A 57,671-nucleotide genomic window follows, 5' to 3' on the forward strand; every position below is an offset into this window, starting at 1 on the left:
ACAATATCGTCTTCACGGATGATCTCCTTCACCAGTTCAATGCCCTCATCCGTCGCATAATCCATAATCTCAATGTATTCATAGTACGGAAAATGGTTTTTTATAAATTTCTCTTCCGCATACGCAATCGCTTGGTCACCAATGTTTGTGTAACTCGGGGAACCAAACAAAAATACTTTTCGTTTATCATTTAACAGAGCTTCTGGTTCTACATTTGGCGCAATGCCTTTTACTAGTTTTTTGCCTTTGATTTCTTGTACAGTCATGTCGTCCTCCTTCTGGGATGAATGCCTCATTGTGTGGTTAACTGTCTCTACCCAAAAAGGAGGATGACTATGCATCGGCATGTGCGCAGGCTATATCAGAAACATCGTTTTCGCCAATTTGATGGATGCCGCAATGTCCCGAGCCGTTCTTTCCATATATTCTGCGGCATGTTCAATCGCGTCTTCAAGAGGCACGGATCCGGGAACGATGCTGAAAAGCGCATCGATTCCGTGTTGATAGACGGCATCACTGTCTCGCGATATTGATCCAGCAATGCCAATGACGGGCACATCATATGATTTAGCCGCTTTGGCCACGCCGATCGGCGTTTTTCCGTAAATCGTTTGGCTGTCAATTCGCCCCTCACCGGTAATCACAAGGTCTGCATCTTGAACTTCATTTTCAAAATCAACCGCCTCAAGGACAATATCAATGCCTCTTTTCAGATCAGCATGAAGAAAAACCAACAGACTCCACCCGAGACCGCCCGCTGCGCCGGCGCCCTCTATTTCTCTGCAGGCTGTTCCGAGCACTTTTTCTGCCACATCCGCGAAATGGATCAAGTTCTGATCCAGCACATCCACCATGACTTCTGTCGCGCCTTTTTGCGGCCCGAAAACAGCCGAAGCTCCTCTTGGCCCTGTTAACGGATTGTCCACATCACAAGCGACCTCCAGTTTGACACTATGCAATCTGGAATCAAGCCCGCTTACATCTATTGAGGCAAGCTGAGCTAATGCGCCGCCCCCCGGCCCGATCTCACGGCCTGAGTCATCAAGAAGCCTTCCGCCCAATGCTTGAATCATCCCGGCTCCTCCGTCGTTCGTGGCACTTCCGCCGATCCCGATGATCAAACGCTCTGCGCCCGCATCAAGAGCCGCTCCGATTAATTCTCCCGTTCCCCTTGTTGTGGTGATGAGCGGATTTCGCTTATCAACGGGCACGAGATGCAGCCCTGAGGCGGCAGCCATTTCAATCACAGCTGTTTTCCCATCTCCCATCATGCCAAAAAACGCTTTCACCGGTTCCCCCATCGGTCCTGTGACAACCTGCTCTTTGAACCATCCGCTTGTGGCATCAACCAGAGACTGAACGGTACCCTCACCGCCGTCCGCCATCGGCAATTTTCTGTAATCAGCACCCGGAAAAACCGATTTGAAACCTCTTTCTATCGCGCCAGCGGCCTCCAGAGCTGATAAACTTTCCTTAAAAGAATCAGGTGCAATGATGATTTTCATCCAAATCGCCTCTTTCAAAACATGATTCACTTAACCTATTTATCTACAATGTACCACACCCTAACTGGGAATACATACCATGAATTATGGTAAAAATTTAATTAAAAATTAGTAATGAAAGTGTTTGCATAAACGAAACATTCACGTTATCATACTTGTATACAAGTATACTCCTTGAGTGAGGAAGGTGAGTGTATGCTAGACTCCAAGGACCTGTTGTATCCTGCAAAGTGGCTCTCAAAAGCGTCAACCGGTGTTCGTGTCGCATACGAGCTGAGAATGCGGATCATTTCAGGCATGATTGAAAGCGGTACCATTGTATCAGAAAATACGATCGCCGCTGAGTTTTCCGTAAGCCGTTCACCAGTTCGCGAAGCGTTAAAAATACTCGCATCCGAAAAAATCATCCGCTTAGAACGAATGGGAGCGGTTGTTATTGGGTTAACTGAAAAGGAAATCGCAGAAATTTATGATGTGCGTTTACTAATAGAAACGTTTGTCTTTGAACGGCTTGTCAAAATCGACACTGAGCCTTTAGTTAAGGATCTTAGCAAAATACTTGAAATGATGAAAGTCTCCATCAAATATGAGGACGCTGATGAATTTTCATTTCAAGATGTGCTGTTCCATGAAACGATTATCCGAGCTATCGATCATTCATACATTCAGATGATCTGGAACAATCTAAAACCCGTAATGGAAAGCTTTATTCTCTTATCAATGCGGGTACGGTTAAAGGAAAAATATGAAGATTTCACAAGGATTTTAGATAACCATGAGCTTTACATTCAGGCCATTAAAGAAAAGGATAGGGCGCTGATGATTCAGTCCCTTCACCAAAACTTTGATGATGTGCAAGAAAAGGTAGAAGACCTGTGGCTCTCACAACAAATGCTGGCAAAAGGAGCTGAATACAACAATGACTAGGTATATGTTAGGAATCGATATCGGCACGACAAGCACAAAAGCTGTGTTGTTCAGTGAAAACGGAGACGTGGTACAGAAAGAAAGCATCGGCTACCCGCTCTATACACCGGACATCTCAACAGCTGAACAAAACCCGGAAGAGATTTTTCAGGCAGTCATCCAAACAACAGCGAGAATTACAAAACAGCATCCGGAAAAACAGATCTCATTCATTTCGTTCAGCAGCGCCATGCACAGCGTCATCGCAATCGATGAAAAGGACCAGCCGCTGACGCCATGTATCACATGGGCCGACAACCGGAGCGAGGGCTGGGCGCATAAGATCAAAGATGAATTGAACGGGCATGAGGTGTACAAACGGACAGGAACACCGATCCATCCAATGGCACCTTTAAGCAAAATTGCCTGGATCACGAATGAACAAAAAGAAATCGCTTCCAAAGCAAAAAAATATATCGGCATCAAAGAGTACATTTTTAAACAGCTGTTCAATGAGTATGTCATCGATTACTCATTGGCATCAGCGACAGGCATGATGAACCTGAAAAGCTTGAATTGGGACGAAGAGGCACTGCGTATCGCAGGCATCACGCAGGATCACTTATCCAAACTCGTGCCGACAACCGAGATCTTTCAGCACTGCAGCCCGGAATTAGCGATACAGATGGGAATCGATCCGGAAACACCCTTTGTCATCGGCGCCAGCGACGGCGTACTGTCTAATCTCGGCGTCAACGCCATTAAAAAGGGCGAAATCGCCGTCACCATCGGGACAAGCGGTGCCATCCGCACAATTATTGACCAGCCGCAAACTGATGAAAAGGGACGGATTTTCTGCTACGCCTTAACGGACAAGCATTGGGTTATCGGCGGACCGGTAAACAATGGGGGTATCATCCTTCGCTGGATCAGAGACGAGTTTGCCTCTTCCGAAATCGAGACAGCGACACGGTTGGGCATTGATCCATATGATGTGCTGACGAAGATCGCCGAACGTGTCAGACCTGGTTCTGACGGCCTGCTGTTCCACCCGTACCTCGCCGGCGAACGTGCTCCGTTGTGGAATCCGGATGTACGCGGCTCATTTTTCGGCCTGACTATGTCGCATAAGAAAGAGCATATGATACGGGCGGCATTAGAGGGCGTCATTTACAACCTGTACACGGTGTTCCTTGCGTTAACAGAATGCATGGACGGCCCGGTAACCCGCATTCAGGCGACAGGGGGATTTGCAAGGTCGGAGGTTTGGCGCCAAATGATGTCAGATATCTTCGAATCAGAGGTTGTCGTTCCGGAAAGCTACGAAAGCTCATGTCTCGGCGCCTGCATTTTAGGCCTATATGCAACAGAGAAAATTGATTCATTCGATGTCGTGTCCGACATGGTCGGCAGTACGCACAGACATACGCCGATCGAAGACTCAGCCAAAGAATACAGAAAATTAATGCCGATTTTCATTAACCTATCAAGATCATTAGAAAATCAATATACACAAATTGCAAATTATCAGAGGGACTTAATCACACACAACTAGTACATGACATGAAGGGGAGGGCATTACCATGCCGTTAATCATCGTTGCACTTGGGATCCTAGCTTTACTACTTTTGATTATGGGCTTAAAGTTAAACACATTTATTTCTTTACTGGTCGTATCGTTCGGCGTGGCATTGGCACTCGGGATGCCGTTCGATAAAGTTGTCAGCTCCATTGAAGCAGGAATTGGGGGAACTCTTGGCCACATCGCACTCATCTTCGGACTCGGTGCGATGCTGGGCAAGCTGATCGCAGATTCAGGAGGCGCACAGCGCATTGCGATGACACTCGTCAACAAATTCGGAGAAAAAAACATTCAATGGGCCGTTGTCATTGCCTCATTCATTATCGGTATTGCGTTATTTTTTGAAGTAGGATTGGTTCTATTAATTCCGATTGTATTTGCGATTTCAAGAGAATTGAAGATTTCTATTTTATATCTCGGAATTCCGATGGTCGCAGCACTATCGGTCACACACGGTTTCCTGCCGCCGCACCCCGGACCTACAGCGATTGCTGGTGAGTACGGCGCAAACATTGGGGAAGTGCTGCTGTACGGCTTTATCGTTGCTGTTCCGACAGTGCTTATCGCAGGGCCTTTGTTTACAAAGCTCGCGAAAAAAATCGTTCCTGCCTCATTTGAGAAAAATGGCAATATTGCATCACTTGGTACGCAAAAAACGTTCAAGCTTGAAGAAACACCTGGCTTTGGAGTCAGCGTCTTTACGGCAATGCTTCCAATTATCATCATGTCGGTCGCGACCATTATCGATCTGCTTCAAGAAACAATTGGATTTGCGGATAACGGAGTTTTAGCTTTTATCCGATTGATTGGAAACGCATCGACTGCTATGATTATTTCGTTATTGGTTGCAGTCTATACAATGGGCATCAAACGCAACATTCCAGTCAAAACCGTGATGGACTCTTGTTCAACAGCCATTTCACAAATCGGCATGATGCTTCTGATCATCGGAGGAGGCGGCGCCTTCAAACAAGTGCTGATCAACGGCGGTGTCGGCGATTACGTGGCAGACTTATTCAAAGGTACTGCATTATCGCCAATCGTCTTAGCATGGCTCATCGCGGCGATCCTGCGCATTTCTCTAGGGTCAGCCACCGTTGCCGCGCTAAGCACAACAGGGCTCGTCATTCCGTTATTGGGACATTCTGATGTTAACCTGGCATTAGTCGTGCTAGCAACAGGCGCAGGAAGTGTCATCGCTTCACACGTCAATGATGCCGGCTTCTGGATGTTCAAGGAATACTTCGGATTAAGCATGAAAGAAACATTTGCCACATGGACGTTACTGGAAACGATTATTTCCGTTGCTGGACTGGGATTCATATTATTGTTAAGTTTAGTTGTATGAAATTGATGAAGGAGCTGTAACACATGTTCAATACGATTGGTGTCATAGGCTTAGGCGTAATGGGAAGCAATATCGCCTTAAACATGGCAAACAAAGGTGAAAACGTCGCCGTCTATAATTACACCAGAGATCTAACGGACCAGCTTGTCCAAAAGCTGGATGGACAATCTCTCAACCCATATTACGAGCTTGAAGATTTTGTTCAATCGTTAGAGAAACCAAGAAAAATCTTTTTGATGGTCACAGCGGGAAAACCCGTAGATTCCGTCATCCAATCATTAATGCCTTTACTTGAAGAAGGCGACGTCATCATGGACGGGGGCAACTCCCACTATGAGGACACAGAAAGAAGATATGACGAGCTGAAGGAAAAAGGCATCGGCTACCTGGGAGTCGGCATTTCCGGCGGCGAAGTTGGCGCATTAACAGGGCCTTCCATCATGCCGGGCGGGGATCGCGAAGTCTATGAGAAAGTCGCTCCTATCCTGACGAAAATCGCAGCTCAAGTTGGAGATGATCCGTGCTGTGTCTACATCGGACCAAAAGGGGCAGGGCACTTTACAAAAATGGTACACAACGGCATTGAGTATGCCGACATGCAGCTAATTGCAGAAGCCTATACGTTTCTGAGAGAAACGCTGCGTCTGCCGCTTGATGAAATTGCATCTATTTTTGAAACATGGAATCAAGGTGAGCTGAAAAGCTATTTAATAGAGATTACAGCTGAGATTTTACGCAAAAAAGACGAAAAAACAGGACAGCCTCTGATTGATGTCATCCTTGATAAAACCGGCCAAAAAGGCACCGGAAAATGGACGAGCATGCAGGCGATTGATAATGGCATCCCGTCCACAATCATCACAGAGTCCTTGTTCGCCCGCTACTTGTCATCCTTAAAAGAAGAACGGGTGGCAGCTCAAGACATGTTAGCAGGCCCGGAAGCCGAAGAAAAACATTTAGATAAAGACACTTGGATTGAATACGTCAGACAGGCTCTTTATATGGGGAAAGTATGCGCCTACGCACAAGGCTTTGCCCAATACAAAATGTCATCTGAGCTTTACGGATGGAACCTGCCGCTCAAAGACATCGCCTTGATTTTCCGAGGCGGCTGCATCATTCGCGCAGATTTCCTAAATGTGATCAGCGAAGCATTCAGCGAGCAGCCAAATCTGGCAAACCTGCTGATCGCGCCTTATTTCACAGATAAGCTCCAAGCCTATCAAACAGGCCTGCGAAAAGTCGTTTGCGAGGGCATCAGCACAGGAATCTCATTCCCATGCTTAACCACCGCGCTCTCTTATTACGACGGCTACCGCACAGGACGTTCCAATTCGAACCTCTTGCAGGCGCAGCGCGATTACTTCGGCGCCCATACGTACGAACGGACAGATATGGACGGCGTTTTCCATACGAATTGGTCTGAATAACAGTTATAAAAAAACACGGTCAGTTTCAACTGAACCGTGTTTTTTCATCTATGATTTCTTCTATCTCAAATAACAGGAGACATAAGCTATGTTTTAAATATCATAAACAGTGATACAATAATAGCTAGAAACAATCCCCAAGATCATCATGTGATAGCATGCTTGCTGTTCCGTTCTTTCTGCTATTTGTTTATTGAGAAAAATGATCAAACGATTTGCCCCTTGCTCATTGTGTCATAAAATGTTCAAATGCTTAAACGGACTGACATTCTGATTCACAAAAGTCCCGGAAAACCTTGTCTAATTGAGAATCAACCCTTATTAATATTCTCCTTTTCTATAAAAGGGATGCCTAAATCTTTCCTGTCACACCTTAAATAAAACGAAAAAAAGAATGATATTCATGGGGTTATGGCTTGACAAAAAATATATATTAATTAATAATTCATATATAATTAGAATTATTATTGAAAGCACTTATGCTTTCTAATACATTTTTAGGAGGAATATACATTATGTCTTTAATCGGTAAAGAAGTACTTCCATTCGAAGCAAAAGCATTCAAAAACGGTGAATTCATCGATGTGACAAACGAAGATTTGAAAGGCCAATGGAGCGTATTCTGCTTCTACCCAGCAGATTTCTCTTTCGTATGCCCAACTGAGCTTGAAGATCTTCAAGAACAATACGCTACGCTAAAAGAATTAGGTGTTGAAGTATACTCTATCTCAACAGATACTCACTTCGTACACAAAGGCTGGCATGACAGCTCTGAAAAAATCGGCAAAATCACTTACGCTATGATCGGTGACCCATCTCAAACGATCTCTCGCAACTTCGATGTTCTTGACGAAGAAACTGGTCTTGCTGACCGCGGAACATTCATCATCGATCCAGATGGCGTCATCCAAACTGTAGAAATCAATGCAGGCGGTATCGGCCGTGACGCAAGCAACCTTATCAGCAAAGTAAAAGCAGCACAATACGTTCGTCAAAACCCAGGTGAAGTTTGCCCGGCTAAATGGGAAGAAGGCGGCGAAACTCTTACACCTAGCCTTGATCTAGTAGGTAAAATCTAAGGAGTGCATTCCATTGGTACTTGATGCAAATATCAAAGCACAATTAAATCAATACATGCAGCTAATTGAGAATGATATTGTTCTCAAAGTTAGCGCAGGCGAAGATGACACTTCTAAGGACATGCTGGCTCTCGTTGATGAGCTGGCTTCCATGTCATCAAAAATTTCAGTTGAAAAAACTGAATTAAACAGAACGCCAAGCTTCAGTGTCAATCGTGTCGGAGAAGACACTGGCGTTACATTCGCCGGTATCCCTCTGGGCCACGAATTCACATCATTAGTCTTGGCATTGCTCCAAGTGAGCGGCAGACCGCCTAAGGTAGACCAAAAAGTCATTGATCAGGTGAAAAAGATCAGCGGTGAATACCACTTTGAATCTTATATCAGCCTGACATGCCACAACTGTCCTGACGTTGTACAAGCTTTAAACATGATGAGCGTGCTGAACCCGAACATTACGCACACGATGATCGACGGTGCAGCATACAAATCAGAAGTTGAAAGCAAAAATATCATGGCAGTGCCGACCGTTTACCTGAATGGCGAATCCTTCGGAAGCGGCCGTATGACGCTTGAAGAAATTCTTGCGAAATTGGGCAGCGGCGCAGATGCATCTGAGTTTGCTGACAAAGACCCGTTTGACGTTCTTGTTGTCGGAGGCGGACCTGCTGGCGCAAGTGCAGCCATCTACACTGCGCGTAAAGGCATCCGCACTGGTGTTGTCGCTGAGCGCTTCGGCGGACAGGTTCTCGACACAATGAGCATCGAAAACTTCATCAGCGTCAAAGCGACGGAAGGTCCGAAGCTTGCTGCAAGTCTTGAAGAGCACGTGAAGGAATATGATATTGACGTCATGAACCTTCAGCGCGCAAAACGCCTTGAGAAGAAAGATCTGTTCGAACTTGAACTTGAAAACGGCGCTGTCCTGAAAAGTAAAACAGTGATCCTGTCAACAGGTGCCCGCTGGCGCAATGTCAACGTACCTGGTGAACAAGAGTTCAAAAACAAAGGTGTCGCATACTGCCCGCACTGTGATGGGCCATTGTTTGAAGGCAAAGACGTAGCGGTTATCGGCGGCGGAAACTCTGGAATCGAAGCAGCGATTGACCTTGCAGGTATTGTCAATCACGTTACTGTGCTAGAGTTCGCGCCAGAACTGAAAGCAGACGAAGTCCTGCAAAAACGTCTCTACAGTCTGCCAAACGTCACTGTCGTGAAAAATGCACAAACAAAAGAAATCACAGGCGATCAGAGCGTTAACGGCATCACATACGTAGACCGCGAAACAGGCGAAGAAAAACACGTTGAACTCCAAGGTGTATTCGTCCAAATCGGTCTCGTGCCAAACACAGAATGGTTAGACGGAACGGTTGAACGGAACGACATCGGCGAAATCATCGTCGACAAACACGGTGCAACAAGCGTTCCAGGCTTATTTGCTGCCGGCGACTGCACAGACAGCGCGTACAACCAAATCATTATTTCGATGGGATCAGGTGCAACTGCCGCTCTCGGCGCGTTTGATTACCTTATCCGTAACTAATACAAGAAAGCCGCAATATTGCCAGATTGGCAGCATTGCGGCTTTTATATTTTGTAAAACAGAATACTTTACATAAACTGGTCTGAATCACCAAGGACATATTAAGAAGGCAGTATTTCTTCTAAACAATCTTCACTGATTTTATAAGATTTTGGTCTTCTGCTCGTAAGCTCCACAAATCCTTGCTCTTCTAAATAATCCATAACTTTATTAACAATATGTCTTGATTTACCTGATATTTTCATTAACTCTTGCACCGAAAGCATGACATGATCATTTACAAATACATTAATAGTGATGATGATATAGAAGAGTTCACGTTCATCCTTATAATCAACCCATTGATCACTTTTCATATAGTTTTTAATTCGATTAAGTTTCATTAAATTGAATTCAAGGTCTTCAATTATCCCTTTTTGTCCTGACAGAAGCAATTCCAGCATATTGATTAAATAAAAAGTCATCTCTCCTCGATTTAAAGGGGAGGGAATTTCCTCTAAAGCTTTGTAGTACTTTTCTTTATTCTTATTCACTGCGTAAGAAAACGTAATAGCTGAATACTTTTCCAAATAACTGGATAAATAACTCCCGACGATTAGTCGTCCTGTTCTACCGTTACCATCATAGAAAGGATGAATATATTCATAATAATAATGTGCAACCATATAACGATAAAGCTGTGGATGTGATTCATCATCCAAATAATCAATTAATGCATCCAATGCTTCTGTAATTTTCTGTTCGGAACTAATGCCAATATGAGTAGTTCTATTTCCGTCATTTACCTCAACATATCCTCTCCTAAAAAGCTCTCCATCCGGAGCATCCTCTGCCACGATCTCATCAGCTACCAATTCATCATATAATTTTCTGAAGTCACGAACACTCTTAAAAGAATCAATCTGATCTATAAATTGATATGTCTTCATTAGCCCTACAAATCGCTTATGTTGTGGTTCAGATTGTTCTAGCGCATTAAGAGCTTCTTTCAATTCTTTTTTTGTACTTCGAATCCCCTCAATTTCATTATTGCTCTGTGCTTCATTAATAATTAATTTATTAAAATAAGGTTTAACAACAAATTTAGGTAGTTGTCTAATTAGTGAAGAGATTTTAGAACTATTTAATAACACTTCATTATTCAACTTCATGAGTTCATGGGTATTTACATAAAATAATTCGAATGAATCATTAGTAAGATGACCTTTACGGAATCCGCGTACTGTTAATGATGTAGAATAGCTGCCATAGCTGCTTTTTCTTTTTATGAATTCCTTATCATATGAGTCAGCATCAATTTTATAAAAAAGTTTTGATAATTTCTCATAATTCATACTATCCATCACCTCTCTAATTTAAAATTCATCCCTTTTTTAAATTATATACTCATTATAGACTCTTTTCTAATAAATATTCTTTATTCCTCAAAATAAATCTCTCTGTTTGCTGTTAGTCTGAGAAAAGAACTAAATTATAATCAAAGTATTGAGTCCTAAACAGATACTTTGAACAAAAATGGAATACATTCCTTCAAAGATTTGAAGAAAAGGGGCTGCCGTTAAAAACAAGGCAGACCCCTCAAATGAAATGAACCAACTTGACTGATGGTTGCACAAACAATACGAATCTTTGGGATCAGGTGCAACTGCCGCTCTCGGCGCGTTTGATTACCTTATCCGCAACTAATACAAGAAAGCCGCAATATTGCCAGATTGGCAGCTTGCGGCTTTCTTTTTTATTCCAAAAATATTGCATGTTTTATACAATTGTAATATAGTTGTAATGTTAGTGAATGGTCACTTCACACTCAGCATATTTGCTGTTTTTAAAGCGATACGCACTGATTTCCTATTTAAAGTGCCCTGATACTTTTTGACCTTTTTTTTCAGATCTTTAATGGTTTTTTCCTTTTTGGCATTTTCTAATGCCATAAGCGCTTCCCAGCGTTTCGCTGTTTCTGTGGAACTGCAGCCGCTAACTGTAGTCACAGGCGGAAGAAACTTCGTGTTAGATAGTTTTTCGTCAAAAGGAACGGTATCAGGAATCGCTTTCTCTTGATAAATATGATCCAATTGATTTTGATTCAGGAAGCTGATGAAATGGTCAAAGTTTTGCGCTTGCCGTTTCTCAGGCTGATGAAAATCAAGTGTTTCAATTAATTCTGACAGTTTTGTCTGATCTGTTATCTCATTTGCCATGACATGCGTTAACTGATGGTACTCAGCTAATTCCCGCATTCTTGCATCTTTCGGAAGCAAAAGGCTCGGTGTTCCGGCAATCGTTGCTGCGATATTCCCATGCAGCCTTGCGCCAAAGCTTAAATCAGCTTGTCTCAGGAAATCCAGCCATGTCGGCACATTTAAAAAGAAACGGACTCTATCATTCTGATAAGCTGGGTCTTCCATGCTGACCGGATAATTATCAGCAGGCTTCGCTATCGCAGGAGCACCTGCATACGTCAGAATCATCTCTTTTCGCCATTGCGGGATAAAGTAATGATTCGGGAACTCTTTCATGCTTCTCGTAATGAAGTCCAGTACATGCTTAGGAGACAGCCTTGATGAGTTAACCGTCACCATTGAACCTGGTGTAATATGGGTTTCTCTTATCTTCAGTTCTCTTCCAAACGCATACATAGAAGGACAGCCAATTACCGTATGGTCAATACCTTCACGGAATCCTAATCTGGAAAGGTATTTCGCTGTGATTTCACCGCGGACACCGATCATATTTGATCTCTCCAGCACGGCACTCACAAACGCCTTCACATCTTGATCAAAAGGAAAACCCTCATTTAATTTTGGTTCAAACGGAGCACGCAAACCAACCCCAATCACAACAACCGGAATGGTTAGTTTCTTAATTAATTGGGTATATTTCCGTAAAGAAGGTACAAAATCCTCGCGGAATGCATCTGCCAGCGGAATAATATACATATCATATGTTTTATTAATTTGTTCAGCATCTGCCGGATTAATCCGATAATAATCTGGTGTAATCGTCGTTTCTTCTGTCATCAGCGTACGAAACACACTGTAGGCATATACTAAGTTTCCTACGTTGCCGCCAATGGAGTTGCGAACAATCATTTCAGCTGCATTGAATGTATCAAATGGGGATATGCCAGCTCTTATTAAAATGTTTTTCAATGTGATGTTGCCCCTTCCTCGCCAAATTTTTGTCAGGAGATTTGCTTAGGGAACTCTATCATAATCTTAAAATCTTCAGCCGGACACCCGCTTTCATCCCTTTTTACTCACAAACTCCCTCCCTTTTTTCCGTTCTAATATTAAATTATACAAAAAAGCATCTTACAGGTGAAATCATAACATAGCAATCAGCACTGGTAATCTATTCCCATCATTGGATGTCAGTTCATATCACACCAAAAAACCCGAATCAGGCACTTCAGTAAAAGTACTCGATTCGGGCCAGCAGCTTATAATTCCTCGCCGTTCGTTTGAATGACGTTTTTGTACCACTCAAATGAATCTTTCTTATATCGCTTCATGGATCCGTTTCCTTCATTATCACGATCAACATAGATCATGCCGTAGCGTTTTTTCATTTCCCCTGTTGTGAAGGAGACGATATCAATAATTCCCCACGGCGTGTAGCCAATTAAATCTACACCGTCGTAAGTAACCGCTTTTTCCAATGCTTCAATATGTGATTTCAAATATTGAATTCGTTCCAGATCATGAATCTTGCCGTCTTCCTCCAGCGTATCCACCGCGCCAAAGCCGTTTTCAACGATGAATAACGGGATTTGGTACCGGTCATAAAAACGGTTTAACGTATATCTCAGCCCAGTTGGATCAATTGCCCACCCCCAGTCACTCGATGTGATGTACGGATTTTCGACACCATTCGGCAAGCCGCCGTTGACGATATCGCCCGTATTATCATTTTCCACATCGCTTTTCACAGTTGTGGACATATAATAGCTGAAGCCTAAGTAATCAACGGTTCCGTTTCTTAAAATCTCATCATCGCCGTCTTCAAATGTGATATGATAGCCTTCCCGTTCAAATTCCTTCAACGCGTAGCTTGGATAATAACCGCGAACCTGCACATCCGGGAAGAAATAGCGCTGTCTCATTTCTTCTTCAGCCAGCATCACATCTTCAGGATTGGAGGAGAAAGGATAAATCGGCACGTGTGACACCATGGCCCCAATCTGGAAGTCTGGATTGATGTCTTTTCCTTTTGCCACTGCTAAAGCGCTCGCCACTAATTCGTGGTGCGCCGTTTGGTACATGACTTCCTTGGCGTTTTCGTTTTCTCCAACCACCACACCTGAATTCGTCCATAGGAACAGCGGATTGTTCACGTCCATTTGGTTGTTGATCTCGTTAAATGTCATCCAGTACTTCACTTTATCTTTGTAACGGTTGAAGCAAGCCTCTGCGAAGTTGACGAAGAAGTCCACGACTTTCCGGTTTCTGAAGCCGCCATATTCTCTTGCCAAATGCAGCGGCATTTCAAAATGAGACAGGGTAATGACCGGCTCGATCCCGTGCTTCAGCAATTCATCAAACACATCATCATAGAACTGCAAACCCGCTTCGTTCGGTTCAGCCTCATCGCCTTTCGGAAAAATCCGGCTCCAGCCGATGGACGTCCGCAAGCATTTTAATCCCATTTCTGCAAACAAAGCGATATCTTCCTTGTATCTGTGATAGAAATCAATGGCTTCATGATTCGGATAAAATTCGTTTTCTTCAATAGTGTCAGTGATTTTTCTCGGCACACCGTGCGCACCCGCTGTCATGACATCGACGACACTCGGCCCTTTACCGCCCTGATTCCATCCGCCTTCAAATTGGTGGGCAGCTAAAGCACCGCCCCATAAAAAATCCTTCGTCATGTTTCCCATGTTTCATTCCTCCTCAGCTTACGACTGTAAATAATTTTTGGTCTATCGTACTTTCTTCAAGATCCTCAATGAGAATTTCCTGATACGCATGTGAATTCGTGATGATGACTGGGGTAATCGTTGTTAACCCTTTCTCTTCAATGAAAGCTTTATCAAATTCAACAAGCACTTCGCCTTTTTTGACTGTATCGCCCTCTTTCACCTTCAAGGTAAAAGGAGTGCCGTCTAATGTCACCGTATCCAGTCCGATGTGCACAAGCAATTCGACGCCAGACGCCGAACGAAGGCCGATCGCATGCTTTGTAGGCGCGACCATGACGACGGTTCCGTCAAACGGGGCAAACAATTTATTATCGGATGGCTCAATCGCCAACCCTTGTCCCATTGCACCTGAACTGAATACCTCATCAGGCACGTTAGAAAGCGGGATCACCTTGCCGCTAAACGGAGCATATACGGTTTCTTCATTTGCCTGTGCCGTTTGACCATTTTCCTTTTCCGTCTGTGCAGCAGTATCTTCACCGTAGCCAAAGATCTGAATCAGCACAACAGGGAGAATCATCGCAATCGCAGCACCGATTAAAATGCCCCAAATGGATGTCGGGAATTGTTCATTGATACCATTCACGATCGTCAGCGGTCCCGGAAGTCCCGCATAGGCAAAGTAATACGGATGAAAGAAGCTTGCCACGATTGCGCCAACCGCGCCGGATATACAGCCAAAGATAAACGGCTTCTTAAATCTCAAGGTTACACCATAGATCGCCGGCTCTGTAATGCCAAACAGTCCCGTGATTCCAGCAGAGACGCTGACTTTTCTCGTTTCCTTGTTTCTCGCTTTCAAAATGACGCCAAGCACGGCCCCAACCTGCGCAATGACCGCAATCGTTTGATATGCCTGGAATGAATCTCGACCGTATAAATCAAAGTTTGCCAATACCATCGGCGTGATGCCCCAATGTACACCGAAGATCACGATGACCTGCCAAAAAGCGCCGATGATCGCCCCAGCCAAAGCCGGCACGTTTTCCGCCAAAAAGTTGTAACCGTTTGCAATTCCATTTGCGCCTAATGTTGTCACAGGGCCAATGAGAACAATCGTTAACGGCACCATGATGACCATGCATAGAAACGGAACAAACAACGGTCTGACCACTTCGTTCATTCTCTTATTCAAGAATCGTTCAACATAAGACAACATCCACACTAAAAATAATGGCGGCAGCACGGAAGACGTGTATGTCGTTTGCGATAAAGCAATCCCTAAGAAAGAAATGCTCTTTCCGTCTGCAATTTGAGCCGCCATCTCCGCCCATGTCGGACTGACTAACGCGGCACAGCACGCTACAGCGATATACGTGTTGGTCTTAAAATGCTTTGATGCCGTAATCGCGATAAAAATAGGCAAAAACGTAAACGGCGCCCAAGATATGAAACTGAAAACCTGATAAACTCCTGTTTTCTCAAAACCAGAAAACAATAAGTTAATGATAATTAATGCCCCTTGCAAAATACCAGCAGCGGCCAGAATGTACACAAACGGCGCAAACACAGCTGACATCGTCGCAATAATCCGGTTCAACATCGTTCCTTTATTCTCGCTCTGTTCGCCGGAAAGATCAATATTGACCAGCTTAGAAAATTCCTCGAAGACTTCCCCTACATGCTGTCCAATGACAACCTGGAATTGACCGCTGTTCTCTACAACCGTAATGACGCCGGGCATCGACTTCACGATATCCTTCGCTTTAGGGTTAGATCGCTTCAGCACCAACCGAAGCCTAGTAGCACAGCGAGAAGCTCCTATTACATTCTCTTCCCCGCCTACGGCCTCCAAAATGTCTTTCGCTAGTCTTGTATAATCTCTCACTTTCCCCGACATTTTCACCCACCCCTTTGTTTGGTTACGCTTTCATTATAATTGTACCGGTATAATTTATCAATACCCAAACAAAATATTTGTATACTGACTATGATTGTAAGCGGTTTATGCTATAATTTTGACAAGTGAAACTAAACGAATAAATGAGGAATGCGTATGTTAAAGTACCAGCAAATCGCAGAAGAAATTGAAACATATATAGAAGAGCACGACCTTCAGCAGGGAGATAAACTGCCAGTGCTAGAAACCCTCATGGCCCAATTTGAAGTCAGCAAAAGCACAATCACAAAGTCCCTGGATCTATTAGAGCAAAAAGGCGCAATCTTTCAGCTCAGAGGAAGCGGCATCTTCGTCAGAAAACATAAACGAAAAGGCTACATCAGCCTTCTGTCAAATCAAGGATTTAAAAAAGACCTCGAGGATTTCAATGTCACCTCAAAAGTCATTGAGCTGGACGTGAGAAAGCCGACACCGGAAGCGGCAGAAAACCTAAACATCGGAATTGACGTGGACATCTACTATGTCAAAAGGGTCCGCTACATCAACGGCCAAACCCTTTGCTACGAAGAATCCTATTACAACAAATCCATCGTGACGTATTTAAACAACGAAATCGTCTCCCACTCCATCTTCCATTACATCAGGGAAGGACTGGGATTGAAGATTGGTTTTTCTGATTTGTTTCTGCACGTGGGCCAGCTGAATGAGGAGGAAGCGGAGTATTTGGGGTTAGAGGCTGGACTGCCGAAGCTGTATATAGAAAGTATTTTTCATCTGACGAATGGGCAGCCGTTTGATTACTCGAAGATTTCCTATAATTATGAGCAGTCACAGTTTGTGGTGCAGGCTAATAGTTTTTTGCTGTGACATAACGATTAACCGGAAAGCGAAAGAGACCAAGAACAATTGATTCTTGGTCTTTTGATCAAAGCTGGAGGCCAAGATGCCGGACAAATAAGCTGTACAGTCAGTACACAATCGGTTAGAAAATGTATTAAGTGATGGTCGGAGCCGTTGTATCTTGTTCCAACAAAGGAAGGGAACAGACATATACAAAATCATCATTTCTACAATATTAACCATCCCTTGCCCTATGGATACTATTACAGGTTTCACTAGAGACGAGTATTGTTATGAATCCAATGAATTACTTCATCGTTTTCATTGGCTTTTACTCTATATATGAGAATGTTGAAAGAAAAACAGCGATGAGATTTGGAAAAGTCCAATGCACGAAAGCAAAAAGAGGCCTCTCCTTAACAAAATTCATACACGTAGCCTTTACATAGCATAAAAAAAGCTACTTCCCGAGAAGCAGCTTCCTTTACTAAATGCCCATTTTGATCCATCTAGTTTTAGAAAAGCGAAGTATAATCGCATTTATAATCATGATTGAAACTAAATATAAAATAATGTATAAAATATCATTATTCCCAAGTGTCATGTTGTCAGATTGTAATACTCTTTCTATACGAGGATACATAGTATTACCTGCCTCAAATGGAGCAATAAAACCAAACACTTTATTGCTTACAGCTACTAAAATAACAGAAGTCATCCAATAAACGATGCTTACCCCTATGCTAATTAATATATTTGGACATAGCATGCTTATCGTTCCAATGATGAAAATATACTGCAGTATAACTGCAGAAAATAAAAACAGTAGTAATGTAAAATGTGAAAAATCATGGTACATCAACGATATGATTAGCAGACCTAGCGCGATAAACGCAAAAGATTCCAAAAATAAAACAGCTATCTTCTTATAAAAGAAGGTATAGATGTTTTCCCCTATTAATTTGTAAAAGAGAATATTTTTATTTGAATACTCTCTATTAATAAAGAACGCTATAACAAATGAAAATAACATCAAACCAAACTGGGTTGCAACAGTATAGGAGCTAAAGAAAAACATCTCAGGTGTAACATGGCTGACTTTATCGATTCCAACAAGCAAAAAATACCCCAATAAAAATAAAAATGCGAACATTGATCCTAAAATAATGAAAACTTTGTTGCTAATACTTTTTTTAAACTCTAATTTCATCTTAAGCCCCCACTGTTTTATTACTCATTTATATACACTTCAATTAATTTATCCACCGAATGATATTGTTGGATTTCTTGGTGAGTAAATATAAAATAATCCCCTTCTATCGCCTTTAAATCAGACAAATCATGTGTAATATTAATGATAATCTTCTCTGGGTTCTCCTGAATATACTTGTTTAAGAAGCCATGAATCTCTATAACCGTTTTTTTGTCTAATGAATTCGTTATTTCATCTAAAACAATAATATTTTTATCCTCTAGTAAGAAGCTAAGCAGTTTTAATTTTTGCTTTTGTCCATCACTCAAATTCTTAATAAGCACTTTACCGTCGATATTATCAAGATTAAGTAAATGTGCAATCTTATTTATCTTTTCTGAATCAAACTTTTTACTCAAAAAGTTTAATAAAAAGTCCTTAGAAACATCATTAGGTATATTCGACGAGCTAGATATTAAAGATACATTTTGACGAATATCTCTGCCGATTCGTTTGCTATTATTCAACAAAAAGTCTTTAGCAAGCTGTGATTTACCGACTCCATTTTTTCCGACAACATGGTTGATTTTCCCACTCGAAAAATGTAAGTCAGTGTCCTGAAGTAACGTTTTGCCCTTCACTTTTAAAGTATAATTCGCTATGTTCATATGCATACCCCTAGGAAATATTTACATAAAGAAAGAGCCGCTTCTACTTTGTTAATTGGTAACTACTGTTTTCACTTTTGAGGTACCTCTTTCATTTCCGATTCAGCACTGGAAGAAATGTTTTTTTCGATGATTAATTTGGAGATCTTTTACTCTAGTTTACAATAAATAATATCCAATGTACAACGGAATTTACCGCAAGGCCAACTCCTATAATTTGAATAGTAAGGACTAACCAATGATTTGTTTTAAAGCGGCTATATTCGTCTAAGCCAAGAAAAGCCAAAAGAATTTTGTAACCATCAGAATTCAATATTGGAACTAAGTTCCACAGTAAAGTAGATGAGAATAGCATAAATGCCACCGTTAAGGGTTCACTGGAAATTGTAAAATGATTTATTAGTTCTAAAATATTAATTATAAAATAATTGATAAACAAGCCGAATAAATGAACTATTATCTTTTCATTTCTGGATAGCATGTAGGTTTCATTCAATTGGACATAAAAAGCAGGAAACACATAAAAATTCAGTTTAAATCCAACTTTGTCAAAGTTTTTTCCGAAAAATTTTAAAGAATAAATATGTCCCAGTTCATGAAGCACTATATTCATTATAAAGTAAATAGCTATAATTATCCACATTCCCCATCCAAATATTACAGTGGTTAACTCTTTTTGCAATTTTATCAAATGAATATAATTCAACATGAACATTGTAGCCGTAAAAGATAAGAAGAGGTAAAAAAACTTTGATGACACTTTCTCTTTATAAGTTTTAAAGTTTGATAATTGTTCATCTGTAAGAGAATCTAAGTTTTTCTTATAATAATCTCCACTTGTTTTATCTTTTATAAAAACGTTTTTTTGTACAATCACTTCATATTTTTCATCTTCATACTTCAAAATTTTCATAATAATATTTTTCCATGTGAGGATAAAAGTAGTTTATTTTTTCCGCGGAGTTGAATAGAGAACCACAAACACCACAAATCGAAGAAAATTCATAAGGTATATCAAATTCCTCTATTTTATTGTTTTCTTTTAAAATATCCAAGAACCATTTGAATCCTTCTTTCCTAAGAATAAATAATAGCAAATTTGAATTTAACTTTTCCACTGTTCTTTCAAAATTCTGATTATACTCTTCTCTTAAGGTTATTTTTGTTTCAAAAATAGCGGGTGAACAACACGGATAAATTTCTCCGTCATGATGATATACAATCTCATATCCGGGACAATATAAGGAATCCTCATCATCAAGATTGTAAAACTTATGTATATTTTCTTGTCTAATCCTAGTTCTGGCAGCACCAACTGATATCATTGGAAATTTTGTAATCTTTACACCTAAGATTGAATCACCTAACTCCTCCAAAATATGGTTTGACATCTTGTCTTTAGTAACTGCCATATTAAGGGAAATATCGATATCAGGGTATTTTCTGCTATGTTCTAATATGTTTTTAATACTGGACGATTTAACAAATGGAGCATGGTACTCATCATAACTTATAGTTAAGGCTACGACATTTAACGAATTCATATCATAAAAGTATTCTTGAACCCTTTTCCTGCTGACACCCCAAAACCCATTAGAAATCAAAGTTATTTGTTTTTCATATGGTTTAATGATTTCCATTAGTTCTTTTAAAAATATATAATCTAAAAAAATTTCCCCACCTGTAAAAGAAATCACTTGAATGGTTTTATTTTTTGCAAATTCAGTAACTAAGTCTCTTATATAATCCTTTTCCATCTTAATTGTAGAAGTTGGCGAACTAGAAAAACAACAATGATCACAAGACGCATTACACTTAGAATCTAAATTGATTGATACTGTTTTATCATACATGATTAACCCCCCTGAAAAATGGTAAAGGAGAGTTAAACTCTCCTTTATACCCCCTAATTAATGACCACTTCCAAGAATCCAGCGATTTTCTTTTGATTTCACAAAGTACCAAAGATCATTCACTTTTGCTAACTTCTGTGATTCGTCTAATAGACCCTTAAACTCTAAGTTTTTCACAGGCTCATTGTTTGTGTTTTCCTTTTTCATAATATCCCCTCCTTCTCTACTAATATAACCCAATTATTCCATATAGTCCAATATGAGTCAACACATTAGACTAAAAAATCAGAATAATTCTTCTAGTTCTAGGATATATCACTCATTCGCCATTGATATAGATCCACTGAAACCTATATCATATAGATTAAAAGTCATGTCTCACCTCCGAATCAAAACATCATTAAAAGACTACAACAGGTATACAGATCTTCAAGAAGATAGAAACAAAGACAACAATTACTCCCATTCTTAGTTAATCAAGTAGTGATTAGGGTAAACAAATGATTGTTATCACTATATTAATAATGCAAATTTGATAACAAGAATAAGGAGCTCTGTCCCTTTCAGCCTAACCCCGGACCAAATAGCTCTCTCCGTGAAGACTGTTGTTAAAGGTTTTTTTGAGCTCTCCTGCTTTCTCTCCTTCTTTTCTTAATTCCACGCTCATCTCTGCACCTCTCTCACTCGTTTCAATTGTTTCTAAAAGCAGTTATGCGGTACTATCATATAAAGGTCCAATGTTGAAAAACAATGTCATACTTTTAAATTCACCTTATCATGCAAATGCTCATAAATAGGGGTTTATTCTAAAAAGGGGATGGACGATTTTGGAAAGCAAGTACTTAGATCTACTCGCACAAAAATACGATTGTGAAGAAAAAGTAGTAACAGAAATCATTAATTTGAAAGCGATACTGAACCTGCCAAAGGGAACTGAGCATTTTGTCAGTGATTTGCACGGGGAGTATCAGGCATTCCAGCACGTGCTGCGTAATGGTTCAGGACGAGTCAAAGAGAAGATACGCGACATCTTCAGCGGTGTCATTTACGATAGAGAAATCGATGAATTAGCAGCATTGGTCTATTATCCGGAAGACAAACTGAAGTTAATCAAACATGACTTTGATGCGAAACCAGCATTAAACGAGTGGTATAAAGAAACGATTAATCGAATGATTAAGCTCGTTTCATATTGCTCCTCCAAGTATACCCGCTCCAAATTACGCAAAGCACTGCCTGCCCAGTTTGCTTATATTACGGAGGAGCTGCTATATAAAACAGAACAAGCTGGCAACAAGGAGCAATATTACTCCGAAATCATTGATCAGATCATTGAACTTGGCCAAGCTGATAAGCTGATCACCGGCCTTGCTTACAGCGTTCAGCGACTGGTGGTCGACCATCTGCATGTTGTCGGCGATATTTACGACCGCGGACCACAGCCGGACAGGATTATGGAGGAGCTGATCAACTACCATTCAGTCGATATTCAATGGGGAAATCACGATGTCCTTTGGATCGGCGCCTATTCCGGTTCCAAAGTGTGCCTGGCCAATATTATCCGTATCTGTGCCCGCTACGATAACCTTGATATTATTGAAGACGTGTACGGCATCAACCTGAGACCGCTGCTGAACCTGGCCGAAAAATATTATGACGATAATCCAGCATTTCGCCCAAAAGCAGCCGAAAATAGACCAGAAGCAGAGATTAAGCAAATCACAAAAATCCATCAAGCGATTGCGATGATCCAATTCAAGCTTGAGAGCCCGATTATCAAGAGACGGCCGAACTTTAACATGGAGGAACGGCTGTTACTAGAGAAGATTGATTATGATAAAAATGAAATCACGCTGCATGGAAAAACATATCAGCTGGAAAACACCTGCTTTGCGACAGTGAATCCGGAACAGCCAGATCAGCTATTAGAAGAAGAAGCAGAAGTCATAGACAAGCTGCTATTCTCTGTCCAGCATTCCGAAAAGCTGGGCCGCCATATGAATTTTATGATGAAAAAAGGCAGCCTTTATTTAAAATATAACGGCAACCTGTTGATTCACGGCTGTATTCCTGTCGACGAAAACGGCAATATGGAAACGATGATGATTGAGGATAAACCGTATGCGGGCCGTGAGCTACTCGATGTATTTGAACGGTTCTTAAGAGAAGCGTTTGCCCATCCGGAAGAAACCGATGACCTGGCGACAGATATGGCTTGGTATTTATGGACAGGCGAGTACTCCTCCCTCTTCGGAAAACGCGCCATGACAACATTTGAGCGGTATTTCATCAAAGAGAAGGAAACGCATAAAGAGAAGAAAAACCCGTATTATTATTTACGCGAAGACGAGGCAACCTGCCGAAACATCCTGGCAGAATTCGGCCTCAATCCAGATCATGGCCATATCATCAACGGCCATACACCCGTAAAAGAAATCGAAGGAGAAGACCCAATCAAAGCAAACGGAAAAATGATCGTCATCGACGGCGGCTTCTCCAAAGCCTATCAATCCACAACAGGCATCGCCGGCTACACGCTGCTATACAACTCCTACGGCATGCAGCTCGTCGCCCATAAACACTTCAACTCCAAGGCAGAAGTCCTAAGCACCGGAACCGACGTCTTAACGGTGAAACGATTAGTGGACAAAGAGCTTGAGCGGAAGAAAGTGAAGGAAACGAATGTGGGTGAGGAGTTGTTGCAGGAAGTTGCGATTTTGGAGAGTTTGCGGGAGTATCGGTATATGAAGTGAGGGATGTGGGGTTCAGAGATTATTCTCTGGGCTCTTTTATTAAATTTCTCATTTAGTACAGCAAATTGATAACAAGGTCTGTTTTTCTGCTGGTTGGCAATTGCTTAAATATCAATAAAAATATTGTAGATCGTTATTTTTTGAACAAAAAATTTGAAAAAATAATATATGATCTGCTTTCAAACTAACTAGTAAAGAAAAAAGCCCATGTACTTAAAACAACAATTACATGGACTGTTAAACAGTGATTTTTTCTATTCCTTGTTAAAAGTTAATGTAAGGTAGACTTATCAGGTTCTATACTATAACTTTTTAATATATCGTCTTTAAAAAACTCCTTTATACTAATAAATACAGGAGGAATTGATGAGATTCCATCAGTGACAAGTGCCCTATTAAATTCTTCGACATACCTAAAAGATAAGAGAGTTTTCTTTGATTCGATGAATGAAATAAAATTTTGTTTATTTTGGTTTGCCTCATATGTTTTACAAAACAAAAAATTTGTTTCTCCCCGAAGATTACTAAATATTGCATTTTCTTTTAACTCATACTCATCAAATAGTATATCTTCAAAATTATCTCGATTTTCATTGATTACGGATTGTATGACATTCTTATATATTTTAGGGTTAATTACATCTTCAATTCTTGTGACTGTATATTCTGCACCAGGATTAAAATTATCTAAGCTCATTAAATCTACTTTATTTTCCCTATGATTAATTTGTAAACGTTTCAACTGTATTTTACCAGAGGGATCTCTTCCAACATCTGAGTTATCGGTTATATTGGGATCTGTATCTGTTAAACACAGAACCTTCTTTACGCTATTTACTCTTTTGTCTATTTTCAACGGCATTACTAATAAATTGTACAGGTTTCTAACATTGTTTATTCCTCCAACTGGGAGAATCCTTACTTTAGATGAATCTATTAAAGTCTCGAGATATCTTTTATCAGTTCCGCCTTCGCATAAAATTAAGTGTTTGGAAGATTCTTTTCTAATGTATGTCGATAGACTTATAGCCAAATCATAAATGCTTTTAAGTTTAATTTCATCCGGAAAATGTTCTTGACTATCGAGATAATTATAAAAGTCAAAAATGGAGAACTTATTCTTATAGCTAGAGTCTTCTGTTTCTGATAGATGCAAAAGAGTCCCGTTTTCTATCACTGGGAGAATTCCATACCAGTGTGTTGTGACAAAAACTTGATTTCCAAAATTATTAGATAGTTTTTCCAATCTTTCAAATTGCTCAAAACAATGAGAAAGGTCTTGGGATACTTCTGGCTCATCAATTGCCAAAATTACATTCCTACCATTTGCTTCTTCCTCTTTTCCTCGATTCTTAAGGAATGCGTATATTATGTCTATCATTGCTCTACGTTGTTCCCCGGAACTCAATTCTTCTATCTCCTTCTGAGAACTTTTTAACGTTCTCTTAGAAAAATATCCTTGCAATATGTTATCAACAATATCAGAGGGAGTTAGATTTTGCTTTTTATTTCTTCTTGCCCTAAACTCGTATTCTGAGTCTACTAATTTGATAATACTATTTATATCCTCAATAAAAACTGATAATTGACCATTTATATGATCTATTAAGGATTGGTTCTTATCGTCTACTTTCAATCTCTCCTTCAAGAGTTCCTCAATCTTTAATATAACATTCTGATTCATTATTTTTTGCATTTGTATGTTTTCAATTCGTAGTGTTGACTGAGCTTGCTGTTCTACGGGAATATAAATATAATTATAATAGCTATCAATAACACTGTTTACCTGATCTAACGTTATTGATCCTAATTCTTTTATTACTGTAGAGAAAGGCTTACTTGTACTTTTAGAATCGACATTCCTACCTGATACTAATAAGTAATGAGATTTAGAATATTTATTTTTAATTTTCCCAATCTGATTAAAAAACTCTTTAATATAAGCTCTTCTTGTAGCACCTTTAAAAGAATCATCTGCTTCTTCCCAAAGATATGTACTTACACGTTCAAAGCCAGAGGTTATTTCCTCTACTTTTGATTTGAATTCTGAGGAGCCCTTCAACCATTTTTCTAAGGATGTTTTCTCTATTAAAAATATTGGAGAAATAAACATATCTTCTCTATTTTTACTTTGTCTATTAGTATTCCATGAACCCTGTTTGAAATAGCAATTTAATGCCTCAAGGATTGCACTTTTTCCTGTTCCATTTTTACCAACAATGGTTGTAAATTTATAGGTATCATTGTTACACAAGTGTATATATGCTGTTTGAGCATATGATTTAAACCCATTAATAAACACACCCAGAATCATTTGATTACCATCCTCCTAGTTAGAATTATCTAATCTTATATAAGATTAATATTGAAATAAACGGAAAATAGCTTAAATCTCACACACTTTCTATAATTTTTACATAGTGTATAAACCTCCCGCACTTATTATAAGGCTCTCCGTACTATATCTAAATGAGAAAACACTCAACTTAAACACCTAATATTAAAGTGAAATGAACTTTTATGTAAATTCAGGTGACAAGTCGTACTAAGAATTATTTAGAGAGCCAGACAATAATATCAGGCTCCTGAAATTATTAGCATTTCTAAAAGTTATTACAAAATATTTTCTCTAAGCATATAACCAGCAACTGATCCTTTCTCAACTAAAAAGTCTAATATGACCAGTACTTCTCGTTTTAATTTTGTTACTCTTCTTATCCTCTCACGGTTTTGATAAATATAACTCCTCATTAGATTTTCTAAATAATAAATTGTATATTCCTTTAACTTATTTTGTCGTATCTTTGGATACTCAATTAAGATCTTAGAAATCCAAGTAATTCCATCAGAAAGATATCTATGTCCAATTCCATTCAATAGCTTTGCTATTGAGTATAAAACAGCAGAAGATTCTCCCGTATTTCTTGCTACTTTATTAAAAAACTTTTTATTACCCTCTTTAAAAGTATCCCATTCAGTAACATTTTCATTCCACGGTGATCGGGCAAACAGGTAGCTCTCAATAATATCTTGATTGTAATAGCTGTGACCTTCACTCTTGCATAAACCAGTTACTTTGTCATAAAACATTTCCCATACTAACCAAAAATTATCATATGTTTTTAATATATCTTCAGCCACAATGAATTCTTTGAATAAATCGGCTAATGATTCATTGCTACTAAAACCTTCAATAAATGGTTTTAGATACTCAGAAATATTATTTCTTGGAGAAGTTAAAACAATTCTAACGAACTTACTTAAGAAATTATGACTTAATTGATAATCAACTTTTTCTTCTCTATCATTAGATAATAGTTTCTCTGCAAAAACCGATACAATTTCTTGAGTAATTATTTTATGAGATTCATCAAAAATATTTAAAGGAATTAATTGAAATGCTTTTCCAAGTGTAATTAAACTTATATTTTTTATATTTTTTATATCATCCAAAGTAATAGAGTTTGCAATAATCCTCTCAATCTCTTTTTCATAATTAATTACAAACTTTTCGATTATATCCCTCTGATACAATTGTTGGTTGTTTTTATTATAATTTTCTTGCCGCACTTCTTCTTGCATCACATCAAACTTCGGTTTTAAATATAAAAAACCAAGTAGTAAAGATTGAGCATCATCAAAATTTATACTCCATAAATTATTATAAATCGTATTCGCTGAGTAATCAGAGAATTTAGCGTTCATTCCCATCGGATGAGAATCGCACAAAGTTAATAGTAGAATCGCTTTTATATTTTCTTTTTCTAAAGGAAATTTTTCTAACATAAAAGGCAAAACAGAAATCGCTGATTCAACGCCATCTCCTATTTGATAAGAATAATTGGACACAAAAGAGGAAGATGAAATTGTCAATATTATATCTTTACATAGCTCCTTCTCAATTTCTGTTAATTCGTCAAAATATTCTTTTATCATTACAGCGCATACCAGAGGTGGAATTGATTTATAAAAAAAAGAAAACTCTTTCCTATTCCCCTTAAAAATTCCGATAATTTCCTCAACTTCCTTTAATGCACGTTTGGGGTTCTTTTCATATTGAGTATAGACTTTATAATTTTCATCACTTTTTAATTTGTACTCTGCCCATATTCTTAATGAAGTATACTTCATTGCTTTAGAACTTTCTTGAAGAGAAGATTCACTATATTCCTTTAAATCAGGCGCAATTTCTGGATTGAAATTTATCTGTAATCCCTCATCTACTTTTTCAACTGTAGGATTCATTTTTCTTCTATCCATTCTAGCAAGATAAAGTCTCCAAGTATTATGATCTTCCATGGAGTCGTTTTTAAGCTCCTCATAATATTTATCAAAAATAGACCATATAGTCTTTTGTCTTTTTTCTACTTCTTCATCTGTTACACTTTCTCCCTTGAAAAATTGGTACGATAAGCAAAGATGCTCGAGTGTTTTTTTTCTATGACCCATATTGTAAGAGTTCATTCTTTCTTCTTCATGAATTTTATTCTCTGTTATTATCCCAGTGAAAAAATGTTGAAATTTTAACGATTGCTCTGACAGCATTCTACGTGTTTCATATAAAAAAAATTCTTTCGTTTGAAATAAAACTTTGGCTACGTTGAAAGTTTTCTCCGGATAAGCTAAAACTATACTCAATACTATTGCTGTTATAGAAGCAGAAGTAGAATTTCTGATTAAGTATAAAAGATTACTTTCCAATATTTTAGAATCAGCGTTCTTTGCTGTTTCAAGAAGGAACTTTTCTAATGCCATATGAATTGATTGAAAAATATCAGGTGAATTATGATTACCCCTATATGTGTCCCAAAGTCTGGTATTTATATACTGTCTTACTAGCAGAGAGTCGGTAACAACCTCTACTTCTTCAACTTCTGATTCATCTAAATTTAATTTCACATAACATTCAACTGATCTGTTTATAAATTTTAGTAAGAAATCGATGGTTTCTTTATGTGAATAATGAAGCAACCAGTAAATAGGTGTTTGATATGCACTTGGAGGATAATAGTTCCTGTGATTCTCATCAATACAGAAATCATCTTCAACGCCAACACTATAATGAAATGGACGACGTTTTTCTTGAGGGTTAAACCAATATAAATCCGCTAGCCTCAGTATATATTCAGGGAGTGCTTTAAGAACTTCCTGGTTTTCACCCGTTTTCGATAAAATAGTATTTACCAAGTTATAATAAGGATCTCTATAATTTTTCCACTCATTTTTTATTACCTCGTCAAAAACGGTGATGAGTTCCTCCGTTATTTCAGCAGCTCCATTTAAAATTGTTTGGATAAGTCTTTTCTCAATATCTTCTTCTCTCGAAAGGTAAATGTCTTTTTCAACGATTTCTTGATAATGTCTTAAAGCAATTAAAGCTGCTAACTTTGTTGTTTGACCACTTTTAACTTTATTATTCCATTCATTTATTATCGGCAATAAGAAGTTAAGTTGCTCTAATTCAAATTCATTTTGATTTTTGTAAATTAACTTTATGATGCTTTCCCAGCCTTTTCCTTTAGGCTTTGTAAATATATATTTCATATAGGAAATGGAGTATTTATCCAAACCTACTTTTTTTAAAAGACATTCATCAACTTCTTTACACCCTATACGCAATAAAAACGTTACTCGTTTTAATAGTTTTTGGTTATTCTCAAGTAACTTTTCCTCGAACATATCAACAAAGTGATCAGAATATGGTGACAATAACATTGATACCAAAACTTCATCTTTCCAAAAATAGGATATGTCTTCATCTTCTATTACATCTTCTATAAAACTCTTAATTGAATTATCTTCACTTAGAAGCTTTTCTGATACCCATTTCCTTAAACTTCGACGAACGGGCAGAGATTCTCCAATTTTCGTGAAAAAATCATAATAGTTCTCTTGCCTGATAAATTCAACTTCTATCAGTTTTTCCAAAGCCCACTCTTCATAAATATCGTGAGTAATAAAGTATCCTGCTGTTTCATATCCCAAGATACCATCTTGTACTAAAGAACTAATAGCGGAGTCACTATAATTAGTTGAAACAAAAAATTGACCTTCACTTGCTCTTTGAAAAGCAATCTTCATAAAACATTGCTCTCTGTTTGGTTTTGACTTTTTTATTGTTTTATTCCATAGTTTCTCTTTAAAGTTTTTGTAATCAATTACTTCGTCTTTACTATAAAATTTCAAGTATTCATTTAAATAAAAAATGTTTTTAAGTAACTCCAACAATTTTGTATCAGTTGGCAAATTAAAATTATAAGCTTGAGAGTTTGCTATCAGTTCTTCCATGCTCAGAGTCTCAATATAAAATTTAACAGGTTTCACTTGATATTGGTCAATAAACTGCATATCTAAATCAGACAGATAATTGCTTCTCGCTGTAAATATAATTTTCCATTTATTTTTTAGTAGTACAGAGAGAAATTCTTTGAATGGATCTGTATTTTCCAGATCCAACAACTTTTCAGCCGAATCAATTACAATTAGTTTTTTCTCTTCTTTATGGACTTCAGTAAAGTCCTGCAAACTATACCCACCAAATAAGTTATCTATATTATTTGTTTCAAACTCACTGGCCTTAAAAATATAAATAGGAATATTTGTTTTTTGATCCTCATATAACCTTTTTATGACTGCAGTTTTTCCAACTCCACCTAAACCAGTTACCATCAATACGTGCTCATTTTCAATTGCGCTTAATATCCCATCAAGAAAATTATCTCTATCAATTTCTATTTTCTTCCCTTGGTAGTTCATGGATGTTTGAATGTTCTCTAAGATTGTTTCGGCATGAGCTTGTTTTTCCGATAAAAGTTGAACGATACTCTTTTCAAAACTAAAGAAATGTCGGACCATTAATTCGTTTTTCACGGTAACAAAAGGTGACTCAAAGAAACTTGCTGTCCTCCATTCAATTTGGAGATCAAGTTCCCTAGCCTTATTTTCAATATCTACTTTTGCTTGAGGATCGTTTTGTTCAGGATTACGAGGATTATGACTTTGACCCCATTCTCCGTTTGTATAAAAGATAATTTTGCTTAAATCTGTATAGTCTCTTTTACTTTTAATCAAAGTACTAATCAAGTCGCTTTTATGATCCGATAAAGTTGTTTCATAAAATTTCGCTTGCCATCCTATAACATCTTTTTCTACAGAAATTGGATTGGTTTCAATACCAGATTGATTTTTATATCTAAAAATACCAAACTCTTTTCCAAACTCTTCACAAAATAAAAGATAGCAAAGCCATTCAAAGTTATTTTGAGGATTTTCGCTAAACTTAGCTTTAAAAATGTTCCAATCTGGTCTGATCATAAATTTTTCTCCTCCTGTGTCAATAAATCATCTTTTGTAATTATTTAATATGACATATTAAAAAGAATAACTTATTTAAAAAGTAGCACTCGTTTTTGCGAAGGTTTTCAAATCAAAACTTGTCATAAATAGATACTTTTAAGGATGATTATATTTTACTCACTAGAGACATATGCCAGCTTAATTACTTAGTTAAAATTAAAGAAAAAAACTCACTCACTTATGATACGGCTCCCCACGGTTAATCCGAAAAGCCCGATAAATCTGCTCAACTAGTATGAGCCGCATCAACTGATGGGGAAACGTCATTTTCGAAAACGACAGCTTCTCATCCGCTCGCTTCATCACTGCGTCGCTCAATCCGAGTGATCCGCCGATGACGAAGGTGACTTTGCTTTTTCCATAAGTAGCCAGCTTATCTATTGTATCGGCTAGTTCTTCGGAGGTTTTCATTTTTCCTTCGATGGCGAGGGCGATGACGTGGGCGTCGGGGCTGATTTTTGCTAGAATCCGGTCGCCTTCTTTGTCTTTTATGATTTTCATGTCCTGATCACTTAGGTTCTCCGGCGCTTTTTCGTCCGGGAGTTCGATGATGTCGATTTTTGCGTAGGCCGAAAGTCGTTTCGTGTATTCTTCAATGCCTTGCTTGAGGTATTTTTCTTTTAGTTTTCCGATTGTCACAATATTGATATTCACAGGTCATCCCCACTTTAGAAACAAGTTATTCATATATATTGTCCACAATTGTGGATATCTTTTCTGTATTTTGTGTAAGATCATTCGTTCCCCACTATATATACTGCGGGGTCTCCACATAATTCACAGGCTGTGGATAAACTGTTAGTATGTTCGATTTTTCTGATTTCGGGCGGCAGTTCGTGGTCGTCTATGTACATATCTAGCACGGTTTCGATGTGTTCTTCACAGGAATAATACGTTTGTTTCATGTTCAAATCCTCCGATGGTTTCTTGCATTTTTGCAAGTATTCTCTTCCCAATATAACCTATTTATTCACATGTTAGTAGTGCTTCGGGCTGAGTTTTATCCACAATTCGACAAACAAGCTGTTGATGACTCTATTTCGCCCGTATATTAGTTTGGATGTAACCGATGTTTGGGGAGGTCTGCATTTGCGCTCCAGATGGATTTGGCTTTTTGTGATCATGTTGCTGCTTGCTGGGTGTCAGCCGTCTTATTGGGTATTAGAGAAGGATCGAATCGGTGAAGGCAGTCCAGACCTAGAAATATACGCTAATTATCTTCAAATGCATGATGACGTAAAAGGGTATCAAGTCTTCACCGTTTTAGAAGGCAGAAAGATGGTGATTGTCTCTCTCGGAAGCAGCGAGAAGGATAAGAAGCTTGAGGTGTCAGGCGTCAAATACTCGCCTAAAGAAACGATTGTAACTGTGAAGCGGAAACCTGCTTCCAAAGCAAATGAGAAAAACCCTTATATTCTGATTGGACTGGACAAAATCGAAGAGGAATTCATCGTACAGGATGAAACGGGAAATCGATTTAAAGAAACAGATTACCAGCAATAAAGCCGGCGTTCTGAGAACGTCCGGCTTTTTCTTTTACTTCAATGTACCATGCGGGTCGATGACGAATTTTTTGGCTGAGCCTTTGTCGAAGTCGCTGTAGCCTTTTGGAGCGTCGTCCAGAGATATAACGGTGGCGTTGACAGCTTTTGCGATTTGCGCTCTGCCGCTCAGGATCGCTTTCATCAAATTGCGGTTGTATGTCATGGCGGGTGTTTGTCCGGTGACGAAGGTGTGGGCTTTGGCCCAGCCGAGTCCGAAACGGATCTTTAGTGAGCCTGTTTTAGCTTCGGCATCCTTTGCACCGGGATCTTCGGTCACGTATAAGCCCGGAATGCCGAGGCTTCCGCCGACCTGAGTGACGTCCATGATCGAGTTCAGCACGGCGGCTGGCGCTTCCCCTTGGTTGCCGTGTCCGGATGCTTCAAAGCCGACACAGTCCACTGCGGCATCAACGGTTGGTTCACCTAATATTTGTTCAATTTGCTCGCCGAGGCGGTCGTGTTTTTGCACGTTAACCGTTTCACAGCCGAAGCTTCTCGCCTGTGCCAGTCTGTCTTCGTTCAGATCGCCGACAATGACTGTAGAAGCGCCAAGAAGCTGGGCGGAGTGTGCAGCTGCTAAGCCGACAGGTCCCGCTCCTGCGATATAGACGGTCGATCCTGTTTGCACGCCCGCTGTGTACGCCCCGTGGAAGCCGGTCGGAAAAATGTCGGACAGCATGGTCAAATCGAGAATTTTTTCTAGCGCCTGTTCTTTATCCGGGAATACCAAAAGCTGAAAATCGGCGTACGGTACCATGACGTATTCAGACTGGCCGCCGACCCAGCCGCCCATATCGACGTAGCCGTAAGCCGATCCCGGCCGGTCCGGATTGACATTCAGGCACACATGCGTTTTCTGCGTTCTGCACATCACACAGCGTCCGCAGGCAATATTGAAAGGAACGGATACAATGTCGCCTTTTTTGATAAATTCGACGTCCCGCCCCGTTTCAATGACTTCTCCGGTAATTTCATGCCCGAGCACCAAGCCTTCAGGCGCCGTTGTGCGGCCTCTGACCATATGCTGGTCGCTCCCGCAAATGTTGGTTGTAATGACTTTGAGAATAACCCCATGCTCACATTTTCGATTCACATTCGCCTTCGGGACGCCGGGCCCGTCCTTCAAGATTAACTCCGGATAACCGATATCCTCCACCGCTACAGTCCCTTTGCCTTTGTACACAACCGCTTTGTTTCCAGTCAACGCCATTCCTCCCATTCATGTTTTTGGACTCTTCGCCCTATCACATGACTTCGGTTCGGCATGACCCTTTCCCTGTTTTACGTTTGTTTTTTCTGCATTCTTAAAACAACAAAAATGCCAAGAGTGCAGCCGATAATGGTTCCGATGAGGTCAAACCAGTCCGCTTTTCCTCCATTCAGCAGGAACACAACAGCCGTCGAGATTATGCCGATGATCACTGCCAGAAGAATGACCCGTTTGGTGTGCATGTAATTCCTCCTTTACATTCGTTTCCTATACCTTACCCGCAGTTAATTGCAGACTCATACATATATATGTATCAAAGAAAAAGAGACTTCACCAGTCTCTTCATAAACAGCGATCAATTAAATCATTTCCTGAGAAATAATGTGACAATACTAGCCACTAACGCAATCGCCGTATAGATCACAACCCAAAATAAAAATGAACTGTTGCCAGATGCTAATGTAAACAACAAAATGATGCTAGCCATTAGGACAATGAGCGGCGCCACCCAAAATCTCTTAAATAAAAAATGACCCGCTATACCAAATACACCTGCGATGATCGGAAAACCAAAAACGATAAATAAAACGGCGATGGCTCCCATACTAACCTCCTTGCCTTAAAACCCCTTCATCACCTCAAAATCATACAGCTTCAAATGACTCTTCGGTGTCACGACATCCTTTACCTTCCTAATCTCTTTTTCTTTCACTTTCTTTCCGGTTTTCAGGCTGTATTGTTCAATGGTTGCAGGCTGGTTGTAGGTGTACGTGAAGAAATAGAGGCTGTTGTCTTTTAGGGTGATTTCTTTGAAATCAGCTTTCATTTTTTCCGGCGAAAGGTTGAATGCATTGCTTGTTTTTCCTGTCTTTTCATCGATTTTATATGCCTTTCCGAAGCCGTCAATGAAGTACAGGTACCCATCATAAGAGAAGAAGCTTTTTTTGAAGCTGAAGGGCATGGAGCTGTATATCGTTTGTTCATCGTTTTTGTATTCGGCGATGTCATGAAGCTCTACTTTTCCGCTTTTCTTGTTGATCTTGACCATTTGATAAAGATTGCGCGCCTTTTGGCCGCGAACAATGGCATAAACAGCTTGGTCGTCCACAGCAAGCTGGGATTCGACTGAGGCTCCTTCCCGGTATTGCCATTCCGTTATGGTGTGATAGGTGAGCTTCTTTTGATCTGCTTGAATCTGAAGGAGCTGATAGCCTTTTTCGTCATCTGTCGGAACGAGTGCGTAAATGGCGCCGTCATGAAAACCGGAGGCTCGGATGTAGTAGGGGATGACGTCTTTTTTCCACCCTCCGTCCATCTGGCGGTACAGCTCTGAGCGGTATCCGTCTGCTTTTTTGTCGTAACCGGAGTTGTAGAGTGTGTAAAAGCCGTTCGTTTTATGCAGAAAGCCCGCGCTGTCACCTGTGTGCTGATAGGCTCTTTTATAGGAGCGTAAGCCATTTTTGATCGTGAAAATCGTGTTTTTATCCTCCAGCATCACACTGTCGCCGTGTACCTTGGCTGACCCTAGCTCAAGGCCCTTCATCTGAAATGAAGACAGCGACCCGTCTTGGCTGATAAACAGGGCATAGCTTTTCCCGCCGCCAAATGCATCTTGATCCGCAGAGGATGAGAAATACAGCAGGACTTCTTTATCAACAAGAAAATCGGGGTCTCTGAGATCCTGCTGACTCACGGCTTTATGGCTTTTGAGAGGAGAAATGAAGACAAATAGTGCGACTCCTGCGAGAATCAGCATGGCAATGGTGATCATCCACTTTTTCATATCCTTCTCCTTAGTAAATGGTCATGATGGTTGTCATATACGAAGAGCTTGTGATGTCGCGCGGATATACGCCTAAGCCTCCGTTGCTGTCTATATCAATGCCTGCTTTCAGTAAAAATGCAGACCATAGGAGCTTCGAACAGTTTTTCGCGCCGTCATGGCCGGTATTTCTATTATTGACGAAGTTAAATGAGTATGGGTCGCCGACTCTTGATACCGCCCAGTCGGCAGCGGATGTTTTCTGTGAAGAAGTGACATTGACTGTCTGTACGATGGAGTTATCTTCCACGTCTCTGGCATTATAAGCGATCTGCCTGACGCCGTCGCTCGGAACAGATTCAACAATTTTGTCAGCGGCGGAGTACATGCCGACGTGGCCATGATTGTAGTAGGCTGTGTAGGAGTTGGTGTAATAGATATTGCCTTTCGCGCTTGTCGGGAGTTTTTTCGTGCCGGATGAGCCGCCCATGATAGACATGCCGCTTTCCTTGGCGAGTCTATCGCCTTCTGCTTTATCTGCTGTGATTTCTTTATAGAACTGTTTCAGAATAACGTCTTGCTTTACGTGCTGCTGTTTGGCAATCTGGCTGGCGGACTTCATGATTTCCTCTGGTGTCGTGTCTGGCTGCAGTGCGGCGATTTCTTCAGCATAATTTGTGGTCTTTACGGCTTTGGCGGGAGAAACAAACAGGCCGCCACACATTGTAAGCGCTACCAAAAACATTGACAACCGTTTCTTCAACTTCATTACATCTCCTCTTTTCTTGTGAATGTAGGAAAGGTGATTTCCTCACCCACATTATATTAGGGAAATAAGGAAAGTAACTAGGTGATTTACAGAATTTTTAGAAATCATTTACAGAAGTCTGTCCGCAAAAAAAGGCCTTTTTCAGGCCCTTTTTATTAAAGCTTCTTGCTCATGACCACGTCCGTTTCTTGAAATCCGGTCCGCTCATATAGCTTCCGTGCTGTGTGATTATGGGCAAAGACGTGGAGGGACAGCTTCCGGATTCCCATGCTTCGTGCCGTTTGTTCTAAAGCCGTTAATGCTTGCTTTGCGTAGCCCTTGCCACGGTACGGTTCATATAACCCGAAATCGTAAATAAACGCTTCCTGCTGCGGATGCTCCGGTTCAGCATGTATCCAGAGCCACCCAACGATTTCCTTTTCATTCAGCGTAAGGCTCCATAAATGATGATGGGGTGTTTCCAGCCCTCTCGGAAGCAGATCAGAAAAGGTCTGCTTAGACAAAAGCAATGCGTCTTCAGGCAGCCATGTTCCCGCCTTCAACTTTTCTTCCGCGTAATGCTTGGCCGTGTATGTGAGGTAAGACCGAAATTCTTCTGTCTGCATAGGGGTCAGCATGATTGTCATCTCATCTCTCCTTTATATATTGACTAGAGGATTTTACATAAAATAGAAAGAGGTGTTACTATCAGAATAAGCAACTGAGATTGATAAGTCACTAGAGAAAGGAGTTTCAAATGAATAAGATTGCACCCGCAGAAATCGCTAACATGCTCAACGATTGGTACCTTGCCATCAAGAAACATGAAGTTGAAGAGTCCTCCCGTTTATTTGAAGAAGTAAAGCCTTTATTGGATGACATGGAAGAGGATCAGGAGGTTCTTGCCTACTTCTCCTTGCTGGAACTGCGACACAAGGTTTTGCTTCACGAGGCGAGAGGACAGGGCTTTCAGCATGAGGAGCCTTCTCATATGAATGCTACGTCTGACATGCTGAAATATTACTTTTTTCTGTTTGAAGGCATGTATGAGGCCTATAAGAATAATTATGACATTGCCATTGGGCTGTATAAAGATGCAGAGCAGTATCTCGACAACATTCCCGATCCGATTGAGAAAGCCGAATTTCACCTGAAGGTCGGAAAGCTCTATTATAAGCTGGGACAAAATATTGTGTCCCTCAACCATACACGGCAAGCAGTTAAAACGTTCAGGGAAGAGACCGATTATAAAAAGAAACTGGCTTCAGCGCTGATCACCATGTCAGGCAATTTTACCGAGATTGGGCAGTTTGAAGAAGCTGAAACATATTTGGACGAAGCAATTCGGATCACGAGAGAATTAGAGGATCATTTTTTTGAAGCCCAGCTTTTGCATAACTTCGGCCTTCTTCATGCGCAAAGCGGCAAGTCCGAAGAGGCGGTCTCTAAATTAGAAGAGGCCTTACAGAACGAAGAATACGCCTGCTCTGCCTATTACTATCATTCTGTCTACTTGCTCATACGAGAGCTGTTTAAGATCAAAAAGAAAGAACAGGCCTTATCTTATTACCAAGATGTGAAGGAAAAATTGACTGCTGAGCCGAATAGAATATGTGAGGCAAAAATAGACATTTTGTATGCCATTTATGCAAAAGGAGGTCATGCGGAAACGTTTCACTTATGCAAACAATATATGGATGATTTGGTGTCCGAGAAAGAGTATGACAGTGTAAGAGAACTTTCCATTTTGGCTGGAGAACGGTATAAGGAGCATGAGCTTTACAAAGAAGCTGCCCACTTTTTTTATGAAGCATTACAAATTGAAGAACTCATCAAACGAACGGAGGTTATATAAATGAAAAAATTTCTGATTGGTGCAGGCGTCGCAGCGGTGATTTTATCAGGATGGTTTATTGCAGATCATCAAACCCATTCACAGGAGATGAAAGTCGCTGAGAAAATGATTGGATAAATGAAAAACCCCCGCGGGATGCGGGGGTTTTCTTATTACAGCAACTTTTTCCCTAGCAGGGATTCTACGAGCTCTACTGCTGTTTGGCCAGTCTTGTTTTCGTGATCAAGAATCGGGTTGACCTCAACGAATTCAGCTGAGGTAATGATACCTGCGTCATACAGCATTTCCATAGCCAGGTGGCTCTCCCGGTAGCTGATGCCGCCCACGACAGGGGTTCCGACACCCGGTGCGTCGTTTGGATCAAGTCCGTCCAGATCAAGGCTGAGATGGACGCCGTCACATGCTGATAAATAATCAAGGGTTTCTTCGATCACCTTTGTCATGCCGAGACGGTCGATTTCGTGCATCGTGTACACCTTCATGCCGCTTTCCTTAATATACTTACGCTCCCCTTCATCAAGTGACCGGGCGCCGATGATGACGACGTTTTCCGGTTTGATTTTAGGTGCATAGCCTTCAAGCTTAACCAGTGACTCGTGGCCGATGCCGAGGCTGACGGCAAGCGGCATGCCGTGAATATTTCCTGATGGTGATGTTTCAAGTGTATTCAGGTCGCCGTGCGCGTCATACCAGATGACGCCGAGATTATCGTAATGCTTCGCTGTGCCTGCCAGCGTGCCGATCGCAATACTGTGGTCGCCGCCCAGGACAAGCGGGAATTTTTTCTCTTCGATGACTTTGTTGACCTTTTGAGCGAGCTTTTCATTTCCCGCCAATACGGAATTTAGGTTTTTTAATTCTTCATCGTTTTTGATCTTTTCGCGGCTGATCGGAATGTCACCGAGATCTTCAACCGTATAGCCCATGTCTGACAGCCTCTCGATCAAATGGGCGTACCGGATGGCACTCGGGCCCATGTCCACTCCGCGTCGTGCTTGTCCTAAATCCATTGGCATTCCAATAACCGAAATCGTTTTATCCATCTGTGATTCCACCTCAACATATAAGATAATGTCCTATGCGGGTTATAACAAAGATGACTTGCGGACAACGTTTTTAAAGCTCTAGCTGACGATTTGCCTGCTGGCGTTTTTTAATGACGACATGATAAATGATGTAGCAAATGACCATAAACGGTATGCCGCAATACAGCGCGATACGCTGCTCTGGATCAAATGCAAGGCTGATGAGAACGACCGTATTTAACGTCAGGCCAACCAGCGGAAGCACCGGATACAGCGGTGTTTTGAATTTCAGGTCTTCTGTCTTGCCGCCTTCACGGATATATTTGCGTCTGAACATGATTTGGGAAAGCGAAATCGTAATCCAGCCGACCTGTGCGCTCATGCCCGCCAATGATAATAGCACCATATATACGGTTTCAGCCTGCGCAAATTTTGTCAGAAGTGACAGGCAGGCCACAGCCATCGTTACGATTAACGAGTACATCGGCACACCGCGTTGATTTGTTTTGCCCAGCGCTTTGAAGGCCTGTCCTTCATTCGCCATCGCGTACAGGATACGTGTCGATGCGTATAAACCTGAATTCGCAACAGATAAGAGCGCAATCAATATAACAAAGTTCATGATATCAGCAGCATACGGGATTCCGATTTGCTCAAATACGACAACAAACGGACTTTCCACGACTCCAGCCTGTTTCCACGGAATCATGCCGGCAATGACAACGATGGAAAGAACAAAGAAGACAAGTGTTCTCCATACTGTCTGTTTGATGGACCGCGGAATTGTTTTTTCAGGGTCTTCACTTTCTCCTGCTGCAACCCCGATCAGCTCAGTTCCCTGAAACGCAAAGTTCACGGTAATCATCGTAATCAGCATTGCCTTTATGCCGTTCGGAAATAACCCGTCTTCATAAAAATGTGTCAGAAACGGCGCCTGCTCTCCACCCTTCAGGTTAATCAGGCCAAACATGGCAGCTCCGCCGAGAATAATAAATAAAAGGATAATCAAGATTTTAATCCCGGAAAACCAAAATTCAGATTCTGCAAAGGCTTTCGCGGTTATCGCATTTAGTAAAAACATCAGTGCCGCAAATACAAGACACCAAATCCAGACCTCCACATGCGGAAACCAACGCTGCATCAGCTGTCCCGCTGATAAGAATTCAATAGCGCATGTAACTGCCCAGCCGAGCCAGTACAGCCAGCCGAACGCAAACCCGAAGGCCGGGCTGATAAATTTTGTCGCATAGGTCTGAAAGGACCCCGACACAGGAAAGGCGACCGCCAGCTCCCCTAAGCAAAGCATGGTCAAAAACATGATAAAGCCGCCCACTAAATAGGACAGAACCGCGCCGAGCGGTCCCGCCTGGTTAATGGTAAATCCGGTTCCAAGGAAGAAACCGGTTCCGATCACTCCGCCCAATGAAATCATGAACAAGTGGCGTGATTTCATTGTCCGCTGGAGCTGATTTCCGTTATCTTGGTTTGTATTCACATTCTGCACCCCTTCAGCAACTTGTATTGGATCTAAGCTGGAACATCTACATGGTGCGTATCCCAGTTTGCTGTCCAAAGAGTCTCTATCTATTTAATATAAAATTCACTTCTTCTCATAAAGATACATTATACTAAAATACTGTAGCTGAGCAAATAGGGAGTGCTTATTTTTCTGTTGTAAATTTATACAAACGAAGTGAATATCCCGCCATGGTGCGGAATTATGCGTTTTGCAGCACGTGCTTAATTTTCTCTATCGCCCAATCTAAATCCTTTTTGGAAATGATTAATGGCGGTGCAAAACGAATGACTGTATCATGCGTTTCCTTGCATAAAAGCCCTTCTTCCTTCAAACGCTCACAATAAGGGCGTGCGGCTTCTTTCAATTCCACACCGATAAACAGCCCTCTGCCGCGGACTTCTTTAATGATAGGGTTGTCAATGCTCTCAAGTTCGCTTTTAAAGTATTCGCCAAGCTCAAGAGAACGATCCGCCAGCTTTTCATCCTCCAGCACTTCCAATGAGGCGATAGACACTGCACAAGCAAGCGGGTTTCCGCCAAATGTGGAGCCGTGTGAGCCAGGGTTAAACACGCCTAAGATCTCGCGGTCCGCCGCAATGCAGGAGATCGGGAACACACCGCCGCCTAGCGCTTTACCCAAGATGTACATATCCGGAACAATGCCGTCCCAGTCACAGGCAAACGTCTTGCCTGTACGTCCAAGACCCGTCTGAATTTCATCAGCAATAAACAGAACATTCTCTTCCTTACAAATCGCCGCCGCTTCCTGCAAAAACCCTTCAGGCGGAATGACAATGCCCGCTTCGCCTTGAATCGGTTCGAACAAGTATGCCGCTGTATTCGGCGTAATCGCCTGACGAAGCGCTTCCGCATCTCCGTACGGAATTAATTTGATTCCCGGAAGCATCGGGCCGAATCCTCTTTTATATTCCTCTTCAGAAGAAAGAGATACCGCCAGCATCGTCCGGCCGTGGAAGTTCCCGACACATGCGATAATTTCCGCTTGATTGTCGGCTACGCCTTTCACTTCATAAGCCCAGCGTCTTGCCGCTTTCACCGCAGATTCAACCGCTTCAGCTCCTGTATTCATCGGCAGAATCATCTCTTTGCCCGTTAGTTTAGCTGTTTTTTCGTAAAAAGGCCCAAGCTGATCGTTGTGAAACGCGCGTGATGTGAGGGTGATTTTATCAGCCTGATCCTTCAATGCCTGAATAATTTTCGGGTGTCTGTGACCCTGGTTTACCGCAGAATAAGCACTCAGCATATCCATATATTCATTGCCTTCCGGGTCCTTTACCCAAGCACCCAGCGCTTCAGAAATGACAATCGGGAGCGGGTGGTAATTGTTGGCTCCATAATGAGACGTCTGATCAATAATTTCTTTGGATTTAGATAAAGCTGGCATATTTGAATTCCCCCTTGTTTTCTGTTTCAACATGTTATCCTGCTTTCCCTTTTTATAAATGCAAGTTCTGTGCCAAATCAAGATTTCGTGTGTTTTCTACAAATTTCGTGGACAAGGTGCAAAAACATTCAGATATTTCGAGCAAAAATTTCAGCAAGTGCAAAATTCTTTTGCATATCCTCTCCATTCTTTTATAAAATAGAAGCAATATTAAGAAAATAATTGAGGGAGGTTCATACAGTGGTCAAAGACAGCGAGTTCCTCACGTTAGTGTTTCAAAGCATTTTGGATGAAATCGATGTTGGCCTGCACGTGGTAGACGAGCACGGAAACACGATCGTTTATAACAATAAAATGATGCAAATTGAAGATATGGAGAAGCATGACGTCCTGAATAAAAACCTGATGGATGTGTTTATGTTTTCAAAACAGCAGGACAGCACGCTTGTACAGGCCCTTCAGGAAGGCAAAACAATTAAAAACGTCAAACAGAGCTATTTCAATAATAAAGGGCAGGAAATAACGACGATTAATCATACATATCCCATCGTCAAGGACGGCAAGATCAGGGGCGCAGTCGAAATTGCCAAGGATGTGACAAAGCTTGAACGGCTGATCAGGGAGAATATGAACAAAAAAGGCAACACAACCTATACGTTTGACAGCATTCTCGGCACCAGTCCGGCCATTCAAGACGTCATCGAAAACGCCAAGCGGGCAACGCGGACGTCATCATCTGTCCTTCTCGCAGGCGAAACCGGCACTGGAAAAGAGCTGTTTGCGCAAAGTATCCACAACGGCAGCGATCGTTCAGGAGGCCCGTTTATTTCACAAAACTGCGCGGCACTGCCAGACAGCCTTGTGGAAAGCATTTTGTTTGGAACGAAAAAAGGCGCGTTTACCGGCGCTGTAGACCAGCCCGGCCTGTTTGAACAAGCGCATGGCGGCACGCTGCTGTTAGATGAAATCAACTCGCTGAATCTCAGTCTTCAGGCGAAGCTGCTGCGCGCCCTTCAAGAACGGAAAATCAGGCGCATTGGTTCGACAAAGGATACACCGATTGACGTGCGTATTATTGCCACGATGAACGAAGACCCGATTGATGCGATTGCGGGCGAACGAATGCGGAAGGACTTGTATTACAGGCTGAGCGTCGTGACGCTCATTATCCCGCCGCTTCGGGAACGAAAGGAAGACATTTTGCTTCTCGCGTCGGAGTTCATTCAGAAAAACAACCACCTGTTCCAAATGAATGTCGAACACATCAGCGAAGATGTGAAGCAATTTTTCCTATCCTACGACTGGCCGGGAAATATACGTGAGCTTGAGCATATGATCGAAGGCGCAATGAATTTCATGACGGACGAGCAAACGATTACGGCTTCTCATCTGCCCTATCAATACCGCATGAAAATCAAGCCGGCTGACATCCCGGAGCCTGAAACACCAAGACACCAGCCGGCCGCAGACTTAAAGGAAAAAATGGAGAGCTTCGAAAAATACGTGATTGAGAACGTGTTAAGAAAACACGGCCATAACATCTCGCAAGCTGCTCAGGAGCTTGGCATCAGCAGACAAAGCCTCCAATACAGGCTGAAGAAATTTTCTCAACCGCCTGCCGAATCATAACCCTATTCCGGCGCAGGAAGCCTGATCAGAAAAACAGTGCCTCTGCCGATTTCACTTTTTACTTCAATCGTCCCATTGTGGCTGTCGATAATCGACTTCGTAATGGCAAGCCCCAGTCCCGAACCTCCATATTTTCGGGAGCGGGATGGGTCTGCCCTGTAAAACCGGTCAAATAAATGCGGCAAATGCTCCGGCGCGATGCCTGTGCCGTTGTCCGCTATCATCAGCATAACGCCATCATGGTCTTTTTGCAGCGAGATGGTGATGGCGCCGGTTTTCTCATCTGTAAACTGCACCGCGTTGTAAACCACATTCAGAATGACCTGTTTCATCTTATCCCGGTCAAAAACGGCTTCAGCGTGATCCTCAAGCAGCAGCTGCAGTTTTCTTTCTTTCGCAAGCAGACTGAGCTGCGGCTCCATTTCCCTTATGAGCAAATCGAGATCGCCTCTCTTCATTTCAAAGCTCGGCACCCGATCGATTTTTGCCAGAAACAGCAGGTCCTCTATCAGCCGAGTGGCTCTCTTCGATTCTTCATACATACTATTCAACGCTCTATCTCTCTGCTCCGGCTGAAGCGCCGCGCCCCGCAGCAACACTTCGATAAAGCCATGTATGGACGTTAATGGCGTTCTCAGCTCATGCGAAGCGTCTGATACAAATTGGCGGATGCGCTCCCTCGCTTCTTTTTCTGCTTTAAATGATATTTCAATCCGCTCCAGCATGTGATTAAATGAAATAGCCAGCGCATCGATTTCCATTTGTTTTCGATAAACAGGAAGCCTTTTATTCAAATTTCCCGCATTGATATGCCCCATCATATGTACTATTTGTGATAACGGTTTAAGCGTATGTCGGACCACGGGCAAGAATGTAAAAAGCCCGAGCAGGAGCGCGACAAGCGAGAGCGTAGAGTAAATGCTGATTTGCCTGAGGAGCACGTCCTTCAGCGGTGATGTTAAAGCACTCATTTGGATCACGCCTGCTTCTTTTCCATCAATATTAATAGCCTGAAACACAACCAGTACTTCTTCGCCAAATTCATTTTTTGTCATTCTGTAGTGCAAGGCCATCGTATCTTCCAACGCCTCATCATATACACTTTTTTTAAATGTTGGCGGTGCTCCCGCATATGGGTCTGTCGACAATACCGTGCGGACTTTTGTTTTTTTATCAATAAAAACGATTGTTACACCTGGATAAATAAAGGCGGGACGGACAGCACCATCTGACTTGTCCGGGCTGTCGGAATTGCTTTTGTATCTTTTAATGTTTTTCCATATGGTCGGCTCCGTCGAGTTGATATAACTCTGAATGCTGACAGCGCGGTTTTCATATAAGAGGCGTTTTCCAAACACATATTGCATGGCGCCGACAAAAAACAATAGAAGAACGAGAATGCACAACGAGCGGAATAAAAGCTGAAAGCGCAGCGTTTTGAATCGTTTCTTCATTCAATATCCACCCGATAGCCCGCACCGCGTACAGTGCGGATCACTTCATGCGTTTTGTCATTCAATTTTTCCCGCAAGGAACGGATGTACACTTCGACAATATTTTCTTCGCCGTAAAAGTCATAGCCCCATACTTTATCCAGAATCCTCGCTTTACTGAGCACAAGGCCGTGATTCAGCACCAACAATTTCAGCAGCTCATATTCTGTTGCCGAAAGCTTCAGCACCTCTTCCTGATAGCGGATTTCTCTGCGTCGGTCATCAATCCGAAACGGGCCGAGCGCGACTTCTTCGAACAGGTTAGGGAAGTGATCCCGAATTCTTGCATAAATACGCGCCAGCAGCTCTTCAAAGCTGAAGGGTTTGATCATATAGTCATCAGCACCCTCTGTCAGAGCTTTTACCCGAATCCCCACCTCATCCTTTGCCGTGAGCATAATAATGGCGGTATGGCCGTTTTTTTTCATCATTTTCGATACTTCCAGCCCATCCATTCCGGGCATCATCACATCCAGGATGGCCACATGCGGCTGAAATGTTTTTGCGGTGTTCATTGCTGTCATTCCGTCAGCCGCAGTCTTAACCTCAAAGCCTTCATTTTCAAGACCCATTGTCAAAAAATCTAATATTGCCGGTTCATCGTCCACGAGCAAAATCTTGATGCCTTTCATCCTATTCATGCTGTGCTCTCTCCTTAGTTGGCATAAACCTCTGATTAGTTTTTTCCCTTCCCTTCCTATTATTCGTTTTTATCTGAAAACCAACTGAATCTTCCCTAAAAATCAGCTGAATTCAGCAAGTTTTCAGCCAGCCCTCATTTGATTTTCAGCTTCGGCCTATACAATAGCCTTAGTTGGTTCAGCCAACAATGAAATAAAGGAGGAACATCATATGAATATCACTAAAGTTTTATCAGGAGCCGCGCTGGGAACCATTATCTCAATCAGTTCTTTCACTTCCGCCCATGCCGCTGTCATTCAGAAGGATGATGCATCAGCGAAGGTCGAGACGAAGCAGCAGGCTTCCATCACAATAGCAAAAGCAAAGCAAGTTGCTTTGAACAAATGCAAGGGTACTGTTCAATCTGCCCAAATGAAGAAAGTGAACGGCACTTACGTATATGTAGTCAAAGTTCTCGGTGAGGACGGCAAACAGCATACGATGAACGTTAACTGCGACAGCGGTAAAGTTGTGAAACACGACGTTCAAAAGAAACAAAGCTACATCAGCAAATCAAAAGCTCATTCGCTCGCTTTGAAAAACTGCCAAGGCGCGGTTCAATCTTCTGAGCTGAAGAAAGAAAACGGTGTTTACGTTTATGTCGTGAAAGTATTGGGTGAAGATGGAAGCCTTCACTCGTTCCATATCAATGGAGAAAACGGCAAAGTGGCAAAACACGAGCAAAAGAAACAAGCACATCTTTCAAAAACAAAAGCGCATCAAATCGCACTGAACAAGTACAAAGGCGCAGTTCAATCTTCTGAACTGAAGAAAGAAAACGGCGTTTACATCTACCTTGTAAAAGTGCTGGGCGAAGATGGCAGCACCCATACAATCCATGTCAACTGTGACAGCGGTAAAATCGTAAAACAAGAAGTGCAAAAGAAAAACGCAGCCATTACGAAAACAAAAGCACATCAAATCGCGCTAAACAAATGCAAAGGCACAGTGAAATCTTCTGCTTTGAAGAAAGAAAACGGTAAATACGTTTACGTGATTAAAATCACTGCCCAAAACCACACTGAGCAAACAGTGAAAGTGAACGCTGAAAACGGAAGCATTTGCAAATAAAAATTGATACTTGCCAGCAGTGAAACAACTGCAATTCAACGTATAACACCAGTCTTGTTTTAACACGAAGTTCTAAGTTCATGTCTACCTTTTTCTAAATACTCTTTTAAACTGAACGTGCGTGACCCGCGTTCAGTTCTTTTTACATCATCATCTAAGGAGGACGTAAAAATGAATGTGAAAATATTATCAGCAGCTGCTTTAGGCGCTGTCATCTCAATCAGTTCTTTATCTTCCACGCACGCGGCTGTTCTTCATAAAGAAGACACTGCTAAAGTCCAAACACAGCAGCAGGCTTCTATTACGCTTTCCAAAGCGAAAACAATTGCATTACACAACTGCAACGGCGCGGTTCAATCGGCTCAAATGAAGAAAGTAAACGGGGTTTATGTCTATGTCATTAAGGTGCTCGGTGAAGACGGAAAAGTTCACACCTTCAACGTCAACTGCAGCAACGGAAAAGTCGTCAAGCATCACGTTGACAACAAACAAGCCGCAGTCACAAAAGCAAAAGCACAAAGCATTGCGCTGAACAAATGCAAAGGTACAGTCAAGTCTTCTGCATTGAAGAAAGAGAACGGCATCTATGTGTACATCATTAAAATCACAGCCAGCAACCACACAGTACAAACCATTAAAGTCAATGCTGAAAACGGAAGCATTTGCAGTTAACAGGCATTGCCTGCTGTTTCACGTGTAACATCCATCTTGTATTTTTCTTCATATTCGATATATCCTTGTTCAACTGAACGGGCGTGACCCCCGTTCAGTTTTTTTGCATAAAAAACAGTCTGGCAACGGTGCCAGACTGTTTTTAACTAACTTCCTAATTGATCTGCGGAGGAAAGCTTGATGTCAACGGATTTTTCTTTACCGCTGCGGTAAAACTTCACCTTCACCCGGTCACCGACTTTTTTCTGATAAAGCCGTTTCCGCAGATCAACAATATCATTTACTTTGTATCCGTCAAATTCCGTGATGACATCCAGTTCCTTCAGCCCTGCTTTTCCGGCAGGTGAGAAGGCATCTACACCCATCACAACCGCTCCATTGGTGACATCCTTAGGAAGCTTCAATGTTTCATCCCAATGATAGCTTGCAATATCGCTTAGCGATTTCATCTCAATGCCAAGGAACGGACGTTTGACTTTGCCGTATTTCTCTAAATCCTCTATCACAGGGATCACAAGCTTAGACGGAATCGACAGGCCAATCCCTTCAACCGCCGATTCGGCAATTTTCATTGAATTGATACCAATGACTTTCCCATCCATATTTAACAAAGCGCCGCCGCTGTTCCCAGGGTTAATGGCCGCATCTGTTTGCAGGACTTCTGCGTTCCAGTCAGGCTGTCCGTCATCGTTTGAATCCACAGGAATTGCCCTCTCCGTACCCGAGATGACGCCCTGTGTGACAGAACCTGCAAACTCAAGGCCTAACGGGTTCCCGATTGCGATAACCGGCTCACCAGATTGGACTTTATCTGAATTACCGAAGTCGGCGACTGCTTTAATTTTATCGCTTTTCACCCGTAAAACGGCAAGATCCATCAGCTGGTCACTGCCGACAAGTTCAGCCGCTACACGCGAGCCGTCTTTCAAGCTGATTTCAATTTGGGAAGCGCCCTCGATGACATGATGGTTGGTCACGACATAAGCAGAGTTGTCATTTTTCTTATAGATGACGCCGGAGCCGCTCCCAGCCTCACCGCTCTCTCCCCAAATGTCTGATTTTTGGATGTTCACAACGCCGACAACGGCAGGCGACACATTGCTGACAATCTTGGTGACCGCATTGTTGACACTGACATTCACCGTCCTGATTGATTCCCGGCCATTGTTGTTGTTCTGCTGCTGATCTAAGGCACCCGTATCTAACCCTTCATTTGAAAAGTACGGCATGAGAAACGCCATTAATACGGCACCGACAATCACGCCAATCAGACTAGAAAGAAAATATCCTTTTTTGCTTCTCTTTGGCTGTTCAGGAGTAGTATGTTCTTCCTCACGATCGTAATCCACCATATTCCATCCTTTCCAAGAACGTTAATATGGTTATATTGTGGGTTAGAAGCTCCTATAATAGTCATGATTTACATAGAAAAATTATACAGCGCAAAGCGGAGTGGCCTTCTTCGGATCGGTATCATACAAATCAAATGTCTCACCCGTCACAAATCCTTTAGTAGCCAATGTCTGCTGCACAGACATTCTCGCCAGCTCCTTCATGTTGTTGTCCTGGCTCAAATGCGCCAGGTATATACGAGACGTCTCGTCGCCAATGACATCAGTCATCGCCAAGGCAGCATCTTCATTGGAAACGTGCCCGACGTCACTTAAAATCCGCCGCTTAATGCTCCATGGGTATCTTCCCATTTGCAGCATCCCAACATCATGATTGCTTTCAAACACAAACACATTCGCTGAGCGGATGATGCCTTTCATCCGGTCGCTGACATATCCCGTATCTGTCATTAATGCGAGCTTTCGGCCGTTATAATGGAATACATAAAACATCGGTTCCGCTGCGTCGTGGGAGACGCCAAACGATTCGACATCAAGTCCGCCGAACGACTTCACCGTCTCCATCGGAAACACAAACTTTTGATCGGTGTCTATTTTGCCGATCTGATTCTCCATCGCTTTCCATGTCTTCTCATTCGCATAGATCGGAAGCTTGTACTTTCTGGCGACCACGCCGAGGCCCTTAATATGGTCACTATGCTCATGCGTCACAAAAATGCCGTCTACATCATCCAGCTTACGCCCGATTTGCGCCATTAGCCCGTCCATGGCTTTCCCGCTCAAACCGGCGTCCACCAAAAATGCGTGATCCTCTGTTTCAAGATAAAACGCATTTCCCGTACTCCCGCTCGCAAGTACGCTAAATTGCAAGCTCATGTTTGTCTCACTCCATTATTTTCATTGATCTGTATCTAAAATCGTACTCTCCAAAGCATTCACAGTAAAATACTCTTGTACTGTCTTTTTCTCGCCGTTCACTTTTTTATCGTACTCGACCGTAATTCTCCATACCGGCGCCAGCACCTGCGTACTTGTCAGCGGATATTGTGCAACGTAGCCGAATTTACAGCTCTTCACAGTGCTGTATTCTTTTAATTGATTTTGATAGTACAATAGCTCAACCGCATCCATTTCAGTAATTAAGCTTTCTTTCTGAATTTGCTTGAACGTCTCGAGCGTTGTCTGATCGTATGACACAACCTCGTTTTTAGCGTTTAAGTGCAACACCACTTGTCCGATCATATTAGAAGAATTATCGGTCTTCTGGTATATATAATCGCCTTCATACGTTTGGAAGAAAATAATTTCTTTCTTCGATTTGTCAACCTTCCAAAGCTTATATTTTTCACCATCTTGGATTTTCGAAGAAACAAGTGCCTGGGCATCGTCCTCGATATTCTTCTTTGATAGGGCGATCGGATTCGTAAACTTCATTTTCAGGCTCGTTACTTTATGATCATCACTAGGCATGTCCATCAAAGGCTTTTGATCCTTGAGTGCCTCAATTTCCTCCTTGGTAAAGGCCTTTTGATTTGCTGTGATCCGGTAGCCTTCTATTGCATCCTTATTCAGGCCTTCATACGTGATATGGTCGGCTTTCATGTCATGCTCGACATCATTTTTAATGACTTCATATTCTTTGCTGGTAGCCTGCCATTTTTGAAAAAACTGATAGCCTAAGAATATATCTAAAATGAGGAAGGCAACGATGAAGATTGATTTTGTCTTATTCCACTCCACTGTTTGCCCCCTCCTTCGTCAATAAGTCCTTTGTAATAGGCACCATTTTTCCGTTTATTTTCATCGCCCAAACTGGTTCAAGCTCAACTAGAGGGTCATCATTAGTTGATGTTGATACCAATTGATAAGCAAGGAAGATCTGATCAATTTTGTCCATATCATATTTGGTTTGTTTAGAAAGCAGCATCTTCACTTCGCTGCCGCTCATCAGCTCTGTCTCGCTTGTTTTGATCGGATTCGTTCCGAGACTGTAATTCGGCCGCTTATAACTAAGAATATCATCGTTCGCCCATTGCACCGTAATCGCCGATGTCGCTCCGAACGGTTTGGCGGTGCTGTTAATGACCGGCATCTGATCCATAAAGATATAGAAGCTCAGCTGCTGGCTGTCATTGATATTGAAAAATTGATAATTATCCGTCCAGCTTCCCGTATCCTCTAGGTATTTTTGGCTCTTTTTGATTAACTCACCTGTTTGATAAGATGTGCTCTGGACTAAATTGCGCTGCTGGAATTGCACCTGGCGCTGGCTTAGATTCACATCTAAACGGCTGATCCCATCTGTCAGTACATTTCTGTTGTTGTAATTCGAATCTTCCCTTACAATGCTCGGATCGCTGAACAAAGCCTGCTTAAAGGTGTTTGTTTTAATCGATTCTGTGACAAACTCTTTTTTGTCCATCGTAAGCGGTTTGTTCGGCAGCAGGAACTCTTTCTTTGAGCCGATTGAGAACAAACTGTACGCCGGCATGTTTGATTGCCTGTTTTTCAAGTCGTTCATAATGTTCCGGTAGTTTGCCGATTCAACGGTCACTTCCAGAATGAGCTGTTTGCTGTAAGACACCAAATAAATTTTCTTGTTCGCTTTTGTTTCATTGAACGGAATCAGAATATGATCAAACGAACTGTATTCAAACGATTGATTGGACCATTTAAACAGCGTTTGGAAAATATCAATCGGAATCGTGTCATTGAATTGCAAATCAAGCTTCGCTTCATAACCGCCTATTCCATAAAACCAGCTCTTGAATCCAACCTTGTCATACTGATCAGAAATATCTTTAATTCCTTTTACATCCCAATGCGGCAAGTCAGACCAGACTTCTTCATAGAGGGTTTCATCACCCACTTTGTAATGAGCGCCGTCATCATGGATAAACATGTCCCTCGGCCTTACCGTTTCAGACAACTTCTGGGTATTTTTTTCGATTTTATGTTTCTCACGCACAGTAGACTCTGTTGATGATGAGCCTTCAGAAAAGTTTGGCTGGAACGTCCATATCCCCCACGTAAACACAAGACTGATGATGACGAGTACCGTAAGTAATATCGTTTTTATATTTTCACGCTTCATCCCAATCATCCTCTTGTTCCTCTTTATATGGAAGAGTAAATGTAATCGTCGTGCCTTTTCCTTCTATGCTGTCCGCCCAAATATCTCCGCCGTGCGCCTGAACCATTTCCCTGGCAATCGCCAATCCCAGACCGGTGCCGCCGAGCTTTCTCGTTCTCGCTTTATCAACCCTGTAGAAGCGGTCAAAGACTTTTTCGACATCCTTTTTCGGAATTCCAATCCCTTCATCCTTGACGCTGATATAGAGGAGTTCTTCCTCTTCATTGACATCAATTGAGAATGTGACATGTCCGCCTTCCGGTGAGTATTTTAAAGCGTTGGAAATAATATTATCGAGTACCTGCGTAATTTTATCCTGGTCAATCTCGACGTACAGATTTCTGTCCGGCAGATTTCTGATAAATTCCACATGCTGCTCTTTTGTCATTTCAAAACGGTCAATAATAAGCGACATAAACCGGACAATCTGAATCCATTCCCGGTTAAATTGATAATCCTTGCTGTCAAATTTCGAAAGCTGAAGCAGATCATTGACAAGCCGGATCATACGCTCTGTTTCATTTTGCGTCACCATTAAGAAACGCGGGGCAATGTCTTTATTTTCCCACGCGCCTTCAGCTAACGCCTCTAAATAACTGCGCATTGTCGTGAGCGGCGTCCGCAGCTCGTGTGATACATTCGCAACGAATTCTCTGCGTTCTTGATCCATTTTCTCTTGCTCGGTTACATCGTAAATGACAGCGATTAAACCATCGATTTTGCCATGTTCCCTTTGGATCACAGAGAAATTCACGCGAAGCACCGTTAGTTGATCATCGCGCTTAATCTCAAGCAGCATAGAATCCTGCTGCTCCACTAAATCTTCAAACGTATAATTCTCTTGAATCCCCAGCAAGCTCGTAATCGGCATTTCTAAGGCTGTTTCACGTGAAACGTTCAACAGCTCCAGCGCCGGGCTGTTTAAGAGAATAATCGCTCCGTTTCGGTTTGTGGCGATAACGCCGTCTGTCATATAGGCAATAACGGAGGCAAGCTTTCTGCGCTCTCCTTCTGTCATCGCCTGGGCATCTTCAAGCTCTCTCGTTAAGTGATTAAACGTAGTGGCGAGCTGCCCAATTTCATCATGCCCGTACTTTTTAACCTTCCTCGAGAAATTCCCTTTCGCAAGCTCCATCGCCTGCTTTCTCATATCCGAAAGCGGATGGGTAATGGTTCTTGCCAGAAAAATACCGAGAAGGGCCGTCAAAACAAGTGCCAAACCTGTGCCGGATGCCAGTATCGTGTTGATCGTCTTCATTTGGTTAAAGACATCTTCCATACTCGCGACAACATAGATCGCGCCGACAACCTCTTGGTTTTCAGTCATGACGGGCTTCGCGGAAATGAGAACTCTGATTTTGCTTTTCGGGTCATAATACTTTCTTAAATACGATTGTTTAGTAGAAAAAATTCTTTTAAAGATCAGATCGGTCGTTTGTTTCCCTGCCACTTCCTCACCATACGGTTTTGAAGAACCGACCACTTCATAGCTCTTATCTACAAAACTAATTTCCCGAACCTCATCACTTTTCGTGAAGTCATTCAAAATACGGCTGACGTCATCCTTGATAACAGTGCTGTCGTTATCACTTTTATATTCTTGTTCGATATAGTAAGAAAGGTTGTCGATTCGCTGATTCAACGATTGTTCATACGAGCTGATCAGCGACTTCTCTACCTGATTGACAAAATACACACCAATGATTTGCATTGCAATGATAATCAAAAGCACATAAATCAAGGTAATCTTAAATTGGATCGACCGAAAAAAACCAACCTTATTCATAGGGGCATTAGTCCTGTTCTGGGTTTCTCAAGTAATAACCTACGCCGCGGCGTGTGACAATCCAATTTGGATGGCTCGGGTTGTCCTCGATTTTTTCACGAAGCCGGCGGACTGTTACGTCAACCGTTCTGACATCGCCGAAGTAATCATAGCCCCAAACAGTTTGAAGCAAATGTTCACGGGTCATCACTTGTCCGATATGTTTTGCTAAATAATGAAGCAATTCGAACTCACGATGAGTCAACTCAATTGTTTCATCTCTTTTTGATACGACGTACGCGTCAGGGAAGATGACGAGAGAGCCGATATGAATCTCGTTAGAGGACGGCTCTTCCTCCGCCGGCGCTGTTGTCAGCTGGCGGCGCAGGTTCGCTTTTACACGTGCCAGGAGCTCGCGTGTGCTGAAAGGTTTTGTGACATAGTCATCAGCACCGATTTCAAGCCCGATGACCTTGTCAATTTCTGAATCCTTAGCCGTCAGCATAATGATCGGCATATCGTATTTCTTTCTGACTTCACGGCACACTTCAACACCGTCTTTATTAGGAAGCATGATATCTAAAAGAATTAAATCAGGCTGAAGCTCTTCTACCATTTCAACGGCTTCGTTTCCGTCGTGGGCACAGTGCACTTCATAGCCTTCTTTTCTTAAGTTAAATTCCAATATATCTGCAATCGGTTTTTCATCATCCACTACAAGGATCTTTTTATCCATCATTTTGATTTTCCTCCTGCCGAATAACTTCATTTCATCTATATAACATTCGTTTCATCATTTATGGCCCATGTAAACAATGGGTCCTTGTCTATTATAACGGTTTAAGGTCAAAAGATAAAAAAAATAAAGGTTTGGAAAAAAACACATATTTCACCTTTATCCGCCCATTGTTTATCTTTTGTCATGCTGGTCAACTTTTTTTAAAATAGTTAACTTTACTGAAACCTCCCCTCACCGGAGTGCGTCTTTATCAATGACGTCTTCTTCTTTGAACCGGCCGCAGGGCCGGTTCTCCCTTTTTCTTCTATTATAACACTCTTCATGTTTGCCTTTTTCCTAAAAGAAAAAACGCACCTACGATTGCAGATGCGTTTGGTAAGTGGCTCGGGACGGAATCGAACCGCCGACACACGGATTTTCAGTCCGTTGCTCTACCAACTGAGCTACCGAGCCAAATGTTTTATTTTTCTCTACTAAGTAAAGTAAAATGGCGGTCCGGACGGGACTCGAACCCGCGACCTCCTGCGTGACAGGCAGGCATTCTAACCAACTGAACTACCGGACCTTACAGTAATTTGCCGCGAGAGCTGTCGTGTCAGCCCTCGCAGACAAATAAGGAATTTAGCAATAACGCTAAAGTAAATCAATGACCCGTACGGGATTCGAACCCGTGTTACCGCCGTGAAAGGGCGGTGTCTTAACCGCTTGACCAACGGGCCTTCACGAAATGGTGAGCCATGAAGGACTCGAACCTTCGACCCTCTGATTAAAAGTCAGATGCTCTACCAACTGAGCTAATGGCTCTTAAGATGTCGGAATTTCCATAGAGCAAACGACTTGGAACAAGTTCTATCTTGTACTCTATTGAAGCAGTTTCCGTAACAACGAGATTTATAATATCACGAACAAATAGAAGTGGCAATAACTTTTTTGGTTTTTTTTCATATTTTTTTCTCAGACCAACTTATATGCGGCTTTCAAACAAAAAATAAGCCCCTGAATTAGGGGCTTATAAGCAAATTCTATTTAGTTCGCACGGTACACGCTGCGAAGGACATTTGTCTGTGAACGGTCTGGACCGACAGAGAAAATAGAAAGCGGAATGCCTGTCAGCTGAGACACGCGCTCAAGATAGTGACGCGCGTTTTCCGGAAGCTCGCTCAAGCTTTTCGCGCCTGTGATATCCTCAGTCCATCCTGGCATTTCTTCATATACCGGCTCACATTCCGCAAGTGCTTTAAGACTTGCTGGGAATTCTTCAATGATCTCGCCTTTGTAGCGGTACGCCACACAGATTTTCAGCGTTTCAATTCCTGTTAAAACGTCGATTGAGTTCAGAGAAAGATCCGTAATTCCGCTCACACGGCGGGCGTGGCGGACAACAACGCTGTCAAACCAGCCAACACGGCGCGGACGGCCTGTTGTTGTTCCATACTCGCGGCCGACTTCACGGATTTGATCGCCGATTTCATCTTTCAGCTCAGTCGGGAAAGGACCGTCGCCGACACGAGTCGTATATGCTTTTGATACACCGACAACGTGCTGAATTTTGGTCGGGCCGACACCGGAACCGATCGTGACACCGCCGGCAACCGGGTTAGATGATGTAACAAACGGGTATGTTCCTTGATCGATATCAAGCATAACCCCTTGCGCGCCTTCAAACAATACACGGCGCCCTTCATCAAGAGCATCATTTAAGACAACAGATGTATCGCAGACATATTTTTTAATCTGCTGGCCGTACTCATAATATTCGTCTAAGATATCCTCAATTTTAAACCCTTCTGTCTCGTACATTTTCTCAAGCAGACGGGTTTTTTCTTCAAGATTGCGCTCAAGCTTTTCTGCAAACGCGTCACGGTCTAACAGATCCGCAATGCGAATTCCGATGCGGGCTGCTTTATCCATATAAGCAGGGCCGATTCCTTTTTTCGTTGTGCCGATCTTGTTAGCCCCTTTTCGCTCTTCTTCCACTTCATCCAATTTCAAATGATACGGCAGAATGACGTGAGCTCTGTTGCTGATTCTCAGGTTGTCTGTACTGACGTTGCGCTCATGAAGATACGCAAGCTCTGTGACTAATGCTTTTGGATCTACAACCATTCCGTTTCCGATCACACACGTTTTATCCTTATAGAAAATTCCAGACGGGATCAAGTGAAGCTTGTATGTGACTCCGTCAAACTTGATTGTATGCCCTGCGTTATTTCCGCCTTGATAACGGGCGATCACTTCTGCATTTTCTGATAGGAAATCTGTAATTTTACCTTTTCCTTCATCGCCCCATTGCGTACCTACTACAACTACTGAAGACATGTCCGTGCACCTCCGTTAACCTTTCAAAACGATTCTATTCAAACAAATCAAGTTTATCAGTGAAGAAACAGAAAGTCAATTGTAAATCCGAACATTAAATTAATGTAAATCTATATTCGTTCGCTTCCATTCATTTTATAAGCGTTTTCTCATCGCTTCGCCATAAAAAGCTTGTGAAACTTTTGTCCTTTAGCATGAAAAAGAGTTGCTAGCCGGATATCCCTTTTGTATTCATAAAAACGACTCGCCAGCCGTCCGGATCCTCTATCGTCACGCCTCCATGGCTCCAGTACGGGTTCTCAGATTCAACCTCTTGATAGCCCATGCGTTTTAGCTTTGAAGTGATTGCTGTCAGTTCATCTGCATTCGGCACATAAAAAACGAGGAGACTGTCGGGATGGGGAACGGGAGCAGTACTTTCCCCCTCATACTGGGTGAATTCCAAATGATAATCGGCATGAGGGAGTCCGAACATGACACCGTCATACCCGTTATGCTGCGAAAATTCTCCAATTCGTTTCAAGCCCAGTCCCTCTTCGTAAAAACGAATGATCTTATTGAGCTGGCCTGTAGGCCGCGCAATCCGGATTTGCGCTGCGTGAAATAATGAAAAAGGGTTTCCCATGTTACCATCTCCTTTTTGCACCATTTTATTAAAACGCTTTCAAATTTACATCCGCTGAGCGAACGGTATTTTTTCCATCTTTCGAATGAAAAAACCCCAAGATCAGCTCTTGGGGTTTATGCGCCGGGCGGAACACCTGCGTCATCAAAACGCCGTTCCAGGTTGACGAATTTATTGTATTCTTTTACGAACGCAAGAGACACGGTTCCTACCGGGCCGTTACGCTGTTTGGCAATAATGATTTCGATAATATTTTTATTCTCGGTTTCTTTGTCATAGTAGTCATCACGATAAAGGAACGCGACAAT

49 protein-coding genes, 4 tRNA genes and 2 pseudogenes (2 of these 55 cut by a window edge) are annotated in these 57,671 nt (G+C 41.7%); 15 read left to right on the plus strand and 40 right to left on the minus strand.

Annotation, left to right across the window (positions count from 1 at the left end):
- Both GYO_RS42530 and GYO_RS42535 read right to left on the minus strand, forming a co-directional pair.
- Positions 1 to 266: the start of a polysaccharide pyruvyl transferase family protein gene (locus GYO_RS42530; protein WP_014115799.1), read on the minus strand. 766 nt of this gene lie to the left of the window's left edge; 266 of the gene's 1,032 nt are visible here — the first part of the coding sequence; it begins with the start codon at positions 264 to 266; its stop codon lies beyond the left edge, outside the window.
- A 90-nt stretch (positions 267 to 356) separates the two neighbouring features.
- Positions 357 to 1,505 (minus strand): glycerate kinase, encoded by a 1,149-nt coding sequence (locus GYO_RS42535; protein WP_014115800.1) that lies wholly within the window; start codon positions 1,503 to 1,505, stop codon positions 357 to 359.
- 195 nt (positions 1,506 to 1,700) lie between these two features.
- Here GYO_RS42535 and gntR point away from each other — a divergent pair, with 195 nt between their 5' ends.
- The 6 genes from gntR to ahpF all read left to right on the plus strand — a co-directional run bounded on the left by gntR (position 1,701) and on the right by ahpF (position 9,393).
- Complete coding sequence (gene gntR / locus GYO_RS42540) at positions 1,701 to 2,432, plus strand: gluconate operon transcriptional repressor GntR (protein ID WP_014115801.1); 732 nt, start codon at positions 1,701 to 1,703, stop codon at positions 2,430 to 2,432.
- On the plus strand, positions 2,425 to 3,966 hold the full coding sequence (gene gntK / locus GYO_RS42545) for a gluconokinase (protein ID WP_014115802.1): 1,542 nt from the start codon (positions 2,425 to 2,427) through the stop codon (positions 3,964 to 3,966). Before gntR ends, gntK begins: the two co-directional genes overlap by 8 nt.
- A 28-nt stretch (positions 3,967 to 3,994) precedes the next feature.
- A complete protein-coding gene (gene gntP / locus GYO_RS42550) occupies positions 3,995 to 5,341 on the plus strand; it encodes a gluconate permease GntP (RefSeq protein ID WP_014115803.1) in 1,347 nt (448 codons plus the stop codon).
- 23 nt (positions 5,342 to 5,364) lie between these two features.
- Positions 5,365 to 6,771 carry a decarboxylating NADP(+)-dependent phosphogluconate dehydrogenase gene (gene gnd, locus GYO_RS42555; protein WP_014115804.1) on the plus strand — a complete coding sequence of 469 codons (1,407 nt, stop codon included), beginning with the start codon at positions 5,365 to 5,367 and terminating at the stop codon, positions 6,769 to 6,771.
- A gap of 515 nt (positions 6,772 to 7,286) precedes the next feature.
- Positions 7,287 to 7,850 carry an alkyl hydroperoxide reductase subunit C gene (gene ahpC / locus GYO_RS42560; protein ID WP_014115806.1) on the plus strand — a complete coding sequence of 188 codons (564 nt, stop codon included), beginning with the start codon at positions 7,287 to 7,289 and terminating at the stop codon, positions 7,848 to 7,850.
- Between the two features lie 13 nt (positions 7,851 to 7,863).
- A complete protein-coding gene (gene ahpF / locus GYO_RS42565; protein ID WP_014115807.1) occupies positions 7,864 to 9,393 on the plus strand; it encodes an alkyl hydroperoxide reductase subunit F in 1,530 nt (509 codons plus the stop codon).
- A 101-nt stretch (positions 9,394 to 9,494) separates the two neighbouring features.
- On the opposite strand, the gene GYO_RS42570 is transcribed toward ahpF, so the two are convergent.
- The 4 genes from GYO_RS42570 to GYO_RS42585 all read right to left on the minus strand — a co-directional run bounded on the left by GYO_RS42570 (position 9,495) and on the right by GYO_RS42585 (position 16,154).
- Positions 9,495 to 10,727 carry a Fic family protein gene (locus GYO_RS42570; RefSeq protein ID WP_014115808.1) on the minus strand — a complete coding sequence of 411 codons (1,233 nt, stop codon included), beginning with the start codon at positions 10,725 to 10,727 and terminating at the stop codon, positions 9,495 to 9,497.
- A 462-nt stretch (positions 10,728 to 11,189) separates the two neighbouring features.
- On the minus strand, positions 11,190 to 12,542 hold the full coding sequence (locus GYO_RS42575) for a polysaccharide pyruvyl transferase family protein (protein WP_014115810.1): 1,353 nt from the start codon (positions 12,540 to 12,542) through the stop codon (positions 11,190 to 11,192).
- Between the two features lie 290 nt (positions 12,543 to 12,832).
- On the minus strand, positions 12,833 to 14,272 hold the full coding sequence (bglA, locus tag GYO_RS42580) for a 6-phospho-beta-glucosidase BglA (protein ID WP_014115811.1): 1,440 nt from the start codon (positions 14,270 to 14,272) through the stop codon (positions 12,833 to 12,835).
- Between the two features lie 13 nt (positions 14,273 to 14,285).
- Positions 14,286 to 16,154: a beta-glucoside-specific PTS transporter subunit IIABC gene (locus GYO_RS42585; RefSeq protein ID WP_014115812.1), complete on the minus strand. Its 1,869-nt coding sequence runs from the start codon at positions 16,152 to 16,154 to the stop codon at positions 14,286 to 14,288.
- Between the two features lie 156 nt (positions 16,155 to 16,310).
- On the opposite strand from GYO_RS42585, the gene GYO_RS42590 reads away from it, so the two are divergent.
- Together GYO_RS42590 and GYO_RS44210 are read left to right on the plus strand one after the other, a co-directional pair.
- Positions 16,311 to 17,021, plus strand: a complete 711-nt coding sequence (locus GYO_RS42590) for a GntR family transcriptional regulator (RefSeq protein ID WP_014115813.1) — start codon at positions 16,311 to 16,313, stop codon at positions 17,019 to 17,021.
- 181 nt (positions 17,022 to 17,202) lie between these two features.
- Positions 17,203 to 17,366, plus strand: a pseudogene (locus GYO_RS44210) (hypothetical protein).
- A 115-nt stretch (positions 17,367 to 17,481) separates the two neighbouring features.
- Here the strand turns inward: GYO_RS44210 and yydJ are convergent.
- The 5 genes from yydJ to GYO_RS42620 form a co-directional block, all read right to left on the minus strand.
- Positions 17,482 to 18,204: a YydJ family epipeptide exporter permease subunit gene (gene yydJ, locus GYO_RS42600; protein WP_014115815.1), complete on the minus strand. Its 723-nt coding sequence runs from the start codon at positions 18,202 to 18,204 to the stop codon at positions 17,482 to 17,484.
- A 20-nt stretch (positions 18,205 to 18,224) separates the two neighbouring features.
- Complete coding sequence (yydI, locus tag GYO_RS42605; protein WP_014115816.1) at positions 18,225 to 18,854, minus strand: YydI family epipeptide exporter ATP-binding subunit; 630 nt, start codon at positions 18,852 to 18,854, stop codon at positions 18,225 to 18,227.
- A 154-nt stretch (positions 18,855 to 19,008) separates the two neighbouring features.
- On the minus strand, positions 19,009 to 19,767 hold the full coding sequence (gene liaK, locus GYO_RS42610) for a zinc metalloprotease LiaK (protein WP_014115817.1): 759 nt from the start codon (positions 19,765 to 19,767) through the stop codon (positions 19,009 to 19,011).
- Positions 19,748 to 20,707 (minus strand): YydG family radical SAM peptide epimerase, encoded by a 960-nt coding sequence (locus GYO_RS42615; RefSeq protein ID WP_014115818.1) that lies wholly within the window; start codon positions 20,705 to 20,707, stop codon positions 19,748 to 19,750. The genes liaK and GYO_RS42615 overlap by 20 nt, the downstream gene beginning before the upstream one ends.
- A gap of 57 nt (positions 20,708 to 20,764) precedes the next feature.
- A complete protein-coding gene (locus GYO_RS42620; protein WP_014115819.1) occupies positions 20,765 to 20,914 on the minus strand; it encodes an epipeptide YydF family RiPP in 150 nt (49 codons plus the stop codon).
- Between the two features lie 620 nt (positions 20,915 to 21,534).
- Here GYO_RS42620 and fbp point away from each other — a divergent pair.
- Entirely contained in the window at positions 21,535 to 23,460 is a 1,926-nt protein-coding gene (fbp, locus tag GYO_RS42625) for a fructose-1,6-bisphosphatase (protein WP_014115820.1), read from the plus strand.
- 271 nt (positions 23,461 to 23,731) lie between these two features.
- Here fbp and GYO_RS42630 read toward each other — a convergent pair whose 3' ends face one another.
- The 4 genes from GYO_RS42630 to GYO_RS43595 all read right to left on the minus strand — a co-directional run bounded on the left by GYO_RS42630 (position 23,732) and on the right by GYO_RS43595 (position 31,721).
- The gene (locus tag GYO_RS42630) at positions 23,732 to 25,774 is read right to left on the minus strand and encodes an AAA family ATPase (RefSeq protein WP_014115822.1); all 2,043 of its coding nucleotides are present in this window, start codon (positions 25,772 to 25,774) and stop codon (positions 23,732 to 23,734) included.
- Positions 25,775 to 26,073: 299 nt separating this feature from the next.
- Positions 26,074 to 30,774 carry an AVAST type 4 anti-phage nuclease Avs4 gene (gene avs4, locus GYO_RS42635; protein WP_014115823.1) on the minus strand — a complete coding sequence of 1,567 codons (4,701 nt, stop codon included), beginning with the start codon at positions 30,772 to 30,774 and terminating at the stop codon, positions 26,074 to 26,076.
- A 216-nt stretch (positions 30,775 to 30,990) separates the two neighbouring features.
- Positions 30,991 to 31,470: a 23S rRNA (pseudouridine(1915)-N(3))-methyltransferase RlmH gene (rlmH, locus tag GYO_RS42640; protein WP_014115824.1), complete on the minus strand. Its 480-nt coding sequence runs from the start codon at positions 31,468 to 31,470 to the stop codon at positions 30,991 to 30,993.
- 80 nt (positions 31,471 to 31,550) lie between these two features.
- The gene (locus tag GYO_RS43595; RefSeq protein WP_003236479.1) at positions 31,551 to 31,721 is read right to left on the minus strand and encodes a CxxH/CxxC protein; all 171 of its coding nucleotides are present in this window, start codon (positions 31,719 to 31,721) and stop codon (positions 31,551 to 31,553) included.
- Between the two features lie 184 nt (positions 31,722 to 31,905).
- Here GYO_RS43595 and GYO_RS42645 point away from each other — a divergent pair, with 184 nt between their 5' ends.
- Positions 31,906 to 32,319 (plus strand): hypothetical protein, encoded by a 414-nt coding sequence (locus GYO_RS42645; protein ID WP_014115825.1) that lies wholly within the window; start codon positions 31,906 to 31,908, stop codon positions 32,317 to 32,319.
- A 33-nt stretch (positions 32,320 to 32,352) separates the two neighbouring features.
- Here the strand turns inward: GYO_RS42645 and fdhA are convergent, their stop codons facing one another.
- From fdhA to GYO_RS42675, 6 genes are all read right to left on the minus strand, one after another.
- On the minus strand, positions 32,353 to 33,579 hold the full coding sequence (fdhA, locus tag GYO_RS42650) for a formaldehyde dehydrogenase, glutathione-independent (protein ID WP_080010109.1): 1,227 nt from the start codon (positions 33,577 to 33,579) through the stop codon (positions 32,353 to 32,355).
- 62 nt (positions 33,580 to 33,641) lie between these two features.
- Positions 33,642 to 33,812 carry a hypothetical protein gene (locus GYO_RS43995; RefSeq protein ID WP_014115827.1) on the minus strand — a complete coding sequence of 57 codons (171 nt, stop codon included), beginning with the start codon at positions 33,810 to 33,812 and terminating at the stop codon, positions 33,642 to 33,644.
- A gap of 122 nt (positions 33,813 to 33,934) precedes the next feature.
- Entirely contained in the window at positions 33,935 to 34,174 is a 240-nt protein-coding gene (locus GYO_RS42660; RefSeq protein ID WP_014115828.1) for a DUF2651 family protein, read from the minus strand.
- A 15-nt stretch (positions 34,175 to 34,189) separates the two neighbouring features.
- Positions 34,190 to 35,353 (minus strand): YycP family beta-propeller protein, encoded by a 1,164-nt coding sequence (locus GYO_RS42665; protein ID WP_014115829.1) that lies wholly within the window; start codon positions 35,351 to 35,353, stop codon positions 34,190 to 34,192.
- 10 nt (positions 35,354 to 35,363) lie between these two features.
- Entirely contained in the window at positions 35,364 to 36,101 is a 738-nt protein-coding gene (locus GYO_RS42670; RefSeq protein WP_014115830.1) for a YiiX/YebB-like N1pC/P60 family cysteine hydrolase, read from the minus strand.
- Positions 36,102 to 36,256: 155 nt separating this feature from the next.
- The gene (locus GYO_RS42675; RefSeq protein ID WP_014115831.1) at positions 36,257 to 36,727 is read right to left on the minus strand and encodes a GNAT family N-acetyltransferase; all 471 of its coding nucleotides are present in this window, start codon (positions 36,725 to 36,727) and stop codon (positions 36,257 to 36,259) included.
- A gap of 110 nt (positions 36,728 to 36,837) precedes the next feature.
- Between GYO_RS42675 and rapG the strand changes: the two genes are divergently transcribed.
- The gene (gene rapG / locus GYO_RS42680; RefSeq protein ID WP_014115832.1) at positions 36,838 to 37,935 is read left to right on the plus strand and encodes a response regulator aspartate phosphatase RapG; all 1,098 of its coding nucleotides are present in this window, start codon (positions 36,838 to 36,840) and stop codon (positions 37,933 to 37,935) included.
- Positions 37,936 to 38,052 (plus strand): Phr family secreted Rap phosphatase inhibitor, encoded by a 117-nt coding sequence (locus GYO_RS42685; protein WP_003219133.1) that lies wholly within the window; start codon positions 37,936 to 37,938, stop codon positions 38,050 to 38,052.
- A gap of 35 nt (positions 38,053 to 38,087) precedes the next feature.
- On the opposite strand, the gene rocF is transcribed toward GYO_RS42685, so the two are convergent.
- From rocF to rocD, 3 genes are all read right to left on the minus strand, one after another.
- Positions 38,088 to 38,978 carry an arginase gene (gene rocF / locus GYO_RS42690; protein ID WP_014115833.1) on the minus strand — a complete coding sequence of 297 codons (891 nt, stop codon included), beginning with the start codon at positions 38,976 to 38,978 and terminating at the stop codon, positions 38,088 to 38,090.
- Positions 38,979 to 39,051: 73 nt separating this feature from the next.
- Positions 39,052 to 40,455, minus strand: a complete 1,404-nt coding sequence (locus GYO_RS42695) for an amino acid permease (RefSeq protein WP_014115834.1) — start codon at positions 40,453 to 40,455, stop codon at positions 39,052 to 39,054.
- Positions 40,456 to 40,678: 223 nt separating this feature from the next.
- Positions 40,679 to 41,884: an ornithine aminotransferase gene (gene rocD, locus GYO_RS42700; RefSeq protein ID WP_014115835.1), complete on the minus strand. Its 1,206-nt coding sequence runs from the start codon at positions 41,882 to 41,884 to the stop codon at positions 40,679 to 40,681.
- Positions 41,885 to 42,124: 240 nt separating this feature from the next.
- Here rocD and rocR point away from each other — a divergent pair, with 240 nt between their 5' ends.
- Positions 42,125 to 43,513, plus strand: coding sequence for an arginine utilization regulatory protein RocR (gene rocR / locus GYO_RS42705; protein ID WP_014115836.1), 1,389 nt, complete (start codon positions 42,125 to 42,127; stop codon positions 43,511 to 43,513).
- Positions 43,514 to 43,515: 2 nt separating this feature from the next.
- Here rocR and GYO_RS42710 read toward each other — a convergent pair whose 3' ends face one another.
- Positions 43,516 to 44,967, minus strand: coding sequence for a sensor histidine kinase (locus GYO_RS42710; RefSeq protein ID WP_014115837.1), 1,452 nt, complete (start codon positions 44,965 to 44,967; stop codon positions 43,516 to 43,518).
- The gene (locus GYO_RS42715; RefSeq protein ID WP_014115838.1) at positions 44,964 to 45,647 is read right to left on the minus strand and encodes a response regulator transcription factor; all 684 of its coding nucleotides are present in this window, start codon (positions 45,645 to 45,647) and stop codon (positions 44,964 to 44,966) included. Before GYO_RS42715 ends, GYO_RS42710 begins: the two co-directional genes overlap by 4 nt.
- 211 nt (positions 45,648 to 45,858) lie before the next feature.
- Between GYO_RS42715 and GYO_RS42720 the strand changes: the two genes are divergently transcribed.
- Both GYO_RS42720 and GYO_RS42725 read left to right on the plus strand, forming a co-directional pair.
- The gene (locus GYO_RS42720; RefSeq protein ID WP_014115839.1) at positions 45,859 to 46,758 is read left to right on the plus strand and encodes a PepSY domain-containing protein; all 900 of its coding nucleotides are present in this window, start codon (positions 45,859 to 45,861) and stop codon (positions 46,756 to 46,758) included.
- Between the two features lie 171 nt (positions 46,759 to 46,929).
- The gene (locus GYO_RS42725) at positions 46,930 to 47,430 is read left to right on the plus strand and encodes a PepSY domain-containing protein (protein ID WP_014115840.1); all 501 of its coding nucleotides are present in this window, start codon (positions 46,930 to 46,932) and stop codon (positions 47,428 to 47,430) included.
- On the opposite strand, the pseudogene GYO_RS44215 reads toward GYO_RS42725, so the two are convergent.
- The 14 genes and pseudogenes from GYO_RS44215 to dnaB form a co-directional block, all read right to left on the minus strand.
- Positions 47,427 to 47,556 (minus strand): annotated as a pseudogene (locus GYO_RS44215) (hypothetical protein). The gene GYO_RS42725 and the pseudogene GYO_RS44215 overlap by 4 nt on opposite strands.
- Positions 47,557 to 47,576: 20 nt before the next feature.
- A complete protein-coding gene (gene htrC, locus GYO_RS42735; RefSeq protein WP_014115841.1) occupies positions 47,577 to 48,782 on the minus strand; it encodes a serine protease HtrC in 1,206 nt (401 codons plus the stop codon).
- Between the two features lie 81 nt (positions 48,783 to 48,863).
- A complete protein-coding gene (yycJ, locus tag GYO_RS42740; RefSeq protein WP_014115842.1) occupies positions 48,864 to 49,658 on the minus strand; it encodes an exodeoxyribonuclease YycJ in 795 nt (264 codons plus the stop codon).
- Positions 49,659 to 49,679: 21 nt separating this feature from the next.
- Positions 49,680 to 50,522, minus strand: coding sequence for a WalRK two-component regulatory system regulator WalI (walI, locus tag GYO_RS42745; RefSeq protein WP_014115843.1), 843 nt, complete (start codon positions 50,520 to 50,522; stop codon positions 49,680 to 49,682).
- Complete coding sequence (gene walH / locus GYO_RS42750; RefSeq protein WP_014115844.1) at positions 50,509 to 51,876, minus strand: WalRK two-component regulatory system regulator WalH; 1,368 nt, start codon at positions 51,874 to 51,876, stop codon at positions 50,509 to 50,511. The genes walI and walH overlap by 14 nt, the downstream gene beginning before the upstream one ends.
- Positions 51,866 to 53,701: a cell wall metabolism sensor histidine kinase WalK gene (gene walK, locus GYO_RS42755; RefSeq protein WP_014115845.1), complete on the minus strand. Its 1,836-nt coding sequence runs from the start codon at positions 53,699 to 53,701 to the stop codon at positions 51,866 to 51,868. The genes walH and walK overlap by 11 nt, the downstream gene beginning before the upstream one ends.
- A gap of 7 nt (positions 53,702 to 53,708) precedes the next feature.
- On the minus strand, positions 53,709 to 54,416 hold the full coding sequence (gene walR, locus GYO_RS42760) for a cell wall metabolism DNA-binding response regulator WalR (RefSeq protein ID WP_003244363.1): 708 nt from the start codon (positions 54,414 to 54,416) through the stop codon (positions 53,709 to 53,711).
- A 383-nt stretch (positions 54,417 to 54,799) separates the two neighbouring features.
- Positions 54,800 to 54,872 (minus strand) — tRNA-Phe (locus GYO_RS42765).
- Positions 54,873 to 54,907: 35 nt separating this feature from the next.
- Positions 54,908 to 54,984: transfer RNA gene (locus GYO_RS42770), tRNA-Asp, on the minus strand.
- Between the two features lie 82 nt (positions 54,985 to 55,066).
- Positions 55,067 to 55,138: transfer RNA gene (locus GYO_RS42775), tRNA-Glu, on the minus strand.
- 9 nt (positions 55,139 to 55,147) lie between these two features.
- Positions 55,148 to 55,223 (minus strand) — tRNA-Lys (locus tag GYO_RS42780).
- Positions 55,224 to 55,445: 222 nt separating this feature from the next.
- Positions 55,446 to 56,738 carry an adenylosuccinate synthase gene (gene purA, locus GYO_RS42785; protein WP_014115846.1) on the minus strand — a complete coding sequence of 431 codons (1,293 nt, stop codon included), beginning with the start codon at positions 56,736 to 56,738 and terminating at the stop codon, positions 55,446 to 55,448.
- 208 nt (positions 56,739 to 56,946) lie between these two features.
- Entirely contained in the window at positions 56,947 to 57,363 is a 417-nt protein-coding gene (locus GYO_RS42790; protein WP_014115847.1) for a VOC family protein, read from the minus strand.
- 116 nt (positions 57,364 to 57,479) lie between these two features.
- On the minus strand, positions 57,480 to 57,671 hold the 3' portion of the coding sequence (gene dnaB / locus GYO_RS42795) for a replicative DNA helicase (protein WP_014115849.1). Its footprint extends 1,173 nt past the window's final position; the window shows 192 of its 1,365 coding nt (coding positions 1,174–1,365); the start codon falls outside the window, past its right edge; its stop codon occupies positions 57,480 to 57,482.

Origin of the sequence: Bacillus spizizenii TU-B-10 (assembly GCF_000227465.1) — a bacterium.
Classification (GTDB): Bacteria; Bacillota; Bacilli; order Bacillales; family Bacillaceae; genus Bacillus; species Bacillus spizizenii.

Bases quoted from the DNA above. Each gene is read 5' to 3' on its own strand.
- GYO_RS42665 (WP_014115829.1), bottom strand. From the start codon at position 35,353: ATGAAAAAGTGGATGATCACCATTGCCATGCTGATTCTCGCAGGAGTC.
- GYO_RS43595 (WP_003236479.1), bottom strand. From the start codon at position 31,721: ATGAAACAAACGTATTATTCCTGTGAAGAACACATCGAAACCGTGCTA.
- GYO_RS42535 (WP_014115800.1), bottom strand. From the start codon at position 1,505: ATGAAAATCATCATTGCACCTGATTCTTTTAAGGAAAGTTTATCAGCT.
- GYO_RS42590 (WP_014115813.1), top strand. From the start codon at position 16,311: ATGTTAAAGTACCAGCAAATCGCAGAAGAAATTGAAACATATATAGAA.
- GYO_RS42630 (WP_014115822.1), bottom strand. From the start codon at position 25,774: ATGATTCTGGGTGTGTTTATTAATGGGTTTAAATCATATGCTCAAACA.
- gnd (WP_014115804.1), top strand. From the start codon at position 5,365: ATGTTCAATACGATTGGTGTCATAGGCTTAGGCGTAATGGGAAGCAAT.
- GYO_RS42685 (WP_003219133.1), top strand. From the start codon at position 37,936: ATGAAAAAATTTCTGATTGGTGCAGGCGTCGCAGCGGTGATTTTATCA.
- yydJ (WP_014115815.1), bottom strand. From the start codon at position 18,204: ATGAAATTAGAGTTTAAAAAAAGTATTAGCAACAAAGTTTTCATTATT.
- walH (WP_014115844.1), bottom strand. From the start codon at position 51,876: ATGAAGCGTGAAAATATAAAAACGATATTACTTACGGTACTCGTCATC.
- GYO_RS42790 (WP_014115847.1), bottom strand. From the start codon at position 57,363: ATGGGAAACCCTTTTTCATTATTTCACGCAGCGCAAATCCGGATTGCG.
- GYO_RS42710 (WP_014115837.1), bottom strand. From the start codon at position 44,967: ATGAAGAAACGATTCAAAACGCTGCGCTTTCAGCTTTTATTCCGCTCG.
- GYO_RS42615 (WP_014115818.1), bottom strand. From the start codon at position 20,707: ATGTATGATAAAACAGTATCAATCAATTTAGATTCTAAGTGTAATGCG.
- gntR (WP_014115801.1), top strand. From the start codon at position 1,701: ATGCTAGACTCCAAGGACCTGTTGTATCCTGCAAAGTGGCTCTCAAAA.
- ahpC (WP_014115806.1), top strand. From the start codon at position 7,287: ATGTCTTTAATCGGTAAAGAAGTACTTCCATTCGAAGCAAAAGCATTC.
- rocD (WP_014115835.1), bottom strand. From the start codon at position 41,884: ATGCCAGCTTTATCTAAATCCAAAGAAATTATTGATCAGACGTCTCAT.
- purA (WP_014115846.1), bottom strand. From the start codon at position 56,738: ATGTCTTCAGTAGTTGTAGTAGGTACGCAATGGGGCGATGAAGGAAAA.
- GYO_RS42660 (WP_014115828.1), bottom strand. From the start codon at position 34,174: ATGGGAGCCATCGCCGTTTTATTTATCGTTTTTGGTTTTCCGATCATC.
- walR (WP_003244363.1), bottom strand. From the start codon at position 54,416: ATGGATAAAAAGATCCTTGTAGTGGATGATGAAAAACCGATTGCAGAT.
- GYO_RS43995 (WP_014115827.1), bottom strand. From the start codon at position 33,812: ATGCACACCAAACGGGTCATTCTTCTGGCAGTGATCATCGGCATAATC.
- GYO_RS42670 (WP_014115830.1), bottom strand. From the start codon at position 36,101: ATGAAGTTGAAGAAACGGTTGTCAATGTTTTTGGTAGCGCTTACAATG.
- GYO_RS42570 (WP_014115808.1), bottom strand. From the start codon at position 10,727: ATGAATTATGAGAAATTATCAAAACTTTTTTATAAAATTGATGCTGAC.
- avs4 (WP_014115823.1), bottom strand. From the start codon at position 30,774: ATGATCAGACCAGATTGGAACATTTTTAAAGCTAAGTTTAGCGAAAAT.
- rapG (WP_014115832.1), top strand. From the start codon at position 36,838: ATGAATAAGATTGCACCCGCAGAAATCGCTAACATGCTCAACGATTGG.
- GYO_RS42725 (WP_014115840.1), top strand. From the start codon at position 46,930: ATGAATGTGAAAATATTATCAGCAGCTGCTTTAGGCGCTGTCATCTCA.
- fdhA (WP_080010109.1), bottom strand. From the start codon at position 33,579: ATGGGAGGAATGGCGTTGACTGGAAACAAAGCGGTTGTGTACAAAGGC.
- bglA (WP_014115811.1), bottom strand. From the start codon at position 14,272: ATGGGAAACATGACGAAGGATTTTTTATGGGGCGGTGCTTTAGCTGCC.
- liaK (WP_014115817.1), bottom strand. From the start codon at position 19,767: ATGAAAATTTTGAAGTATGAAGATGAAAAATATGAAGTGATTGTACAA.
- gntP (WP_014115803.1), top strand. From the start codon at position 3,995: ATGCCGTTAATCATCGTTGCACTTGGGATCCTAGCTTTACTACTTTTG.
- GYO_RS42715 (WP_014115838.1), bottom strand. From the start codon at position 45,647: ATGAATAGGATGAAAGGCATCAAGATTTTGCTCGTGGACGATGAACCG.
- yycJ (WP_014115842.1), bottom strand. From the start codon at position 49,658: ATGAGCTTGCAATTTAGCGTACTTGCGAGCGGGAGTACGGGAAATGCG.
- rocF (WP_014115833.1), bottom strand. From the start codon at position 38,978: ATGGATAAAACGATTTCGGTTATTGGAATGCCAATGGATTTAGGACAA.
- GYO_RS42620 (WP_014115819.1), bottom strand. From the start codon at position 20,914: ATGAAAAAGGAAAACACAAACAATGAGCCTGTGAAAAACTTAGAGTTT.
- htrC (WP_014115841.1), bottom strand. From the start codon at position 48,782: ATGGTGGATTACGATCGTGAGGAAGAACATACTACTCCTGAACAGCCA.
- gntK (WP_014115802.1), top strand. From the start codon at position 2,425: ATGACTAGGTATATGTTAGGAATCGATATCGGCACGACAAGCACAAAA.
- GYO_RS42720 (WP_014115839.1), top strand. From the start codon at position 45,859: ATGAATATCACTAAAGTTTTATCAGGAGCCGCGCTGGGAACCATTATC.
- GYO_RS42585 (WP_014115812.1), bottom strand. From the start codon at position 16,154: ATGTCGGGGAAAGTGAGAGATTATACAAGACTAGCGAAAGACATTTTG.
- yydI (WP_014115816.1), bottom strand. From the start codon at position 18,854: ATGAACATAGCGAATTATACTTTAAAAGTGAAGGGCAAAACGTTACTT.
- GYO_RS42675 (WP_014115831.1), bottom strand. From the start codon at position 36,727: ATGACAATCATGCTGACCCCTATGCAGACAGAAGAATTTCGGTCTTAC.
- walK (WP_014115845.1), bottom strand. From the start codon at position 53,701: ATGAATAAGGTTGGTTTTTTTCGGTCGATCCAATTTAAGATTACCTTG.